This window comes from Vibrio sp. 10N.222.52.B12 (genome assembly GCF_002875385.1).
Classification (GTDB): Bacteria; Pseudomonadota; Gammaproteobacteria; order Enterobacterales; family Vibrionaceae; genus Vibrio; species Vibrio jasicida.
Window position 1 is genome coordinate 98,104 of the sequence record NZ_MDAW01000145.1, and the last position, 57,671, is coordinate 155,774.

Annotated in this window: 49 protein-coding genes (2 of these 49 only partly in view); 20 read left to right on the forward strand and 29 right to left on the reverse strand. The window is 44.6% G+C overall.

Going from position 1 to position 57,671, the window contains the following annotated elements; all coding sequences use genetic code 11:
* The 15 genes from pheS to BCT11_RS21320 all read right to left on the reverse strand — a co-directional run.
* A protein-coding gene (gene pheS, locus BCT11_RS21245) for a phenylalanine--tRNA ligase subunit alpha (RefSeq protein ID WP_038868637.1) crosses the window boundary here: on the reverse strand, nt 1-770 show its 5' portion. Its footprint begins 214 nt before the window's first position; the window shows 770 of its 984 coding nt (coding positions 1-770); its start codon is at nt 768-770; its stop codon lies beyond the left edge, outside the window.
* A gap of 250 nt (nt 771-1,020) precedes the next feature.
* Nucleotides 1,021-2,202, reverse strand: a complete 1,182-nt coding sequence (locus BCT11_RS21250; protein WP_198593983.1) for a hypothetical protein — start codon at nt 2,200-2,202, stop codon at nt 1,021-1,023.
* Between the two features lie 9 nt (nt 2,203-2,211).
* On the reverse strand, nt 2,212-3,003 hold the full coding sequence (locus BCT11_RS21255) for an outer membrane lipoprotein-sorting protein (RefSeq protein WP_102389236.1): 792 nt from the start codon (nt 3,001-3,003) through the stop codon (nt 2,212-2,214).
* 26 nt (nt 3,004-3,029) lie between these two features.
* Complete coding sequence (locus BCT11_RS21260; RefSeq protein WP_102389237.1) at nt 3,030-5,408, reverse strand: MMPL family transporter; 2,379 nt, start codon at nt 5,406-5,408, stop codon at nt 3,030-3,032.
* Nucleotides 5,409-5,612: 204 nt separating this feature from the next.
* A complete protein-coding gene (locus tag BCT11_RS21265) occupies nt 5,613-6,401 on the reverse strand; it encodes a TetR/AcrR family transcriptional regulator (RefSeq protein ID WP_102389238.1) in 789 nt (262 codons plus the stop codon).
* 170 nt (nt 6,402-6,571) lie between these two features.
* Nucleotides 6,572-7,381: a helix-turn-helix transcriptional regulator gene (locus BCT11_RS21270; RefSeq protein ID WP_038868644.1), complete on the reverse strand. Its 810-nt coding sequence runs from the start codon at nt 7,379-7,381 to the stop codon at nt 6,572-6,574.
* Nucleotides 7,382-8,016: 635 nt separating this feature from the next.
* Nucleotides 8,017-8,331: a heavy metal-binding domain-containing protein gene (locus BCT11_RS21275; RefSeq protein ID WP_038868645.1), complete on the reverse strand. Its 315-nt coding sequence runs from the start codon at nt 8,329-8,331 to the stop codon at nt 8,017-8,019.
* A gap of 1 nt (nt 8,332) precedes the next feature.
* Entirely contained in the window at nt 8,333-8,722 is a 390-nt protein-coding gene (locus BCT11_RS21280) for a VOC family protein (protein ID WP_039974511.1), read from the reverse strand.
* Between the two features lie 10 nt (nt 8,723-8,732).
* Nucleotides 8,733-9,113, reverse strand: a complete 381-nt coding sequence (locus tag BCT11_RS21285; protein ID WP_038874716.1) for a RidA family protein — start codon at nt 9,111-9,113, stop codon at nt 8,733-8,735.
* A gap of 305 nt (nt 9,114-9,418) precedes the next feature.
* Complete coding sequence (locus BCT11_RS21295; RefSeq protein ID WP_009705878.1) at nt 9,419-9,679, reverse strand: hypothetical protein; 261 nt, start codon at nt 9,677-9,679, stop codon at nt 9,419-9,421.
* 278 nt (nt 9,680-9,957) lie between these two features.
* Nucleotides 9,958-10,311 (reverse strand): 50S ribosomal protein L20, encoded by a 354-nt coding sequence (gene rplT, locus BCT11_RS21300; protein ID WP_004727974.1) that lies wholly within the window; start codon nt 10,309-10,311, stop codon nt 9,958-9,960.
* Between the two features lie 40 nt (nt 10,312-10,351).
* Nucleotides 10,352-10,546: a 50S ribosomal protein L35 gene (rpmI, locus tag BCT11_RS21305; protein WP_009705876.1), complete on the reverse strand. Its 195-nt coding sequence runs from the start codon at nt 10,544-10,546 to the stop codon at nt 10,352-10,354.
* Between the two features lie 117 nt (nt 10,547-10,663).
* Nucleotides 10,664-11,215 carry a translation initiation factor IF-3 gene (infC, locus tag BCT11_RS21310; RefSeq protein ID WP_080774336.1) on the reverse strand — a complete coding sequence of 184 codons (552 nt, stop codon included), beginning with the start codon at nt 11,213-11,215 and terminating at the stop codon, nt 10,664-10,666.
* A 3-nt stretch (nt 11,216-11,218) separates the two neighbouring features.
* Nucleotides 11,219-13,147, reverse strand: a complete 1,929-nt coding sequence (gene thrS, locus BCT11_RS21315) for a threonine--tRNA ligase (RefSeq protein WP_102389239.1) — start codon at nt 13,145-13,147, stop codon at nt 11,219-11,221.
* Nucleotides 13,148-13,451: 304 nt separating this feature from the next.
* Complete coding sequence (locus BCT11_RS21320) at nt 13,452-14,195, reverse strand: sporulation protein (protein ID WP_102389240.1); 744 nt, start codon at nt 14,193-14,195, stop codon at nt 13,452-13,454.
* A gap of 198 nt (nt 14,196-14,393) precedes the next feature.
* Here BCT11_RS21320 and hutC point away from each other — a divergent pair, with 198 nt between their 5' ends.
* From hutC to hutH, 5 genes are all read left to right on the forward strand, one after another.
* Entirely contained in the window at nt 14,394-15,101 is a 708-nt protein-coding gene (hutC, locus tag BCT11_RS21325; RefSeq protein WP_042604579.1) for a histidine utilization repressor, read from the forward strand.
* 120 nt (nt 15,102-15,221) lie between these two features.
* Nucleotides 15,222-16,472, forward strand: coding sequence for an imidazolonepropionase (hutI, locus tag BCT11_RS21330; protein ID WP_102389241.1), 1,251 nt, complete (start codon nt 15,222-15,224; stop codon nt 16,470-16,472).
* A gap of 1 nt (nt 16,473) precedes the next feature.
* On the forward strand, nt 16,474-17,487 hold the full coding sequence (gene hutG, locus BCT11_RS21335; RefSeq protein ID WP_102389242.1) for a formimidoylglutamase: 1,014 nt from the start codon (nt 16,474-16,476) through the stop codon (nt 17,485-17,487).
* Nucleotides 17,488-17,583: 96 nt separating this feature from the next.
* Complete coding sequence (gene hutU / locus BCT11_RS21340) at nt 17,584-19,281, forward strand: urocanate hydratase (protein ID WP_038874701.1); 1,698 nt, start codon at nt 17,584-17,586, stop codon at nt 19,279-19,281.
* An 11-nt stretch (nt 19,282-19,292) separates the two neighbouring features.
* Nucleotides 19,293-20,828 carry a histidine ammonia-lyase gene (gene hutH, locus BCT11_RS21345; RefSeq protein WP_039974505.1) on the forward strand — a complete coding sequence of 512 codons (1,536 nt, stop codon included), beginning with the start codon at nt 19,293-19,295 and terminating at the stop codon, nt 20,826-20,828.
* A gap of 97 nt (nt 20,829-20,925) precedes the next feature.
* Here the strand turns inward: hutH and BCT11_RS21350 are convergent, their stop codons facing one another.
* The 6 genes from BCT11_RS21350 to BCT11_RS21375 all read right to left on the reverse strand — a co-directional run bounded on the left by BCT11_RS21350 (nt 20,926) and on the right by BCT11_RS21375 (nt 29,940).
* Nucleotides 20,926-22,542, reverse strand: coding sequence for a M91 family zinc metallopeptidase (locus BCT11_RS21350; RefSeq protein WP_045407092.1), 1,617 nt, complete (start codon nt 22,540-22,542; stop codon nt 20,926-20,928).
* A gap of 4 nt (nt 22,543-22,546) precedes the next feature.
* Nucleotides 22,547-24,835 (reverse strand): hypothetical protein, encoded by a 2,289-nt coding sequence (locus tag BCT11_RS21355; RefSeq protein ID WP_102389243.1) that lies wholly within the window; start codon nt 24,833-24,835, stop codon nt 22,547-22,549.
* A 57-nt stretch (nt 24,836-24,892) separates the two neighbouring features.
* Complete coding sequence (locus BCT11_RS21360; protein ID WP_039974502.1) at nt 24,893-25,633, reverse strand: ADP-ribosyltransferase; 741 nt, start codon at nt 25,631-25,633, stop codon at nt 24,893-24,895.
* A gap of 111 nt (nt 25,634-25,744) precedes the next feature.
* Complete coding sequence (locus BCT11_RS21365) at nt 25,745-26,518, reverse strand: ADP-ribosyltransferase (RefSeq protein WP_102389244.1); 774 nt, start codon at nt 26,516-26,518, stop codon at nt 25,745-25,747.
* A 14-nt stretch (nt 26,519-26,532) separates the two neighbouring features.
* The gene (locus BCT11_RS21370; protein ID WP_063344969.1) at nt 26,533-27,282 is read right to left on the reverse strand and encodes an ADP-ribosyltransferase; all 750 of its coding nucleotides are present in this window, start codon (nt 27,280-27,282) and stop codon (nt 26,533-26,535) included.
* Nucleotides 27,283-27,297: 15 nt separating this feature from the next.
* Nucleotides 27,298-29,940: a hypothetical protein gene (locus BCT11_RS21375; RefSeq protein ID WP_102389245.1), complete on the reverse strand. Its 2,643-nt coding sequence runs from the start codon at nt 29,938-29,940 to the stop codon at nt 27,298-27,300.
* Nucleotides 29,941-30,865: 925 nt separating this feature from the next.
* On the opposite strand from BCT11_RS21375, the gene BCT11_RS21380 reads away from it, so the two are divergent.
* On the forward strand, nt 30,866-31,591 hold the full coding sequence (locus tag BCT11_RS21380) for a DUF3581 domain-containing protein (protein ID WP_038868665.1): 726 nt from the start codon (nt 30,866-30,868) through the stop codon (nt 31,589-31,591).
* 124 nt (nt 31,592-31,715) lie between these two features.
* Here BCT11_RS21380 and BCT11_RS21385 read toward each other — a convergent pair whose 3' ends face one another.
* Nucleotides 31,716-32,177 (reverse strand): isoprenylcysteine carboxylmethyltransferase family protein, encoded by a 462-nt coding sequence (locus BCT11_RS21385; protein ID WP_045402635.1) that lies wholly within the window; start codon nt 32,175-32,177, stop codon nt 31,716-31,718.
* 92 nt (nt 32,178-32,269) lie between these two features.
* Nucleotides 32,270-35,305, reverse strand: coding sequence for an FAD-binding and (Fe-S)-binding domain-containing protein (locus BCT11_RS21390; protein ID WP_102389246.1), 3,036 nt, complete (start codon nt 35,303-35,305; stop codon nt 32,270-32,272).
* Between the two features lie 259 nt (nt 35,306-35,564).
* On the opposite strand from BCT11_RS21390, the gene BCT11_RS21395 reads away from it, so the two are divergent.
* The 8 genes from BCT11_RS21395 (at nt 35,565) to BCT11_RS21430 (ending at nt 42,045) form a co-directional block, all read left to right on the forward strand.
* Nucleotides 35,565-36,248 carry a DUF3334 family protein gene (locus BCT11_RS21395; RefSeq protein WP_102389247.1) on the forward strand — a complete coding sequence of 228 codons (684 nt, stop codon included), beginning with the start codon at nt 35,565-35,567 and terminating at the stop codon, nt 36,246-36,248.
* Nucleotides 36,249-36,390: 142 nt separating this feature from the next.
* Nucleotides 36,391-37,086, forward strand: coding sequence for a DUF2786 domain-containing protein (locus BCT11_RS21400; RefSeq protein WP_038868669.1), 696 nt, complete (start codon nt 36,391-36,393; stop codon nt 37,084-37,086).
* 156 nt (nt 37,087-37,242) lie between these two features.
* On the forward strand, nt 37,243-37,911 hold the full coding sequence (locus BCT11_RS21405; protein ID WP_038868670.1) for an OmpA family protein: 669 nt from the start codon (nt 37,243-37,245) through the stop codon (nt 37,909-37,911).
* Nucleotides 37,912-37,987: 76 nt separating this feature from the next.
* Nucleotides 37,988-38,968, forward strand: coding sequence for a J domain-containing protein (locus tag BCT11_RS21410; RefSeq protein WP_038874669.1), 981 nt, complete (start codon nt 37,988-37,990; stop codon nt 38,966-38,968).
* A 178-nt stretch (nt 38,969-39,146) separates the two neighbouring features.
* Entirely contained in the window at nt 39,147-39,332 is a 186-nt protein-coding gene (locus BCT11_RS21415) for a hypothetical protein (protein ID WP_038868672.1), read from the forward strand.
* 266 nt (nt 39,333-39,598) lie between these two features.
* Nucleotides 39,599-39,886 (forward strand): hypothetical protein, encoded by a 288-nt coding sequence (locus tag BCT11_RS21420; protein ID WP_038868673.1) that lies wholly within the window; start codon nt 39,599-39,601, stop codon nt 39,884-39,886.
* A 458-nt stretch (nt 39,887-40,344) separates the two neighbouring features.
* Complete coding sequence (locus BCT11_RS21425) at nt 40,345-40,737, forward strand: SulA-like leucine-rich domain-containing protein (RefSeq protein WP_038874664.1); 393 nt, start codon at nt 40,345-40,347, stop codon at nt 40,735-40,737.
* Nucleotides 40,738-40,941: 204 nt separating this feature from the next.
* Nucleotides 40,942-42,045 (forward strand): phosphoribosylaminoimidazolesuccinocarboxamide synthase, encoded by a 1,104-nt coding sequence (locus tag BCT11_RS21430; RefSeq protein WP_042604569.1) that lies wholly within the window; start codon nt 40,942-40,944, stop codon nt 42,043-42,045.
* Nucleotides 42,046-42,193: 148 nt separating this feature from the next.
* On the opposite strand, the gene BCT11_RS21435 is transcribed toward BCT11_RS21430, so the two are convergent.
* From BCT11_RS21435 to BCT11_RS21445, 3 genes are all read right to left on the reverse strand, one after another.
* Entirely contained in the window at nt 42,194-42,571 is a 378-nt protein-coding gene (locus BCT11_RS21435; protein WP_038868678.1) for a hypothetical protein, read from the reverse strand.
* 234 nt (nt 42,572-42,805) lie between these two features.
* On the reverse strand, nt 42,806-43,564 hold the full coding sequence (locus BCT11_RS21440) for a phospholipase A (RefSeq protein ID WP_038868679.1): 759 nt from the start codon (nt 43,562-43,564) through the stop codon (nt 42,806-42,808).
* Between the two features lie 111 nt (nt 43,565-43,675).
* Nucleotides 43,676-46,030 (reverse strand): helicase-related protein, encoded by a 2,355-nt coding sequence (locus BCT11_RS21445; protein WP_102389248.1) that lies wholly within the window; start codon nt 46,028-46,030, stop codon nt 43,676-43,678.
* A 237-nt stretch (nt 46,031-46,267) separates the two neighbouring features.
* Here BCT11_RS21445 and BCT11_RS21450 point away from each other — a divergent pair, with 237 nt between their 5' ends.
* The 3 genes from BCT11_RS21450 to BCT11_RS21460 all read left to right on the forward strand — a co-directional run bounded on the left by BCT11_RS21450 (nt 46,268) and on the right by BCT11_RS21460 (nt 50,485).
* Complete coding sequence (locus BCT11_RS21450; protein WP_102389249.1) at nt 46,268-47,956, forward strand: NAD-dependent malic enzyme; 1,689 nt, start codon at nt 46,268-46,270, stop codon at nt 47,954-47,956.
* A gap of 166 nt (nt 47,957-48,122) precedes the next feature.
* Nucleotides 48,123-48,869 carry an ElyC/SanA/YdcF family protein gene (locus tag BCT11_RS21455; RefSeq protein WP_038868683.1) on the forward strand — a complete coding sequence of 249 codons (747 nt, stop codon included), beginning with the start codon at nt 48,123-48,125 and terminating at the stop codon, nt 48,867-48,869.
* 245 nt (nt 48,870-49,114) lie between these two features.
* Complete coding sequence (locus tag BCT11_RS21460; protein ID WP_039974479.1) at nt 49,115-50,485, forward strand: DASS family sodium-coupled anion symporter; 1,371 nt, start codon at nt 49,115-49,117, stop codon at nt 50,483-50,485.
* Nucleotides 50,486-50,714: 229 nt separating this feature from the next.
* Here BCT11_RS21460 and BCT11_RS21465 read toward each other — a convergent pair whose 3' ends face one another.
* A complete protein-coding gene (locus BCT11_RS21465) occupies nt 50,715-52,052 on the reverse strand; it encodes a GGDEF domain-containing protein (RefSeq protein ID WP_102389250.1) in 1,338 nt (445 codons plus the stop codon).
* 340 nt (nt 52,053-52,392) lie between these two features.
* Between BCT11_RS21465 and BCT11_RS21470 the strand changes: the two genes are divergently transcribed.
* A complete protein-coding gene (locus BCT11_RS21470; protein ID WP_102389251.1) occupies nt 52,393-53,217 on the forward strand; it encodes a DUF2797 domain-containing protein in 825 nt (274 codons plus the stop codon).
* 79 nt (nt 53,218-53,296) lie between these two features.
* On the opposite strand, the gene BCT11_RS21475 is transcribed toward BCT11_RS21470, so the two are convergent.
* The gene (locus BCT11_RS21475; protein WP_102389252.1) at nt 53,297-54,532 is read right to left on the reverse strand and encodes a cysteine desulfurase-like protein; all 1,236 of its coding nucleotides are present in this window, start codon (nt 54,530-54,532) and stop codon (nt 53,297-53,299) included.
* Nucleotides 54,516-55,172: a 2OG-Fe dioxygenase family protein gene (locus tag BCT11_RS21480; RefSeq protein WP_009705852.1), complete on the reverse strand. Its 657-nt coding sequence runs from the start codon at nt 55,170-55,172 to the stop codon at nt 54,516-54,518. Before BCT11_RS21480 ends, BCT11_RS21475 begins: the two co-directional genes overlap by 17 nt.
* Nucleotides 55,173-55,543: 371 nt before the next feature.
* Between BCT11_RS21480 and trxB the strand changes: the two genes are divergently transcribed.
* Together trxB and cydD are read left to right on the forward strand one after the other, a co-directional pair.
* Nucleotides 55,544-56,503, forward strand: coding sequence for a thioredoxin-disulfide reductase (gene trxB / locus BCT11_RS21485; protein WP_102389253.1), 960 nt, complete (start codon nt 55,544-55,546; stop codon nt 56,501-56,503).
* 103 nt (nt 56,504-56,606) lie between these two features.
* On the forward strand, nt 56,607-57,671 hold the 5' portion of the coding sequence (gene cydD, locus BCT11_RS21490; RefSeq protein ID WP_102389254.1) for a cysteine/glutathione ABC transporter permease/ATP-binding protein CydD. It continues 723 nt past the right edge of the window; the window shows 1,065 of its 1,788 coding nt (coding positions 1-1,065); the start codon lies at nt 56,607-56,609; its stop codon lies off the right edge, out of view.

Sequence of the window (57,671 nt, forward strand, 5' to 3'; positions counted from 1 at the left end):
ACTTCAGCCGAAGGCTCTGTAAATGGGAAATAAGATGGACGGAAACGAACTTCTACTTCTTCTTCAAAGAAGTTACATAGGAAGTCGTGCAGAATGCCTTTTAGTTGAGCGAAGTTCACGTTCTCATCAACTAACATGCCTTCCACTTGGTGGAACATTGGCGTGTGCGTTTGGTCGTAATCGTTACGGTATACACGGCCCGGTGCAATGAAACGGAATGGTGGTTTGCCATTTTCCATTGTACGGATCTGTACGCCAGACGTGTGAGTACGAAGCATCAAATCAGGGTTGAAGAAGAAAGTATCGTGGTCAGTACGCGCTGGGTGATCAGCGGCAATGTTTAGTGCATCAAAGTTGTGGAATGCATCTTCGATTTCTGGACCAGACTCAGTATTAAAGCCAAGTTCACCAAAGAACTTTTCAATACGCTCAACAGTACGAGTAACTGGGTGTAGACCACCGTTCTCGATACGACGACCTGGTAGTGTTACGTCAATCGTTTCTGCTGCTAGCTTCGCTTCAAGCTCTGCACGTTGTAGTGCATCTTTACGAGCTGCGATAGCTTGCTGAACTACGCCTTTCGCTTTATTGATCTCTTGACCCGCTTCACGGCGCTCTTCTGGTGGTAGTTTACCTAGGCTTTGAAGTTGAGCAGTTAGCTCACCTTTTTTACCTAGATACTGAACACGCACTTCATCAAGTACGACTAGCGATTCTGCGGCTTCAATTGCTGCACTCGCGTTAGCAATGATCTCTTCTAGATGTTGCATCGTTTCCTCATCTACCTATTGGTAGTATCCATAAGGGAGTGATTGGTTTTTTGATAGCTGTACATAGTAGCCAAACCCGCCACCAAAGCCAAATTGAATTATGAAAAGAAGAGGTTATTGAATAAAAAGAACACAAAAACGCAAAAAAAGCAGCTTTGCACGTAAATCCCTAGGATTATGGCTTGCTGCTTTGTGCATAAATACTGCAGTTTCGTCCCCAAGTGAAAACTCTTTAGGTCAGTCGACAATGCTAAAAATAATATTGAATAGATAGCTCGACAAAGTCATCGTCTCTGGCGAAGTAAAGCAGATCGGTAGGCGTTTCGTTTTTAAACAACCAAGCATCGATTTGCCACTTGAAATGATTTGAAATGCGGCTGGAAGCCTCAAGTTTTGCGTTGTACACATCGGAGTTGTCGAGATCTTGCGTTATACCCGTTAAGATTTCTGTGCCGTCTTCGTCATTGAGCGCTAAACGAATGCCTGCAAAGACATCATTTTGACCGATATTTTGCGCGTTGTTCCCACGGCTATCATAGAGATACTCACCAATAATGCCTACGTCCCATACTGTCTCAAAAGCGCCTACTATCGTGTATTCAAAACCCGTCACGACGCCGATATGATTGTCGAAGCTATCGCGGTAGACACTCTCTAGCTTCCATAACCAATCGCCCACGATGCCTTGAACATCCAGCCCAACATGGCTCATTAGGGCGTAATAAGGTTTTAACTCTCCTTGATCAAACCGAAAATACGGGTCACGGTTTGTTCCATAAACATAGCTTAAGCCAACATCCCAATCGCCAAACATTTGTGCGTACCGAAAAGCGACATCCACATGCTTTTCTTCTCGGCTAGATTCATACAGCGCATCATCAGATACAACGGGTTCAATCCTCAAACGTCCATCTTTACCTGCAAATGTTCGTTCGCGAAAATAAGGCAACACCATGGCATCGACCACTCCCCAGTCTTTGACTGACGTAAAATGGACCATGGGTTGGCCGAGTTTACCTTCACCATCAACGGCTTCTACCGCATCGACTTGGTTTATGACATCAACCAGATGTGCTGACTCGGTCAAACCCCAGAAGACTTTACTGATCCCGACACGTAGCTCGTAGTCATCCCAATAAGTTAAATACAACGCTTCGCGAATATCACCATGAGTCCGCTCGTCATCCATACTGTCTAAACGATAAAAGGGAGTGAACGTGAAACTGGCTTCCCCATCTTTTAGGTCCCAGTAAAACTCCGGCTGCAAAACCAGTGAAGCTTGTCCTTTCCCCTGCCCCTGAGCACCATCGGAGAAAAACTGACGATGCTCGATGTTGACCTGTCCTGCTAACTCAACCGCCAATAAAGAGCCAGAGAAAGGCATAGTGGTTAGGCCAGCGAATATCATACTGGCCATGTTTACCCTACTCATTCGATCTCCTTACTTAACGCGCTTAAGTATGTTTTTGTTGAAATCGGAGTCTTTTAATCCAGTTTGGAACGTTAACTCACTTGTTGTCAGCTCAGTACTCTTGCCGGTCTGGTGATTGGTCATCGCCATCGTGTGCGCTCGCCAATATTGATTTAAGTACTGTTTGTAATCAGAGAAAACCAAAGTCTTAAGTAGCGCGCCTTTACGGTCATAGAACTCTACTTTCATTGGACGATAATGCGCTTTGTCCAACCACACAACTTGCTTGGTGTAACCTGAATTTTTATCGGTTGGAATTTGCTCTAAAACAAACGTATCTTGCCCTTTGATAGCGTCATCCTTGAGATAGTTAAATCGATACTTCTCAATTTCAAACGAACTTAGATCTTCGTACGCAAACTCACTGCCCATAAATGGCCCCGACTTATTACGTGATGCAATACGTTTGACGCGCTTTAATGCAGGTAGATAGAGCCATTGGTCATCGGAACCCACTGTATGTGAATGATTCAGGAATGCTGTGCCTTTTACATCACGTGGCTCATCAAAAATGGTTAACCCTTTGTCACCATCATCAACTACCTCAAGAGACTTTAAGCGCATCGCTCGAGTACTGCTTTCCCCTTGAGCATTTCGCAGGATCATTTGCATTGTCGCAACAGAATCACGCCAACCTTCGTCACGAGCCTTGCGTTCTTGTGCAATTTCCAAACCTTTGGTTTCGTCAGCCCAAGAAAATGGCGTCATGAGAAAAGAGGCTGCTATTACCGCTACTTTCAATCGTGTATTGAGTAAATTCATCATTCTATCCTTGTCTGTTTTCAGAATTACAACTGAGTTGCCGTAACACTTTTCTGTGAGTCCGTATCGGGGTTATTTATTGCCTTGTTTTGGGCATAAGCTTCTTTATCGAATAACATCAATAACGTTGGTAGGAACAAGAAATCCACAACTAAGGCAATAAAGATGACTATCGCACTCAGTTGGCCCATGTCAGCATTCAAACGGAAGCTCGACATTGCCAAAACAGAGAAACCTGCGACTAAAACGACTGTCGTTATCCAAAGTGCTCGCCCCACTGTGTGGAACGCATATCTAACCGCTTGCTCGGCAGTTTGCCCTTCTTTACGTGCGCGTTGATATTTTGACAAAAAGTGCACGGCGTCATCGACCACGATCCCGAGTGTCAACGTCACTACGACAGACAATCCTAGGTTGATTTCTCCTGAAATCAGCGCCCATAAACCAAACCCAATGACAGCTGGTGCGATGTTTGGCACCAAGCTGATCAATCCCAGCTTGAGAGAGCGAAGCGCAAAGATGAGCAGTGCAGAAATAAGCACCAATGTGATAGGTAAGGTAGAAAGCATACTTGCCATGTTGGTTTCACCAATGTGGGCAAACATCAACGAAGGGCTCGACGCAACGACTTCATATTGAGGAGCGTTATTCGCAAACCAAGCGTAGATACGATTCTCAAGGTCAACCAATTCAACGCTGCCTAAGTTATCGACGGTCAAAACCATTTTAATTGAGGATTTATCAACATTAATTTGATTGTTGAGATCTAACCCATAAGGCAGTGACATTTCGTAAAGCAGCAAATACTGCGCGGCTAATTCGCGATCTTGTGGTAGTGAATAATAAGCATCATCGTCGGCATGCATGTTTTTATTTAGACGCTTATACACATCCGCCAGAGTTGCGACATGATCAGTTTCAGGCTGAGCACGCAACCAATCGGTGAAACGACCAATCGAGTTCAAAAATATTGGGTCTGCTATTCCCTGCGACTCATTAGTTTTGATGGCAATACTGATGTTTGTCATCCCACTGATTCGCTCTTCCATAAAGTCAGCGGCTTGGCGAAAGTCACTTCGTGAATCAAAGTACTTCACAGATTCATCATTCACTTTGTTTAGCGGGATTAAGCTAGCACTGACAACGATCACTAGAACAGAAAGGGGTAACAAGGCTTTTCGATTTGTCACCACAAAATCGCCTAGCTTATCCATAAAATCAGAACCGTTTTTCGATGTATTTTGTTTGACTCGTATCGGTAACAGTTTTAATAAGGCTGGCAACAAAGTAACAGATAAGAAACAGGCAATCATGACGCCCAGCGCGGATAAATTACCGAAGTCTCGTAACACTGGAGAATCCGACATATTCATCATCAGAAAGCCAATCGCCGTTGTTACTGAAGTAATAAGGATTGGCATGAAGTTGAGTGCAATACTGCGTTCTATCGAATGCGCTTTGCTAAATCCATTTTGCATAGACTGACGCATCGTGGCGATAACGTGAACACAATCTGCAACCGCGAGTGTCATGACTAAAGTTGGGACATTGACCGTCGCCGTACTCAGGAACATACCTGCCCAACCAGATAGTCCCATAGTTGCCATCACGGACCCGATAATCACGACCAAGGTCGCAATCACACTCAAGAAAGAACGTAACATAATGGTTAGGAACACGAGAATAACAAGCAACATCGTAGGGACCAGCGTAGCACTGTCTTCTTGCGCAGCCGTCATAAAGGCGTAGTTCATCGCGATAATGCCTGCTTTATGAAACTCAACATTTGGGTAATTCTGCTGGTATTGCTCAATCATCCTATTGATGTGGTTCATCACTTCTTGAACTTCAGCGGTCTTATCAACTTCAGGCAATTGAACCGTGATATTTACAATCGTTACGTCGCCCTTCTCAGAAATCAAAGCGTTTTTAATCACTGGTTCCGTCAGGGCAATATGCTTAACTTTGGCAATGCGCGCCGACGTTAATTCATAGTCGTCATAAAGTAGGTCTTCGACAAGAAGATCATCTTCGATTGCTTCGGTATGTTGATAATTCGCAATGGAATCAACACGACTTGAGTAAGGGACTTGCCATGAGTCAACCGTTAAGTTTTGGACAAGTTGGAGGGTTTCTGGGGTGAAGACATCATTGTTATCTGGTGCAATAACAATGGCTAAGTTATCGGTTTTAGCAAAGGTCGTTTGAATTTCATCAAAGGCAAGCAACTGCTTATTAGTGCCATCAAAAAAGATATTATAGTCACCACGGAAATAGAGATTCTTTCCTCCGATGGTCGCGAAAATCACGAGTAATACCGTTGCCAGCAATACCCAGATACTATACTTGGTTGGAATCTTCCCCCATTGTCCGGTGGAAGTTTGTTGAGCTTGGCGGTGTTTCATCACACTCTCCCTTTGTGACGTTTCGTCAAAAGACGGAGCAAAAAAGCAGCTTTCACTGTTTCTCGATCCAGATTCGCTTTAAACCTTGTTGTTGCATCACCTTTATAAAATTATTGATGCAAAAACAATCGTTATTGACGATCCGTCAAATAGTGTGATTAAAAAACCAATCTTTATTGGATTGGTTTTTTGCATTCATGGGAATCAGCGATTCGCTGAGTCTAAGAATGCAACTTCTTCACTGAACAATTCCTGCTCCACTCGACGCCAAGTTTTACGGTAGTCCCACTCTGTTGAGAGCGGCAACCATCCTAGGCCATCAAGTAACATATTCGCATTGTGAAGCACAGAGAAGGGGTCTTGTAGGCGCTGGATACAACGACTGTTCGATGCATTTTGCGCCAGCGCATTAGAGCCAAACGCAATAGACCAATTAGCAAACACAATAGCATCTGAGCCAACAGCTGGAGAAAACTTAAGATCCCCTATTTCTACTGCATGGTTTACCAAAGCGTCCGCACCGGATATCACTTCTTCTTCCAACTGGTTTAATTCGTTAAGGCGCGTTGGAGATGCTTTTTCTATCACCCACGGCGTTTTAGCAACAATTGCACACGTTGATAATACAGGCTCCATGCGAGCATAAATACGACACCCAACATGCATCGCAATGATCTTCTCGCGAGTATTACCATCAAAGTTTGCCGTACGCTCGAAGAACACGGCTTCACTCTTCAATGAATGGATACATAAAGCAAGAATCACGTCCTCTTTGCTACAAAAATGGTTGTAGATGGTCCCTTTTGAATAAGGGCTCGCTGCGGTTAGCTTATCCATCGTGAGATTTGCAAACCCCTGCTCTTGCACCAATGACTTCGCAAGCTGAATCAATTCTACCTCACGATCGGCAATCGCCTGTTGTTTCTTAGTTAAGCCGGAAACAACACGACAGTCTTGCTGTTTGTCATTCTTTTTGCAGCCAAAATTAAACATAATTCTTTGATCCGTATCCCCATGTGACGCTAACGAATAGTAACACGAATATGATTGGCAGAAAGTTCATTACCTTTCTGACGAATCGTCATAATTGACACATCGTCATGTTAGCTCATCAATTACACATTACAAGTATGAATCTATAAATCACTAGAAATAACTACATGTTATATTGATAGACTTGGCTTATCCCCAGCCGAAGCGATCGCACATCGGATATCTTCAATAAAGTTACCATCAGTTTGAACAATTCCATCAGAGAAGGTAACAGGTTGGTGTGGTCCCGCAACCAGTAAGACATTCGTAAAATCGGAGACATTGAAATTTTCTGCTACGACATTCTTGGAGTGAAAATCGAGAACAGTGCTCGCGACCTGTTCTTCTAATGTAAGTAATTGTTCTTCAGTAATTTTCATTCGAGATAATGCAACACGAACACACTTCTCGTGCGTGGTCGTTTGATCCTTGATGATCTCTGTGTACTTGTCGTTAAGCTTCGAGTTTTCAGCGTAGCTGTAGTAAAGCGGACCATGCAGCGTAATGTTGTTTTCTTCATCAACATAAACCAGATCAAGTAACTCTAGCGCGCCTAAATAGTCCGACATACTTTGTTTCGAGAGGTCATACTTTTTCATTAGGATGGTATAGCCGTCTTTCCCACGAAGCATCCGTAACTCTCGATAAAAATCGTAAAGATGAGGAAATTGGAAAAAGACTTCGTCTTGCGTGTGGCTAAAGTAATCTTGATCCTCAGCTTGAAGTTGATTTGCCAGCTTCTGCAATTCATCGAGGGTGCAGTCAACCGCGCGGCAATACTCGAGTAACTTATCTAGAGCAAGGTTAGTACTAGTTAAATGACGTTTAAAAGTGGACAACGGCATGCCCATTTTCTCAGATAACTCTCGATATGTTAGCCCTTTAGTTTTTATCGCTTGTCGTAATGCGGCTAACAAGTACTCGGGAGTGAGTTCTCTCATCTACAATTCCTTATGGCAATGTTACAGCTGTATAGTATTTGTAACAATTTAGAATCACTTCGCAAGGCATAAGTTCATATTTTTATAAGAAAACTTTGAATTAATATACTTTCATTCACATTTACGATGTTAATACTGGCACTTAAAATGCATTCAGTTTCATTATATTTGGCAAATTCATTACATTATAAACATCATAGTTTTAATGCTATTCGTCGCATTAAATCCTAGAAAGTAAAAATATGGCGAGAGCTTACGACTCGAACAAGCATTATGCGTTAGAACATTTGCCCTAAAAACAATTCATCAAAAAAGGCATAATTATTCATCAGGACTGATGGTTCGTGAACACAATTAGGTTTAGCAGCGCAGTGCGATCGAAGTCACTTTAGTCAAAATTTCAAAGCAACGAATGGATACAATAAATACCTAGAAATGGTGATCTGCATATAAACGATAGGAAGAGGAACCCAATTAGGAACGACGTTGTCTTGGACTTATTGACAACGTCGACAGACTTTTCGTACTAGATGGCGAGACAAACTCACCGACATGAATGACACACAAGGGGGGAGTTAAAAATAGCGAACGAAAAAACAATCTGCACTGTATTAAAACGACAAAAGCCTCTTCAACTATACGAGCTTCACAGCCGTTCCAAACGCAAGAATTTCAGAAGAACCATCAACAATTGAGCTAGTTGTAAAACGGATGCCAACCACCGCATCAGCACCCATATTCGCTGCATCTTCGACCATACGCTGAATCGCGATATTTCGAGCTTCAGTCATCATTTCTGTATAACCGCGAATCTCACCGCCAACGATACTTTTTAGACCCGCCATGAAGTCTCGACCAATGTGTTTAGATTGAACCACATTCCCCGTTACTACACCCTTTATCTCAGCGATTTCTCGTCCTGGAATCGTCTCGGTTGTTGAATAAATCATGTTAAGCCTCAGTAAGATAGTTAGATAACTCAATCAAGTTACCATCTGGGTCTCGAATGTAAACAGATAGGATGTTACCAATTGCACCGGTCCGTTGAACAGGCCCTTCAATTACCTCAATAGCATGAGCTTCAAGGTGAGAGATAATATCCAAGATAGGTGTGTCTGTAATAAAACACAAATCAGCACTGCCAGAAGCAACTTGACGTGCTTTAGGTTCAAACTCGCTCCCTAGTTGGTGAAGATTTATCTTTTGCTTTCCATAAATCAAGGCTACTCGTCCTTCACCGAAAGTGACACTTTCCATACCGAGAACCTGTATATAGAAATCCAGTGTGGTTTGAATGTCTTTAACTGTCAGTACAAGGTGATCCAAGCGGTTTATTTTCATTAAAGCCTCTCTATAATGCTTCAGATGAGATGACTGCCTCAATCTCAATAGATAAGTCGGGGTGAATCAAACGGCTCACCTCGACTAATGAACAAGCCGGTAAATAGCCCTCATAGAAGTCGAATAATACCGAGCGAATCTCTGACAGTTGGTTTATATCGGTTATAAATATCGTCAGCTTGATGAGGTCACGTTTCTCTCTTTGTTCTTCCGCAAGTATTTTCGATAAGTAAGACAGAATCGTTTTTGTTTGCTCGATTAGATTTTCACTTTGGCTCGGTGAGCCCATTGCTGTCAATCCGGAAACATACAAGGTCTCACAATGTCTTGCCGCATGGACATAAGGACCAGCAATTTGCGGCAAAAATTCGTAACTGATGCGTTGAACCATTTTGACTCCCCTCCCTAGCGGTTGTATTTCCGTTTATTCAATATCTCTTTCACTTCGTGCGTTTTTTCTAAATCTACTTCATAAACATTGGCTAATGCACAAACATATTATACCCAAACGTCTTCAATGAGCAGGATTCAGAGCGTTGTCACTGACTCTAGTTCAAAGTCAAACAACTTGAGGAATAGTCTTTCTATTTCCATTTTGTTTGGCAAAGAAATAGTGTTAGTGACACGCTCCCAAAGGGCGAGTTGCCTTGGCTTGTATACTTTGTTGTCGATTTTCGATTTAGAACCACTAGATCTTTAAATCGCCGCCGCGCCTACAAACCAATGCAATCTCGCTGAACCTAGCGCATTGAGGATATTTGGGTATACGCGTACGTCGTAGAGTTCTTCCGCGATTGTTCCTTTAATTGTGTCCTCTGTCGGTTGTCCAGTGGCGTCTTTCCTAATCGATTCAGACAACTCACCCACTTCTTCAATCAGTTTGAGGAAATAATGCTGTTTCTGTTCCGGGTCGTGATCAAACTCTTTTATATGCGCTTGTAGTTGTCGAATGTCCATTTCTAATCCTTTTTGTTTGTAATCCTAATAAACCCTACCATCAGTAGATAACAGAATGATTGAACGCGATATTCCCAATAGCTCGGTAACACAGATGCTCCTTATCCATGACGTGATGAGTAGAGGAAAAATAGCAAATCCAACCATTGGAGCAACTTATTTGGTCAGAGTTAGGATATAAGCGGGAAACGGGAAACGGGAAAGTCTATGGTAGGAGAAACAGAAAGCAATAAAAAAGGAGAGCTAATGCTCTCCTTTTCTTAATCCTAAACTGCTAATTAAAGAGCAGCTTTCGCTTTTTCAACTAGAACAGCAAATGCTGCTTTATCGAATACTGCGATGTCTGCTAGGATCTTACGGTCGATCTCGATAGATGCTTTCTTAAGACCGTTGATGAAACGGCTGTAAGATAGACCATTTTGACGAGATGCTGCGTTGATACGTGCAATCCATAGTTGACGGAATTGACGTTTCTTAGCGCGACGGTCACGGTAAGCGTATTGACCAGCTTTAGTAACTGCTTGGAAAGCTACGCGGTAAACACGTGAACGTGCACCGTAGTAACCTTTAGCTTGTTTTAGAACTTTCTTATGACGTGCACGAGCTTGTACACCACGTTTTACGCGAGGCATTATGCTTCTCCTAAACTAAACGATTGATAACTATAAAGAATTAAGCGTATGGCAACATACGAACAACTGCAGCAACTTCACAACGTGGAAGAATTGCATTTGGACGTAGCTGACGCTTGTTCTTAGTAGTACGCTTAGTCAGGATGTGACGTTTTGTAGCGTGCTTGTACTTAATACCACCAGCAGTTTTCTTAAAACGCTTAGCAGCACCTTTGTTGGTTTTCATCTTAGGCATGATGAATAACTCCGCATTGAGTAGGTTTAATAAACAACGTAATTAGGGCGAACAAAACCCAACCGCTTACCTTTAAAAGGGAAACGGCTAGGTCTTAATTACTTGATGAGCCGTTAATTACTTCTTTTTAGGGGCTAGAACCATGATCATCTGACGACCTTCGATTCGACTTGGGAAAGATTCCACTACAGCAAAGTCTACAGTGTCTTCTTTTAAGCGATGAAGAACGTCAACACCGATGTCTTGGTGCGCCATTTCTCGGCCACGGAAGCGAATTGTTACCTTCACTTTGTTGCCTTCTTCAAGGAAACGCGTCAGGTTGCGTAGTTTTACCTGATAGTCTCCAATATCAGTTCCAGGACGGAATTTTACTTCCTTAATCTGAACCTGTTTTTGCTTTTTCTTCTGCTCTTTAGCAGATTTGCTCTTCTCAAAGAGGAATTTGCCGTAGTCCATAACACGACAGACTGGCGGCTCAGCGTTAGGACTGATCTCCACAAGATCCATGCCTGCTTCTTCAGCAGCTGCGATCGCTTCTTGAATCGATACAACACCAACTGATTCACCGTCAGCGCCAGTTAGTCGAACTTCACGAACGCCACGAATTTCACCGTTCATACGGTGTGGGTTTTGTTTTACCGGCTGTTGGCCGCGTCTTCCGCCTTTAATAGCTTATTCCTCCAGATTGAGCTTACGGCTTGAAATCTCGTCTTGGATGTATGAAATGAAATCATCCACTTTAAATTTGCCGAGATCTTTACCTTTACGAGTACGTACTGCGATTTCGCCAGCTTCCATTTCTTGGTCACCGACAACAAGCATATACGGTACACGCTTCAAAGTGTGTTCGCGGATTTTAAAGCCAATCTTCTCATTTCTCAAGTCCGCTTTAGCTCTAATTCCACTTTTTTGTAGTTTTTGTACTACTTCCTGAACATAATCTGACTGTTTATCAGTAATGTTCATAAGAATTGCCTGTTCTGGCGCCAACCAAGTTGGGAAGAAACCAGCATATTCTTCGATAAGAATACCAATGAAACGCTCTAGTGAACCTAGAATTGCACGGTGAATCATCACCGGAACAAGACGTTCATTGTTTTCACCTACGTAAGTTGCACCTAAGCGACCTGGTAGGTTGAAGTCTAACTGAACAGTACCACACTGCCATGCACGGTCTAGACAGTCGTATAGCGTGAATTCAATCTTAGGACCGTAGAATGCACCCTCGCCTTCTTGAATCTCGTATGGAATTTCCATTGATTCTAGAGACTGTTTCAATGCTTCTTCAGATTGATCCCAGATTTCATCTGAACCTACACGTTTCTCTGGACGAGTAGACAGTTTCACTACGATGTTGTCGAAACCAAATGTTTGGTACGTATCGTACACCATCTTGATACAATTTGTTACTTCTTCTTGAATTTGGCTCTCAGTACAGAAAATGTGAGCGTCATCCTGAGTAAAACCACGTACACGCATAATGCCGTGTAGTGCACCAGATGGTTCGTTACGGTGACATGAGCCGAACTCAGCCATACGTAACGGTAGATCACGGTACGATTTTAGACCTTGGTTAAAGATCTGCACGTGACCTGGACAGTTCATTGGTTTCAGTGCGTATTCACGGTTTTCAGAAGAAGTGGTGAACATCGCATCAGCGTACTTGTCCCAGTGACCAGAACGTTCCCAAAGAACACGGTCCATAATAAGTGGACCTTTTACTTCCTGGTAACCGTATTCGTCTAACTTAGAGCGTACAAATACTTCAAGGTCACGGAAGATAGACCAACCATTGTGATGCCAGAACACCATACCTGGTGCTTCTTGTTGCATGTGGAATAGGTCTAGTTGCTTACCAAGTTTACGGTGGTCACGCTTCGCTGCTTCTTCAAGGCGAGTAAGGTGCGCTTTCAGTGCTTTCTTATCGTGGAAAGCCGTACCGTAGATACGTTGAAGCATTTTGTTGTCGCTGTTACCACGCCAGTAAGCACCCGCAACATTCAATAGAGTGAAATGTTGACAGAAACTCATGTTAGGAACGTGAGGACCGCGACACATGTCGATGTATTCTTCATGGTGGTAAAGACCTGGACGATCATCACGAGATACGTTTTCGTCTAGGATTTCCACTTTGTATGGTTCGCCACGTGATTCAAATGTATCACGTGCTTCCTGCCAGCTAACCTTTTTCTTAACAACTTCGTACTTGGTCTTCGCTAGTTCTTTCATACGCTTTTCAATCTTTTCAAGATCGTCTTGCGTTAGAGATTCTTCTAGGTCGATATCGTAGTAGAAGCCATTGTCGATGGTTGGACCGATCGCCATTTTAGCTTGCGGGTAAAGTTGCTTTAGAGCGTGACCAAGAAGGTGAGCACATGAGTGACGAACGATTTCTAAACCGTCGACTTCATCTTTAACTGTGATGATCTCAAGGCTTGCGTCTTCTTCAATTAAGTCACACGCATCAACGCGGTTACCATTTACACGACCAGCGATAGTTGCTTTTGCAAGACCAGGACCGATCGATTGCGCAACTTCCATAGTAGAAACTGGGTTGTCAAATTGACGCTGACTGCCGTCAGGAAGAGTAATAATAGGCATGCTATATCCTTTACAGTGGTGTTGCACACCAAGCAACACATGTTATTCAAATTAGAAGATTTTTCGAGAATCGGTAAAGGCCGCTCGGTAACACGAATACCGGACCAATATCGAGAAGGGGATTGTACCTAGCTCACATTTAGAATGCAAAGAGCGATTTCAATTTATCACTGAAACTTCATTGTTCAACGAATGAGAGCCTCAATAATTTTGAAAAAAAATCGACGCGATCTAAAAATGAAAATAGCTCTGATAGTGAGCGTTCCTCTTCTATCAGAGCTTATGAGAACCGTAGAGTAAGCGATTACAGGTTAAGAGTCGGAGCGATTGCTGCTGCAACCTGTGAATCTGTCGCATCAACAGGTAAAGAGAATGAACGATACTGATCACCAGACATGCTAAATGAGCGGTCGATCTCCGCTAAGCAATGGAGCGTCGCACCATCCAATATAAATGACAATTCGATTTCTTTAGTGGAAACGAAGCCGTTATTACGGAACTCTAGCTCTTGGTAAATACCCGAACGTGACGAGAATGTATTACCACGTAAGAAGCCCTTCTCTACATCGGCTTTAACCATAGTAAAACCAGCTTGCTCAATGGCGCCAATTACTCGTGATGCTGCGGGTAATGGCTTTACTTCAATGTAGTCACGATCGCGTGGGTCAATCGCAAAACCGATGTCTAATGTGGTTTCTACCCAAACGTGGCACTGGTTTTTCATTGCGCTTACTGCCGTAATTGGCGTTTCATCGTACAGTTTTAACTCGAACGGCACTTGTTTTTCTTCATTCGGTTGGATTATGAAAGGTTCAACCGCCTTCAATTGATCGATCGTGAATGTCTGGTAACTAACGCTGTCATCTGCTTCTACTTTCATTTCCGTGTTCAGTTTGATGGTGATGGCATCAATTTGTTGTTCAACATCACCACCTTTGATTTGGACGTGACCACGTAATATTGAACCTTGATAAACGCTCATCTCATCTAAAATCGTATCTACCTTTGCCGAGCCGATACCAAGCGATGCTTTTAGTTTTTTAAACATGGAATTCCTTTGTGACTGCCTGTTTTATTAATTTTGTTGTGGAGAACCTTTGTTTACACAACTGATGAAAGTACTGCAAGCAATAGACCTCAAGAATGCGGACTAATTCCTTTTATCTATTCACAGAATAGGTTTAGGTATTTGCAATTTGTACATAGATTACGCACTATTTGTATAGTCAATTAAAAGGAAGTCATTATGTCTGCGCCACTTTATAAGCAAATCAAACAGTTTATCCTCGATAAAATTGATTCGGGAGAGTGGATGGTTGGACACCGCATCGCGACAGAATTTGAGCTGACCGAACAATTCGGAGTCAGTCGAATGACGGTAAATAAAGCCATTAGAGACTTAGTTAACGAAGGCAAACTGCAACGCCGCCCTCGCCTCGGCACCTTTGTTTGTGATCCGGCTGAGAAGTCTGAATCTCCCCTATTAGACATTCGTAACATTGCTGATGAGATCAGCAATCGTGGTCGAGAGCATCATAGTGAAGTTCGCCGACAAATTGCAATCAAAGCGGACGATGATATCGCAACCAAACTGGGCGTCATGCTTGGTACTACCGTATTCTACAGCGAGATCATTCATTTTGAAGATAGCACACCAATACAGCTAGAACTTCGTTGGGTGAACAGTCAATACGCACCAAGTTACCTCAATCAAGACTTCACGTGCATGACACCAAACCAATACCTTTCTAATAATTGCCCTCTTAGCGCCATCGAACATACCGTAGAAGCCATTGTCCCAGATGGACGCGTGAAGCAAGATCTTAAAATGCAAGCTGACGAACCATGCTTACTGCTCAACCGACGCACATGGAGTCAAGACAAACTGGTCAGCACCGCGTTACTTTATCACCCAGGCAATAAGTACAAATTAAGCTCTAAGATCTTATTGTAAACTAGGCATTACTTCTTCGTTTTGATCACATTTCAGCAACATTAGTCTTGTCAGTGATGCTTTTTTCTCCTATTTATTTGTATATACATTTAAAGATACAAATCAGAAGGAAACATCAGAATGGATTTGCTGATTGAAAATGCACGCCTCGTCACTCTGCAAGAAGGAGAACAAGGTTACCTGCCCTTCCCCCTTGCTCGCGTCGGCATTCGGTCAGGAAAAATTGTCGCCATCAGCACGAAAGAACAAGGTAACGATAGCGAACATACCGAATCCATTTTGAATCCAGACCACTACGAACAAACCATTGACCTTCAAAGCAAGCTATTGTTGCCAGGTTTGATTGATTGCCACACTCATCTTGTGTACGCCGGAAATCGAGCCAACGAGTTTGAAATGCGCCTCAATGGTGTGCCTTATGAAGAAATCGCCAAGCAAGGCGGTGGTATTCTCTCTACCGTTCATGCCACTCGTACCGCCACTGAAGAACAACTTATCGAACTCGCTTTGCCACGTTTAGATGGATTGCTCGCAAGCGGTGTTACCTCTATCGAAGTTAAGTCTGGTTACGGTCTCACGCTAGCTGATGAAATCAAGATGCTGCGAGCAGCGAAAGCCTTAGAGCAAGAGCGCAAAGTAAAAATCACCACAACTCTACTCGCCGCTCATGCACTCCCACCAGAATTTAGAGACCGTGCTGACGATTATATCCAACACATTTGTGATGACATTATTCCCCTCGTGGCAGAAGAAAAGCTTGCCACCAGCGTCGATGTGTTTTGTGAATCGATTGGTTTTAACTTAGCGCAAACCGAGCGGGTCTTTGAGGCGGCAAAAAAGCATGGCTTGCATGTAAAAGGCCATACTGAGCAGCTCTCTGATTTAGGTGGTACGGCTTTAACCGCCCAATACAATGGTCTTTCTGCCGATCATATTGAATATCTGGATGAAATTGGCGTACGTGCGCTTGCCAATTCCTCGACCGTGGCAACCTTGCTCCCTGGCGCATTTTACTTCTTACGTGAAACCCAATTACCACCTATCGATTTGCTTAGAACGCACAAGGTGCCAATGGCGATAGCGACGGATATCAACCCTGGCACGTCACCATTCGCAGATTTAACCCTGATGATGAACATGGCTTGCACTCTGTTCCGTTTAACACCTCAAGAAGCACTGCGTGGCGTCACTCAAAACGCAGCAAAAGCGTTGGGTTATGGGGAATCTCGTGGCGTGATTGAAGTCGGTTATGATGCTGACTTCTCAATTTGGGATATCGAACACCCAGCAGACCTCAGTTATCAAGTCGGCGCAAAACGTTTGGTAGGTCGTATAGTCAATGGTGAATATGTCTCTCACGGAGGACTGTGACATGGCTCAATCAGATCTGAATACCGCTCCATTTCACTGGCAAGGTCGTCATGATGCTGAAGATGGAGAACTGGGTAAACGCGTTCACCACGTGATTAAAAATATTCCTGTCGAAGAGTTGCCGAGCAAAAGCGAAGGCGTCTCGATCCTTGGTTTTGCTACCGATGCGGGTGTTGCCAGAAATAAAGGCCGTATTGGCGCGAAAAAGTCACCGGATTTAATCCGTCGTGCCCTAGCCAATCTCGCTTGGCACCAAAATGCGCCGCTTTACGACCTCGGTACTGTCGTTTGCGAAGACGACTTACTAGAGAGCAGCCAATCGCAATGCGCGGCCACAGTTGCTCAGGCACTACCCCATTCACCTGTCGTCGTCCTCGGTGGCGGGCATGAGATCGCATGGGCGTCATTTTCTGGGTTGGCCGAATACTTCAAAACTCATCACCCAGAAAAGCGGCCAAAGATTGGCATAATCAACTTCGACGCACATTTTGACCTACGCGCTTTTGAAAGTTCGCTGGCAGATGTAAAACCAAGCTCAGGCACACCGTTTAATCAAATTCATCACTTCTGCCAACGCAATGATTGGAAGTTTCATTACGCTTGCATTGGTGTCAGTCGCAGCAGCAATACCAAAGCACTATTCCAGAAAGCGGACGAACTCAACGTTTGGTATGTGGAAGACAAACAGCTTTGCTACATGAACCACAGCTACCATTTAACGCAGCTACAGCACTTTATCGATGACTGCGATTACCTCTATCTAACGATTGATTTGGACGTATTCCCTGCGACAACAGCTCCGGGTGTAAGCGCCCCAGCAGCGAGAGGAGTCAGCTACGACATCATTTCGCCGTTTCTCGACCGAGTCCTACATTACAAAAACAAGCTTATGCTGGCAGACATTGCCGAGTACAACCCCACGTATGACGTCGATAGTCAAACCGCTCGATTGGCAGCCCGCCTATGTTGGGACATTGCCAATGCCATGGCAGAGAAAGACCATAAGCCTAAATAAGCAAACCCAATAACGATTAACTCGAACAGCACTTTACTCGAGTAGAAATAGCCAAGCACAGACTTGGTACACACGTGAAACTAAAGGAGTCTTAAAATGACACAGCGCCAAGGACAAGATCCACGACTTGATACCAGCAGAACAATTCGTGCTCCACGCGGTACCGACCTGCGCGCCAAATCTTGGCTGACGGAAGCCCCACTTCGTATGCTGATGAACAACCTTGACCCAGACGTAGCCGAGCACCCTCACTCGCTCGTTGTATACGGTGGTATCGGTCGAGCAGCACGAAATTGGGAATGCTTCGATAAGATTGTTGAAGTGTTAGAAAGACTCGACGATGACCAAACTCTTCTCGTTCAATCAGGCAAACCAGTTGGCGTTTTCCCGACTCACAAAAATGCGCCACGCGTTCTGATTGCGAACTCAAACCTAGTTCCACATTGGGCCAATTGGGAGCACTTCAATGAGCTCGATAAAGAAGGCCTGATGATGTACGGACAAATGACTGCAGGTAGCTGGATTTACATCGGCTCACAAGGCATTGTTCAAGGCACTTACGAGACGTTTGTCTCGGTCGCTAAAAAGCACTTTAACGGCGAGGCAAAAGGTCGTTGGATTTTAACTGGCGGTCTAGGTGGTATGGGTGGCGCGCAAACCTTAGCAGGTACCATGGCAGGCTTCTCTATGATAGCCGTCGAGTGCGATGAATCACGTATCGATTACCGTCTACGCACAGGCTACGTCGACAAGAAAGCCACATCGCTAGATGAAGCGCTAGCGATGATCAAAGAATCCGACACGCCTATTTCTGTCGGTCTACTAGGCAACGCAGCAGACATCTTCCCAGAGCTTGTGGAACGTAACATCACACCAGATGTAGTAACAGACCAAACCTCTGCGCACGACCCATTGAACGGCTACTTACCTCAAGGTTGGAGCATGTCTCATGCAGCAGAAATGCGCTTGCAAAATGAAGCCGGCGTAGTGAAAGCGGCGAAACAATCAATGGCTGTACAAGTTCAAGCCATGCTAGAGCTGCAAAACCGCGGCGCTGCAACACTGGATTACGGAAACAATATCCGTCAAATGGCGTTGGAAGAAGGCGTAGAAAACGCATTTGATTTCCCTGGTTTCGTACCGGCTTACATTCGCCCATTATTCTGTGAAGGTATTGGGCCATTCCGTTGGGCAGCGTTGTCTGGCGATCCAGAGGACATCTACAAAACCGATCAGAAAGTAAAAGAGCTGATCCCTGATAACCCTCACCTGCACAACTGGCTAGACATGGCACGTGAACGCATTCAGTTCCAAGGTCTACCGGCACGTATCTGTTGGGTGGGTTTAAAAGACCGTGAACGTCTTGGCCAAGCCTTCAACGAAATGGTGAAAAACGGTGAACTTAAAGCACCGGTTGTTATTGGCCGTGACCACTTAGACTCCGGCTCTGTAGCCAGCCCGAACCGAGAAACCGAAGGGATGATGGATGGCTCTGATGCCGTATCGGATTGGCCGCTACTTAATGCGCTATTGAATACAGCAGGCGGCGCAACGTGGGTGTCTCTACACCACGGAGGCGGTGTTGGTATGGGCTTCTCTCAACACTCGGGTATGGTGATTTGTTGTGACGGCAGTGATGATGCGTCTGAGCGTATTGCTCGCGTACTTCACAATGACCCAGCGACGGGCGTTATGCGTCATGCCGATGCCGGCTACGACATCGCCAAACAATGCGCAGCCGAACAAAAATTAGATCTACCAATGCTCAACGAAGAACTGAAAAAGCTGAAGTAAGGATGAAAGACATGCTCAATTTAACGCTAAAGCCAGGCCATATTAGCTTAAACGAACTGCGTCAGGTGAGCCGCTCACCTGTCAACCTTACTCTCGACCCAGAAGCCATTCCGGCCATTGAGGAAAGCACTCAAGTTGTCGACCGAGTGATTGCAGAAGATCGCACCGTTTATGGCATCAATACGGGTTTCGGTCTACTCGCGAACACACGTATTGCGCCAGAAGATTTAGAAACGCTGCAACGCAGTATTGTGCTTTCACACGCTGCGGGCATCGGGAAATTCATGTCTGACGAAACCGTTCGCTTAATGATGGTTCTTAAGATCAATAGCCTTGCGCGTGGCTTCTCTGGCTTGCGCTTGAAAGTCATCAACATGCTGATTGACCTTGTGAATGCGCAGGTGTATCCATGCGTTCCACAAAAAGGCTCAGTAGGCGCATCGGGTGACTTAGCGCCGCTGGCTCACATGAGTACGGTGCTTCTTGGTGAAGGCCAAGCACGTCACAATGGCAAAGTCATTTCTGGCTTAGAAGCTCTGCAAATTGCCGGTCTAGAGCCAATCACGCTGGCCCCAAAAGAAGGTTTAGCACTGCTTAACGGTACTCAAGCGTCAACGGCATTTGCACTGGAAGGCCTATTCATCGCAGAGGATCTGTTCTCATCCGCGACGGTTTGCGGGGCGATGTCGGTAGAAGCTGCATTAGGTAGCCGTCGTCCGTTCGACCCTCGCATTCATCGTGTTCGTGGTCATCGTAGCCAAATGGATGCCGCATTAGCGTATCGACATATGCTAGAAGCAACCAGCGAGATTGGTGAATCACACACCGATTGCGAAAAAGTACAAGATCCATATTCACTTCGTTGCCAACCTCAAGTCATGGGCGCCTGTTTACAGCAAATTCGTAATTCCGCGGAGATTCTGCAAGTAGAAGCGAACTCAGTATCAGATAACCCGTTGGTGTTTGCTGAAGATAACGACATCATCTCCGGCGGTAACTTCCATGCCGAGCCTGTGGCAATGGCCGCAGATAACCTTGCCCTTGCGATTGCAGAAATTGGTAGCTTGTCAGAGCGTCGTATGGCACTGCTTATTGATAGCGCGCTATCTAAGCTTCCTCCATTCTTGGTAGACAATGGCGGTGTGAACTCAGGCTTTATGATTGCGCAGGTGACGTCGGCTGCATTAGCAAGTGAAAACAAAACACTGGCTCACCCCGCTTCTGTCGATAGCTTGCCAACATCTGCAAACCAAGAAGACCATGTTTCGATGGCAACTTTTGCGGCTCGCCGCCTGAAAGAGATGGGAGAAAACACGCGTGGTATTTTGGCGGTTGAATACTTATCAGCCGCGCAAGGGTTGGATTTCCGTGCACCAAACAAGTCTTCTGAGCGTATCGAAATTGCCAAGCAAATGCTGCGCGAGAAAGTCTCGTTCTACGACAAAGACCGTTACTTCGCACCCGATATTGAGCAGGCAAACTCCCTTCTCAAACTGGCACTGCACAATGCATTAATGCCAGAGAGTTTGCTCCCTAGCGTGCACTAATACACTTCTTATTAAGAAAAAGCCGATTGAGCAGCAAACTCAATCGGCTTTATTTTTTGATTCTTCTTGTTACCTTTGTAGCAACATCATAAGCACATTACTGAATACTGCAAATGTTGAAACGGCTACGGCTGCCAGAGCCGAGCATTTTCACATTCTGTTTTTCTCGGATATTCAACCAAGCGGTACTCTCTTCTACACTCAAGTTTGAAGGTTGATAATCGAGATTAGAATGTCGTGAGACCAGAACTTGCTTATTGAGGTCATCTGATAAGCTATCGACGATGTTTGTTGTCATTTGACCATCGGAATACGCCATCACAAGTACAGTATCTTGACCTTCGAGTTCTTGTGAAAGTAAGGATTGATTGTCCAAACTAAACTGAACATCTTTGTATCCACCCGAACTTTCGGGTTGCCCAAGAATTGCGCGGTACATTCGGCTGCGTTTTTTCTTCTTCAAACTCGCCAGAGGCGTTTCATTTTCAGAACTATAAGCATTGACCACTTTAATGTTGTTCTTAGCAGCATAATTTAAGATCGCACTTTGGTTCCCTAAACCACGCCTTGTCAGCGCCGGAGAGTGTTGTAAGCTTTGCGATAATCGTTGCTCGGTCGCATCAATAAGCACAATCGCCGTCTCCTTGCCTTCACTCAAAGACTGGTTCAATGCTCGACGAACTTCGACATGGGCTTGCTTACCCTCCAAAGTATTCCATTTGGGTGATAGAGATCCTGCAGCAGCTGGCCTTACCTCAACCGTATAAGGATGATATTGGTACTGCCCTGCAGGCCAATAAGTATTTCTCTTATATGCGCCAAGATCATCGGCCAAATGAAACTCACTCACTACCTTTTCATTTTTCAAATAAGCTTTCGGCTTGTTCTGCCCATTAGATTTCCAGCGGAAGTACATCTCTTCCCGCCTCATGATCGCATCACTACGAATTGCACTTATCGCAGTCTCAGCATCTCTGCCGCTTTCTGCATTGTTATAATGGAAAATTCCCGTCGTTTGATATTCGGCATTTTCAATCGAGTACTCCGTAACCTGTCCGGTTTCGGGATGACGATGCTTTAATAGCACACTACCTGGAGGCATCGCGCCTGAAGCGTAATCACGAGCATGAATTAACTCATGACCTAGCGCGACCGCTTGATCAAAAGGCTTGTCCGTTCCCGGAATATTAACCACCTCTTGGGTAGAAAAGAACACCGTGTTTGACACGCCTTTTCCATCAAATTGCCTTAAATAGACAAGCTCAGACTTTTGCCTATCAACGAAACTGGAAGGAACGGTCTCAAACAAACGACCAGCGCTTTCCGGCTCGCGAATCACGGTCACCACATTGACCTTGTTCGTATCAACGCCTTGAAGATGCTCAATAAGGGGGGCTACAGTATCTTCTGGAGCATTGACGGGAGTATAAGTCGCGATTTGGCGCAACACTTCTCGCCCAGTCGGTGATATTTTCAGTTTTTGAATCAGAAGTTTAATATCTGCAAGATAAGCGTCATCCTTTGTTTGTACATACAGGTTAGTTGATACTCGATAGAGATTACCGTACTGCGGGGTGTTGTACCCATAAATGACCTTCACACCATCAGGGGCAGCATAAAACTCCCCCATCTCTGCACCACCACCAGCAAAAGCACTTCCAATCAATATTAAGAATGTAAAAATGACTGACATCACTTTTGTTAAAGTTTTCATCCTATTAACCCTCAATCTTAATCTGTAGCTCGATAAGCTCTTCTAGCTCTTGGAGAAGCACTTCGTTAATCTGCGGAAGCATTGTCATTTCGTTGTTCCGAATAACATCACCCAACTGAGTAATCGCCAACTCCAGTTCACCTTCAGACAGTTTGTTACCGACATTAGACAGCGCTTGCCAAAGAGGATGCTGATCTGATGCTTTCACTTGCTGAAAAAGGACCCGCTGATGCGCTTCATTGAGATACTGTCTATGCACCACTGATAATGAGCTATTAAAAAGCTGGGCAGAATTAACACCAGACGTCAGTACATGCACTTCAGATTGTTGGTGTTGAGCGATTTGTGCGTACAAGGCCAAATCACCAAGTAGATAATGTAAGTCGTTAGCGGTATTAACCTCATGTACTTTTTCGATGATTTCACCCACAGCCGAATCTAAGTTTCTCAGCAGCGTGTTCGCGTTGGAGCTCGCTACAACTTGGTCAATAGTATTCGCCATAATTGGAGAATAAAATCGAAGGTTCTTCGCTGAATAAAGGCTTGGGTAAGGTATTGAGTAGTACACATCACGAAGGTAAGCCGCAACAATCGTTTGTTCGAAGACTGGCTGTATGAAAGCGCGGAACACTTCATATTGCTTGATAGCACTTAATACCCCTCCGGATGGTTTTTCAGTTAAAAGCAGTTCATACCAACGGCTAAGCTGATACCAGTCTTTCCTTTGCTCAGGATCGTTAGCATTCAAGCCCTGGCTATTTAAGTACTCGGTTAAGGTAGTTTGATAAGGAAGCACTTTCATTGTTGATAGCTGTGTTATCAAGGTTTCAAATGCTTGATTTGAGAGTTGACCAAATACATACGCATAAGCCACATCATGTAATTTAGAGCGCAGTAATCCCGACTGCCAACCTTGGTTGACCTTCGCTCCCACATAAGTATCCACATCGAAGTTAAACGATTTTCTGATCACATCAACGAGCTCTTGATCTTTAGATACATGGTAGGTGTCATAGAGCGGTCCTGAGTCTTTACATGCGTCAAGCGATGCCTGAATACCACCGGGATAAACGGACGGTATACCCCAACACTCTCTTGCTGGCTTCACTTCAAATGTCGCGGTATGTAATTGCTCTTCTGACAAATAATCCACATTCCAATTCACTTTCGCATACTCACGCAACCCACTCATACGTGCCCTCTCCTCAAGTAAACGTCGATTAAGTCTCGTGTATTGGTAGACTTCAGGAAGATGGCTCTTTGCACGAGCAATGACATTACTGAGCAGTATGTCTTTGTGCTCCTGCAAGTTATTTATGGAAGTTTGAACAAGCGAGCGCTTCGCTTCGTGTAATTTTAGGTGAAGTTGATTTAATTCTGACGAGGATAATTGTTGAGCGATCAGCTGAATCCGCTCCTGACCTTGTGATTTGACACAATCCAGCAAATTAAGCGGATTATCAGCAACGTCGGAGCATAACGGGCTATTGAGATTTGATTGCTCTGATATGTGACCATAAACCTTGAGATATTCCAGATCCATCCTCGCCATTTGCCTCACAAGCTGACGATCATAACCTGCTGTTATTCGGCGATATTCCGTATCCGCAGCAAGCAATAGTTGGTCGATGTACATTTCAATCGACGCGTTAACGTGCCTATCGTATTGATTAATCAGCTTAATTGCGTCTTCCTTTTTGTGATGAAATCGATTGAAATCAGGATGATGATCATTAAAAACATAGTGAGTTTGAGATTCAAACTCCTCAATCTTCTCTTTCGCTGCAAAGTATTTAATATCATTGGACAGCATGTTTAGCTCATCACCGACCAATGGCACAATCGAGAAGACAGACGCTGCTTTATCTAAACGCGTCGATGACTCTTTGGAAAATGTAGATGCCATACTCTCTGCCCAACCCCCCACAGCAAAGGCATCGCCAACAGGGCCAAGCACTTCAAGTGTAGAGCTTCCAGCTCGACCCAGACGATTTAATATTGCAGGGCCACTTAACACACTTTCTGCGGCTACTGGTACAGCATTTAATGCCTCTTCTGTTGAAGGCCATGCCTCAGAAAACAGCTGTTGTTGTGAAGAGTGTTCTAGCTCACCGAATGTAGAGCCAAACTGAGGTTCTGAGAAAAATTCCTGATGGAGGTGCCCTTCTAGACGCCGACTATCGAAGCTATTTAAGCTTTGTGTATCAGACACACCATCGATAAAGCACAATGAATAGGTAGCAGGACTGAATGCAGCCAAAGCGATGAAACTGGGTATTAACTTTGAATTCATTAGTAATATGTTCTTTATATGGTTAAAGAGTAAAATGGACCGTTCATAAATATGACTTTAAAAAGCGCACACTTCAGCGGCTGTGATTTCTTCGCCGCTATGCATATCTTTTATTTTCTTATTACCTATTGAGTTAGGATTTATTTCTCGGTAAACAACGTGAGTTCCCATATAACTCGTTTTAATAGCTGTCACTTCAAAATAAGAGTTTCTATTAATAAGAACCTCCAGCTCCCCATCAATAACATTTGGTATTACAATACCGCTTTTACCCTGTCGCAATTCAAATCTTGCAAGCTGGCCAGAATGAAAGTTATAGGCAGCATCTTTTGATATAGACGTTGAAACATAAGCGCTAGGACTAACAATATCTCCAACTTGTATGTCTGACATATAAGCCCCAAGTTCACGTTCTCCTCTAAAGGTAACGCCTTGATACTTTGCACCGCTTTCAAACGCTGAATCTATATGATCAATGATATTCTGGGTTTCATCATCAAAAACGCCTGAGATAAAACTTTCTCGAGTCGATGCAAAAGCATAGTCTTGATACTCGGCAAGTGCAGCGACCTCTTCTTCTGAAAGAACATCTTTTTGAACATCAGCTTGTTCGTATAATTCTGTTCTTAGTCTGTTAAATTCTCCATAATCATCAATGCCAGGCTCAGACATAACTTCCATGATCTGTTCTATATCTGAATTACTGTAATATTTATCATTGTACTTCAAGCCCGCAATTGCATGAGAACACAAACTAGCGTGAACTAATAAGCCGAATATTACTTTTCTAGATTTCACTTTTATTTACCAATTGACGAAATAAATCTCCCAGAAAAAATAACTGGGAGAATGTTAATAACTTATTTTAAATAATACCTCTCATACAACAGGCATGAGAGGTAACTACCATCAAAGACAATACAATGCTGACCGAGATCTAAGTGACACTTCTTCTCCACTAAAGCTATCGTAAATGTGTATATCTGGTTCAGCCTTTAGATATTTTGCTGGATTCTTGATCTCTCTTATTTTTATGTAGTTTTTTCTCGATGAAAGCCTCTCTATGGCTTCTACACGAAAATAAGTATTGGGCTTTGCTAAAATTTCTGCTTCATAAGGTTTAAAGGTATAAGCATTAATAGCCCGCCCAGACGACTTCAGTTCAATTTTAAACTGAGCCGCAGACACTCCCTCATATGCTCCAGAAGCGGAAAAGTTTCTGGCGACACTTGGAATGGTAGAAGTCGATAGAAAGGCTTTTTCATGTAAGATGTCGCCAACATTAAGCTTTTCCAGAAGGCTATTCTTAATGGATGAGCCCCGATAAACCGTGCCTTTATAGTTTGGCAGCTTGTTCATCACACTTCGCATATGAGAAACACGGCTTTTAAGCGCCTCTCCATATCCCTGCATCAAGAACTCTTTGGGTTCGCCAGCTCGCATGTACTCATTCACAACATCATGGTCTACACGACCGTAACGTTTAATTGCTGAGTACTCTTCCGGAATCATCTTCCGCTCTGCCTTTGCGTGATTCTCGACAGACCAGTCCATTAGGTCATCTGCCATCTGCTCTTGTTGAACTGGTGACAAATCCCGTCCTTTAAACTCTACAAAATCTTCTGCCTTCACCAAATGGTTAATCGAAAAAGTCAGTAACAAGACTAAAATCATTTTTTTCATATTAAGCTCCCTGTTCAACTGCAGACTAGAGTACGCCAGTAGGAATGGCTTATCTCTTCACCTGAATAGAGGTTATATGTTGTTCCCGTCGTCGCTTCATGTGACGAAACGGTCTCTAGCGCCACCATCGCAGAACCTCGATTCAATTCGATATTTGTCACTCTGTAGTAAGTGTTTGGTGGTAACAACACCTCGGCTTCTCCACCAAATTCAGACAAGCCACCAAGTGCGCGACCACTGTTTTTTACTTGAACTTCATACAGCACACGCTGTAAAGGTTGGGGCGAGTTAGGCCGAACCACGGCAAAACGCTTCGCGATTTCTGGGATGGTGCTACTGGATGTAAATGCAGGTTCCACGACCACATCCCCCACTTGGAGTTTGTTCAAAAGAGACTGCTTTGCCCACGCACCACGGTAGGTTACACCCTTGTAGTGAGGCAGTTTTTTCATGGCACTACGAACCTGCTTAATAAACTTCCTCGCACTTTTTCCCGCACTCCCCCAAGTGGAGGTATCCGGAGCTCTTAAGTAGTCATTCGCAAGCTGATAGCCAGAAACGGAAAAATCTTCCAAGGCTTCGACTTCATTCGCCGTCATCAATTTATATCGCCAACCACTGGAAGCTTTCGCCCAATCAGAAAACTGTGACGCCAATTCATCGACTTGTACTTGGCTACGTAAAGGGGCTTTCAATACCTCAAAAGGCGCAGCCTGAGCGACGAAGCTAAAACAGAGAATACAGAGTGAAATAATCCTCAACATAGTCTGTTCCTCCCATTACCAATATCTAGGATTATTTGGGCTTAAATCACAGGAGATATTTAGCTCATTCTGCTTGATGACTCCGAATCGAATCGCACTAAACAGCTCTAGCTGTTGGCGAGTAACACTGTCAAACCAATCAGAAAACGGCGTTAACCAATACATTGATTCATCACCGGAGACCTTAAACAAGGCGTCTCTCAGTTGCGGGTACATAATCATGCAAGTTCTGCCCGGTAGGTTAGTGAAGTTATTATTAACTTGAACCAGCAGGTCGAGCTTTCTACCCAATTCAGAGTCAGCGTTAAACAAATCATCGATCGATGCATGTAAACGCACGTCATAACTCATGTCTTCGCCACTGTTCGCTGGGTGGTAATACGCAGAGTCACTGTCGTCGATGTTGTAATAAACGTCCAACGTCATATAGCGCAGTAGATGTGCAGGTAGTGGCTCAGATAGGAGTGCGGTCGTCCCTACTTCTCCTGATGCGTAGTGACCTGTAGAAATATTCTGCGCATGGATAATGCCAATGTATCTCTGGAAGTCGCCAAGCTGCGCAGCAAGCCATTCCTCACCATTACTGTCAGCCACACTCATTGCTTCTAAAATACGATTTTTTACCACGCTTTTCGCTAGCGGCAATGCTGCAGCAAGATTGCTGGTATTCAAGTTGGACGCCCTTAGCGCTGACGCAATTAAAGGAGCATGTTTATCGAGATCAAAGCTTCCCGGATATAGGTAACTATAAAAACCGTTAACATGTGTTGCCTGCCATTCACTCTCTAGTGCCGAGCTAATAAAACCCTCCAGTTTTGCCAAGCGCTTTGAATGCACGTAATACCCTGAGTCTTTGTTCCTTTCATGCCAATCAGCAATGTGGTGCAATGACGATTCGCGAGATAGGTTTTCTTTTGCTAGGTAGCTAGGAGACCAAGCGGCACAAGCATTACCACCGCCACACTCGGCTTCCAGTGCCGCACTGGAATCAAACATCCAACGCATCACTCGCGCTTTGTCGGCTCCTGCAGTTCTGATGATGCGTTGCTTATCGGAAAAGCTTAGGATCTGCTGTTCAAGCCAAGCCTCTTCATGTTGAGAGCTCCAACCTTCGTTGATCAGTTCATCCATAGATTGTGCAAAGACACGCTTGATCGCATCGCGATTTGGCATCACCATCTGCGAAATTACTTCATCTTTTGCAGAGTCATAATGCTCTTTCTCTGCAGGAATCCACGTGTACTCAGTACACCCTCTGAAGTTCGGGTCCCCCCCAAGTATCCCAATTCGAGTACACTTCTCGTACCCTTCTTGAATAACAAAGTACTTTTGACGACGTTCAGTCGCCGTGGCTGGACGCCCAAAAATACTGCGAGACATTTCATCTATCGCTAAATAATCCGCTTGGTCTTTAAAATAGCGATGGGCTTTCGCAACCGCTTCTGAATCAAACAAGCGATCGATGGCATTCATGCCTTCTGCATACATTTCTTCTTTTAACTTGGCTCTTAGCACATCAAGCTGGGAGTTCGCGGTCTCAACGATTTTGATCTTCGAATTGAGAACTTGTCGGTAAAGTTGATGCAGTGATTGACGCTCTAAGCCTTCCACTTCCCCATTTCTAAGTTCATCAAGCACCGCCACTGCCAAGTCCAGATGTTCTTGTTGGCAATGCTGCACGCGCGCTAGTACTCGATTAGCTTCTCGCTTCGATGGCACATACATTGGACGATTGTTGTTTTCTTCCTGCTCTGGGTACAAAGCCAGCAACGCATCAATCTCTGTGCGGCAAGTTGAAGCAAGATCAGAGGCAAACAGTTTGGCATTCGCGCCTTCTAACGCGAGCTTATTAAAAATGGCTTTCTGAACTTCGCTCTCGACAGAGTTAACCAACGTCTCTGCTAACACGGCTTGCGCTTTTAACGCTTCTTGATAATGCTGCTGATATTTAAGCGCTACATCAGAGGCATAACCCTTCGCCAGCGCTTCAAGCATGCGCTTTTGACCGGATGCAAGATCCGCCCAATGCTGCTTATCTTTTTTGTCTTGTTGAGTGACGATGTCGTCGTGAACGGTAAAGCTATAATGATCGCCCGCGGCAACTCGATTCCAACGAGCCGTTAGGATCTTACGATCAATTTCTCGCTCAGGTAGCTTGAGAACACCAAACCAATCAATCAGGCTCATCACCGTAGCAAAGCGGTCGTAGGACGTTTTCGTTTCATCTTCAAAGGTTTGAGCCACATCATTTGCCCACAATCCCACTGCAACGGTATCGCCTACTGGTCCTAACGCTTCTAACGCACCCTTGGCAAAACCTGCCGTCGAATGCCCGATTGTCGCAAGCAAACTCGCCGCTTCTTCGGATTCAAGAACGGCAACATTAGCAGGACCGACCTCAAGTAGAGATGCAGTTTCTGGGAAAACTTCATCTGCCTCAGCAAGCGAAGGTCGCGCGTCTGCGTGGTGTTCGGGCGCAGACAAAAATAAATCTTGTGGCGTTAGGTCTTCACTGAAGTTTCGGTAATTTGACTTACGTATATCGTGGAAGCTCTCACGATCCAGTACGTTGTATTCATCACCAATATTACAAACTTCAAAAGCACTAACACAGGGGGAAGCAATGGCACACGCCAATACCAATTTTCGTAACTTCATATAATTATCCTTGGTTTGAGAAGTTATTCGCTTCTTGCAGGAAGCAGCAAGCCTCCGAGTTACTTATTCGCAACCGGAAATTAAACGTTTTTAATTAAGGTGCTCTCGTGGGCAAACGTTGAGAGCAGAGAGACTTAGAGCTAAGCCTTTGGTTGATGCCGAGGGATCATTGATTTCATAGACAGCCAAACTTTTGTTGTTGTGTTTTATTACCTCCTGCGTACAAGACAGTCTGTTAGGAAAGAGGCTATCAAGGTTGCAAGGGCGCTATTTTTTATTGTTTTTATAAAATTTCGCAAAACATTAAACCAGCAGCCCAGTTGCGGCAATGCACCTTATCTCAACTTGTTGTAAGTGATTCGCCACTTAAGGTAATGATAAGTAAGACATTAAAATTAATAAGGATAAATTATGGGAACGCTCCCAATACGGATAATAATAACAATATAGATTACTGTTTCTGTTTGATTATCTTTAGGTCAGGTTAGGCAGAGATTGTTAGTTACAAAAGAACCAATAGTGTCTTTTTGGACAAAAGAGGATGTAGATAGTGCAAAACGCCAAATAATAATACGCCAATATTATTCGGCATGACTATTGTTAAGATGCTGTTTTATAACAATTTAATATTTAAATTACTCATTAATTACGATGATAAATAGTCAATGTCTCACAAAATGAAGAGAAGTAAGCCATTGCACCAACTATATTTAGCCTCAAACGATACATTTGAACTATGATTTATTGATAAAAGCGCCTATTTTCCTAGGTATTTCCAAGCCAACGATGAACGAGTGGACTGTGGCTTTATTCACCCCCCTTGTCGTCTCATTGTTAAGATGCTGTGAACTTTCCACTGGATGGACCATTGGCAGGAAGATATTCGCCTATAATCCCTGACAGTTTCGGTTACTACGTAAAAATTATGTTTCTAACACCTTATTTTTCAAACAATAATCACCAATTCCAATTTACTCGCGAGCAAGCAAGTCACTTTGCCAAGCGCGTAGCTGGTGATTACAACCCTATTCATGATGAAGACAACAAACGCTTTTGTGTTCCAGGAGACCTGCTTTTTGCAGTGTTACTGAGCAAAGAAGGTGTGAGCCAAAAAATGCGTTTCGATTTCTCAGGAATGGTAAGCGATGGCGTTGCACTTCACATTGAAAATAAGTGTGAAAAAGAAAGTGCGGTCGTCAATGAAGCAGGCAAAGAGTACCTACACATGTCTCGCGAAGGTGAAACCAACCGCGATGCTGCATTTATTGAACACGTAGTAACAAACTACGTTCAGTTCTCTGGCATGAACTTCCCACACATTATGGTTCCTCTTATGGAAGAGAAACAAATGATGATCAACTGCCAGCGCCCTCTTGTTATCTACGAGAGCATGGAAGTGGAATTTAACCGTCTCGATCTGACTCACCCGGAAGTCGATTTTACTGGCGCGACTTTTGATGTCGAAGGTAAACGCGGTGTGGTAACGCTAAACTTTGCATTCAAACAAGACGGCGAAGTGGTAGGCAAAGGGATCAAGCGAATGGTGGCAAGTGGCCTTAAGCCATACGACCAAGATGCGGTAGACGATTTGGTTCAACGCTTCAACGAGCGTAAGGACGCCTTTCTAGCAAAGTTCGCTAAGGCAGCTTAGTTCTTAACAGACAAAGTCTCTGCCGACCAATTTCAAAACCAAATTCATAAGAAAGCCCAACGACTTTGCTGGGCTTTCTTTTTATCTGTGTTTTTCTTTTTATCTGCGGTTTGTTTTACTGTCATCAAATCCAGCGACGTACTTGATTCTTATAATCTAAATAGTCTTCACCAAACAATCGCTCTAATGCTCGCTCCTCTGGCTTAATTTGAAAGCGATTCATGTAAGCAACAAACAATACGCCACATAAGATAACACTGAGGTGTTGCCACCATAATCCAATCGCAATGATGACAAGCAATAGCGCGACGTACATTGGATTACGTGTGTAAGCGAACACACCAGTATCCACCACCAACGAAGCAGTTTCTGGTTTGACTGGGTTAACGGTCGTCTTAGCTTTTCGAAACTCGTAAACACCAGCAATACCAACAACCCCCGCGATCAAAATTAGCCCAGCGGTAACAAACTCAACAAACGGCACAGTAATTTTCATTTCTGGCATGGCTTCTTTCAGCCAGTACATCAGAAGCACCATCAGCAAAAACAAAGCGACAGGTGGCACTTTAAGCTCAAGCTTTTTCAATTTTCATATCCTTATGAAAGCGTCTGCGTGTCAAAAATGAACGCGAGTTATAAGTGATAAAAAGCCCAGTAAAACTGGGCTTACGAAGCTATTTATACCAAGGTTAGCAAAGCTTGAACCGGATGCTTAGGTTTTACCCCTTCAAAGCGTTTGACTTGGCTTCGGCATGAGTAGCCAGTGATGAGACATCTTTCATTGTCTAACTTATCTAGATTAGGCTTCCAACTCAGGTCAAAGATATCCCGCGACATGGTTAGCTTATCCACTTCATGACCAAATGTACCCGCCATACCACAACACCCGACGGGTACTGTATTTAGTATCGCCCCAAAGTGAGCGAAAATAGCCCCCCACTCCTTCTCAGCATTTGGCATTTTGGTTTTCTCAGTACAATGCGCGAATAAGTACCAAGGTGCTTGCTCTTTCAACTCTAATGTCTGGAACTCGCTTAATCTTGGGTGGAGCCATTCATGAGCGGTCAACACATCAAAATCACCACGTTTACTGCCCAATACCTCGGCATATTCGTCTCGATAACAAAGTACCAACGCAGGATCGACACCAACCATAGGGATATCCAAATCCGCAACCATGTCTAAGAACTTTGCAGTATCTTGTGCGGTGCTCTTGAATTGGCGTAAGAAACCCTTAATGTGCTGTGCTTTGCCATTTGGTTTAAACGGTAACAACACAGGATTCATACCGAGCTTTCTGACGAGCTTGACGAAGTCTTCCACTACTTCAGCATCGTAATAGCTGGTAAAAGGGTCTTGTACAATCAGTACATGCTTTTGCTTGTCTTCAGAAGGTAAACCACTCAACGCTTGCAGATCGTAAGCTGTAGTTAACGTCTCTATTCGCTCTTTCAAGGTCGGTACAGACAGCAGCGGTGCATCAACATATCCGACTGTCGACGCAGTCAAACTTTGCACCCAAGATTGCTTAAGCACACCATTTACTACACTCGGCGCTTTGGCCATCAATGGCAGCATGGATTCAATGTTCGATACCAAATAGTCTTTAACTGGACGTTGGTAACGTGAGTGATAAATATTAAGAAAGCGAGAACGGAAGCTCGGTACGTCAACTTTAATTGGACATTGGCTAGCACACGCTTTACAAGCTAAACAACCGTTCATGGCTTCATACACTTCATGAGAGAAGTCATACTCGTGGCGACGATTAATCGAATGGCGGACTCGGTCAATCATGGTTTTGATGGACGTTTTGTTTTCCAGAGTTTGTTTTTCTAGATCGAGAATATCGATGCCTTGCTCTGTTAGTTGGCGTAGCCATTCACGAACTAAACCCGCACGCCCTTTTGGCGAATGACGACGGTCTGCAGTGACTTTCATTGAAGGACACATAGGCGAGCTGGTGTCGTAGTTAAAACACAAGCCGTTACCGTTACACTCCATCGCTTGCTTGAAGCTATCACGTACCTGAACATCAATCTGGCGATCGAAGTAACCACGTTTGGTATCGGTGACTTTGACAAGCTCTGCATCGCTATTTAGCGGCGTACAGATTTTGCCTGGGTTCATTTTGTTATGAGGGTCGAACGCGGCTTTAACACGGCGCAATTCAGTAAAGAGTTCTTCACCAAAGAACTCAGGGCCATACTCAGAGCGGAAACCTTTACCGTGCTCGCCCCACATTAAACCTCCGAATTTTGCCACCAGCTTAACCACTTCATCCGAGATTTCATGCATCAAGGCTTCCTGATGAGGATCGCACAGATCCAATGCCGGTCGAACATGGAGAACACCAGCATCTACGTGGCCGAACATGCCGTAGTTAAGTGATTTTGCGTCTAGCAACTCGCGAAACTCAACGATAAAGTCCGCTAAGTTTTCTGGCGGAACACAAGTGTCCTCAGCAAACGCTACAGGCTTGGCGCGCCCTTTCGCAGCACCCAATAGCCCCACGGCTTTTTTACGCATGTTGTAGATACGGCCGATACTCGCCACATCACTGCAGACTTGGTAGCCAATGATGCCCGCTTCTTCCGTTTCTAGCATGCTATCGAGCTTGGCCGTTAGAAACGCGACTTGAGAAGCAACCTCTTCTTCATCCTGACCAGCGTACTCAACCATATTAATGCCAAGCATCTCTTTATCAGGTACGTCAGTAATCAAATCACTGACGGTGTGCCAAACAATGTCTTGCTTCGCCAAGTTCAGAACTTTTGAATCCACAGTCTCAACGGACAACGCTTTTGCTTCCACCATAAATGGCGCATTACGTAGAGCCGAATCAAAACTGTTGTATTTGACATTAACCAGAGTTCGCGCTTTAGGAATTCGGGTGAGGTTTAGCTTCGCTTCGGTGATGAACGCCAATGAGCCCTCAGCGCCACACAAAACACGAGTGATATCGAAGCTGTCTGCATCTTCATCAAATGCGTTTTTAAGGTCATAGCCGGTTAGGAAGCGGTTTAGCGGAGGAAACTTGTCGTTGATTTGCTGGCGTTTGTCACGACACACAGATTCCGTTACACGCATTGCCGTGTCAGCAAATTCGCCTTCAGTCGGCAAACCGTGAGAAAGGTCAGACTCTAAGGTTGAACCATCGGCAAAAACAGCTTGAAGAGAAAGAACGTGATCAGACGTTTTACCGTATTTTAGCGAGCCTTGACCGGAAGCATCGGTATTGATCATACCGCCAATCGTTGCCCGATTACTGGTCGATAAATCTGGGGAGAAGAAATAACCATAAGGACGAACGGCATCGTTCAATTGGTCTTTGACGACACCCGTTTGAACGCGAACCCATCCCTCTTGCTCGTTCACTTCTAAGACTTTGTTCATGTGGCGAGACAAATCAACCACAATGCCTTTGGTTAACGACTGACCGTTAGTGCCAGTGCCGCCACCACGAGGAGAGAACGTAATACGCTCATATTCCTCTTTGTTGCTCAATTTACCGATGAGCGAGACATCTTGGGTGGTTTTGGGGTGAACAACGGCCTGAGGAAGTTGCTGATAGACACTGTTATCAGTGGCTACTGCGAGACGACTAGAGTACTGGCTTTCAATATCGCCAGTAAACCCGGAGTGCTCGAGTTCTTTGAGAAAACTCAGAACGAGAGGATCGACATCCGTTTGCGAGTGTAATCTTGGTAACATTTGCTTCCTGCCCCTACTGCGCTGATCCAATCAGCTGCGGGTTATCTAATTTTTAGTCATCCACGCATTTTCGACCCGCAGCCATAAAACTGAGACCGAGACGAGGATGAAGTTGTTTTCTTTGAATTACGTCACTTTACAACATTTAAAAAGGCGTTCAAATCAGAATCTCTATACAAGATTTAAACTTATGCTTTATTTTTTAAGGCTTGATGCCTTACATTGAAGGGGAAATAGCCTTTCAATATGAGCTTTCAGGATGAAAAAAAATAAAGTTGTAACCACTGAAGATATCCTTCTAAAACTTTGCCAGTCGGTTTCTGGCGTTCTTACTTCGGCAACCTCTTCTCAAGTTAACTACTCTGCAATGGTACAAAAGATCAATAAAACCAGCCTCAAGCCGGATTTTGGTTGTTTTGTACTGTTTGATGGTGGCTTCACGGGCCTTGTAGTGATTAACTTTACCGCAAAAGCAGCACTTGAGATCTACACCAACTACATGCGCAATATGGGCATGCCAGAAGAGGAACTGGCGATCTCACACACATCAGATGAAGTCGGCGATGTACTGGGTGAACTGATGAATCAACTAGTGGGTGATTTCACGAACAAGATTCGTAAAGAGCTACAAACCAATATTACGCAGAACCAACCAAAAATGCTGTCGCTCAATAAGCAAGTGATTCTGCAAGTTGATACCAACCTCGATCGACCTCAAGCACGCCGCGTGACCTTCTCAACAGCGAAGAACAACATCTTCTACCTTGAGCTTGCGATGGACAAAACTGAATTTATCCAACTCGAAGAGTTTGAAGTGGCAGAAGATGAAAGCCCAGATGATATTTTAGAAGCCACTCGCAAAAGTATGGAAGACAAGAAAGCATCGGAAGCAGCTAGTTCCAAAAGCGATGCCGATGACCTACTCGACCAACTCGGTTTGTAATTCAACTTCCCACCAAAGCCCCTGTCATTAAAGGGGCTTTGTTTTTCTCGCTGCCTTTCTCCTACTCCCGTTATTCCGTTTTTGACTGAAAAAAGGTAATATATCCGACTTCCTAAATTTCCGTTCTCGTTATTGGTCGTCGATGGATAAACAAAAAGCTCTGAAAAAAATCGCCAAGTGCTTAGAACTGGGCAACTCCGCCAACGTAAATGAGGCTGCAAATGCTATCAAGATGGCGCACCGCCTTATGCTTAAGTATGGCTTGGATAAAGATGATATTGAGTTTATCAAAATGGGTAAAACTCAATCTTCGCATCTGCTGCCAGCAAACATCAGTTCAACGCTGTTGCGCGTGATTCGTGGTATCAATACCAAATTTGGTGTTGAAGCCGTCTTGTTGAATCACAAAGGGCTTAAACGCGTCGAATTTATCGGAGAGGCTGACCGCGCTATTTTCGCGGCCTTTGCGTTCGATATTATCTACCGTGAAATGAACGAGAGCACCGGACAATTCCGCAATAGTTTTGCCGGTTCTGGGACCTCTTCAATGGAAGTAACGCGCCGCGTAAACTCATTTGTTTCTGGCTGGGTTGAAGGTGCGTTGGAAAAACTGCCTGTTATCTCTCCAGATGAAGAGTCAGCCAATAAAATCAATAATTACATTGATAAAGAATTTAAAAACATCGATCGCGAAACGTTCAAGCAACAGCTCAGAGAAGCGATGAAAAACCTAACTGCAGATTACGAAGTTGGGTTAAAAAAAGGTCGTAAGGTTTCCGTCAACCGTGGCGTTGGTGGTGAACAAGCGAGAAAGATGTTAGACAATCCGTCTAAATAATTGCACAAACGGTTATAACATCAGCAACTATAAGAAAAAGCTTACAAAGCTTCTATCAATCTGACGTTCGCATAACAAATATCAATACCTACTCATTCATAATTCGCATCCCATTATGAGGCGCAATTGCGCCTCAGCTTATACGGAGATTTTCCCTTGAAAAAGATGTCTATTGCACTTGCGCTAGTGCTAGCTCTTACTGGCTGTCAAGCAACTCAACGCCAAAACGCAACCACAGGTGAATACGAGACTAACTCGACCACACAAGGTGCACTGATCGGTGCTATCGCTGGTGCGGCTATCGGTTTGGCAACAGGTGATGACGCAAAAGAACGTCGTAAACACGCTCTAATTGGTGCGGCTGCTGGCGGTGCTACTGGCGCAGGTGTTGGCTACTACTTCGATCAACAAGAAGCAGAGCTACGTCGCGCACTATTGAATTCAGGTGTACAAGTAGAACGTGTTGGTGAAAACCAGCTGCTACTTCGCATGGAAAACGGTATTGGTTTCTCTTCAAGTTCTTACCAACTGGACGCAAGCATCCACAACACACTACGTGGCGTTGCTCGTATCCTCGTTGAATACCCGGATACAAGCCTCGTGATCGACGGTTACACAGACAGCACTGGTAGTGACTCTTACAACCAAACACTGTCTGAGCGTCGCGCAGAATCGGTACGTCAGTTCCTAGTATCACAAAACGTAGCACCAGGTCGTGCAATTGCACGTGGCTACGGCGAGCGAAACCCAATTTGCTCTAACCAAACTTCTGAAGGTCGTGCTTGCAACCGCCGTGTTGAAATCCAGATCTTGCCACTGAAGTAATTTGGTTGCACCATATCGGTAATAACAATGATTACCGGAGCAGGTCTAGCGTCGTTCGCTAGACCTGACATACCCAATGTCTTTCAGAACCACAGCCCTCACCTTTGCTTTAAGTGCCTGCCTTACGAGCACTGCATTTGCTTCTCAGAACCCGACACAACCTGAAGCCCAATTCGAGCTTGCGCAGCAACTGGCTTTGAAACCCAATCCAGAATCACCTACTGACGCACGTTATTGGCTAGAGCAAGCGGCACATCAAGATTACTTACCTGCTCAAAAACAATTAGCAGAAGATTACGCTCGTGGTTTAACTGGCAACACGGATTTCACCCAAGCGATTTATTGGTTCACTTCTGTTGCGTTAAACGATCCTACCGACCGTGGCTTTTTGTTGGCTGATTTTGTCCAGCACCATCAAGCGGAAGTATCGAATTCCGATCTCGTCGAAGCTTGGTATCAATTGTCTGCACTTAAAAATCCTCAGGCAGAAGAAGCCTATAACCAGTTTTTGGAAGATCGCTTCAATCAACTCAGAGCCAAACAAGTTTCTGAAATTGTAGAGTTGGATAAGCAAGCCACTGACGAAGAACAGAAAGAGACCATTGAAATTCAACAAGCAAAGAAAGCTGAAAACTTCAACGTTTGGTATGCCTCTGGCGCTCTGGGCTTTGCTCTACTTCTTGGTGGCGGTGCATTCGGTTACCGCAGGCACACACAAAAGGCCAAAGCCACTGCAGCAAATGAAGTGTCACGCTCTCTGCAATTAGAGACACAAGTGAAAGAACTTCAATTTGCCAATAAACAACTTAAGCGCCAACTCGAAAAAGTATTTAAAGAGTTTAAGAAGATAAAAGGTCAATCTGAGAACCAAAAACTTCTCGTCGCTTGTGCGATGTTTGGCTATACCCCGCAAACTATTCCAGACAGTAAAGCAGTGAAGTTGCGCTACAGACAATTATCTAAACTCTATCACCCTGATTCTAGAGGCTCGGAAGAAGAGATGAAGCGTTTAAATCAGGCGTTTAAAACCATTTCACAAAATGTTACAAAAGAGTAAAAATAAGCCACACACCTTTATCTTACGAGCCTTTCAACCTCACAAATCAAGGCTCGCAATCGATCTCCCTCTCAAACAAATTAACAGACATTTAACCTGACTATCTTTTGTATGCCATAATGTTGGGCGAAAAATAACACCTAGCGACTCAAAATTTATGTAGGTGGGGAGAAAATCAATGTTCACTGAAGAAGGCACCTGTGACTGGTGTAAAAAACCTAGCTTTGTAACTCGTCATGATTATGTCGACGGCAAGTACCATAGCTCATGCAAATCCTGTTACGACATCGCAAAAATAGATGTTCGCCTGTTTAACCAAGGCGAAATGCAAATGCGCGAACGCATGACACAACGAGCAAGCTAACAAGAGCAAATCAACGGAACTGATTTTCAAGAGCGCCTTTTTGTAAGGCGCTTTTTTGATCCCACTTCAATACTTATTTCATCGCGGTTTTCTAGAAGGAATTCATATTCCCTATCCCTCTGGTGCTTCTCAGCCTATTAATTAACCAATTAAAAACGATGTCACTTATTTCATAGTGAACACGATTGTTTTCCTAGTTACCGGGTCAAACCCTCGATTTATCTGGAGTATAGTTTTGTCGCTCAAACAAAAAAACAGGTGACCATATGTACACAGATGAAGCGGAAGCAATTATTGCTAGCCAGCCTCCTGAAGCCGTTGCAACTGGCGAGTTGATGGTTTTGAAAAATACAATTAAAAGAAAAGTCTCTGGCCCTAACAGAAGCCGATTATTGCGATTAGCAAACTCCGAACTTGGCAGTTTATGCTCCCGCGCCAATTCAGGTAACATCGAACAAATTCGTACTATGTTTCAAACTATGGTTCAGCTTGTAAGGGCTGGCAGCATCGGCCTATTTGAAACAGAAATCGCACGTGCAAAAACCGAATTCTAACCATTATTAAACATCGATCCTTGTATTTTCAGGCTGCGTAATCGCAGCCTGCTTTTTATCATTGTCTGTAAAAGCAAAGCGCTTTCTTGAACGTTCTGCCTCTGCCTTTCTTGTTTTCTCTTCCTTTCTTCTCCCTCAAAAGCACTAACACTACTGTGTGCCATCACGAAAAAGCACTGTATAAACCGGTTAAAACCACTGTGTAGCTAAGCCGAAATTACGGTATATACAGTAGTAACCACCTGTATATACAGCTCCGGAATGCAGGTGACCTCACATTTCACCATGTTTATCAAACATATCAAAAACCGAACTTTATATCTTAGTTTCAATAACTTAGATAAAAACCAACTCATAAGTAAGGGAAAGTTTTTCAACTCAATTCATAAAAATCGGTTGATCAGGCATCAAAAACAAACTACTGTATAGACATACAGCATGTATAAAGGAACAGTAAGATGCAGTTACAAACTCAATCTCATACATACTCTCGCTACAACGTATTGGCACAAGCAACACAACCTATGGATGTGTCGGACCAACTTCTTTCTAAGTTGGCAGTCTTGTCTCAACAACAGCAATGGATTCTGTTTACCGCCGAGTGCCCTCGTCCTGATTTTGAGCAACTTGCTGCTTCCCACATTCGCTGTCAAAACATCATTCAGATGAAGCCGTCTCAACAGCTCTCTGAAGTGGAGATCGTGATTAAAGCTATTCAGTCTGGTAACGCTAGCGCTGTCGTCGCATCGAACAAGATTGCGTTAATGAATCAATCAATGCTTCGCGATATTGCTCAACGTTATCAGTGTGAAGTCTTTTTCGTCGAAGGCAGAGTGAACAAGTACCACTAACAAGATCGACGTTATCCATCCTGCATCTCGCCTCCTTTTAAGGAGGCTTTTTTTGTGCTTTAACAAATTAAGGCAAACGTTTGCTTTTTCTCTGGCGAGTTAAAATAGTTCTGGTATGATGCCCTCATTCGATTTATTCAGCGTGCTCTTTTCGCTGGATATCTTCTCTTTATGACGTTTGATTAAGATGATAGGAATGTCGCAATGAGCCTTGCTAATCAAGTACTTGCCGTCAATGACGACCTGCCAATTCGCACCCACAAGCCTGTTCACAGCGGAAAAGTTCGCTCTGTTTACTGGTTAACTGAAGAAGACAGCGCACGACTGATCAAAGAAAAAGGATACGATGTCGCTACTGATGCCCCACTGGCCATCATGGTGATCAGTGACCGTATCTCTGCATTCGATTGTATCTGGCACGGCGAAGGTGGACTCAAAGGCGTTCCGGGTAAAGGCGCGGCACTCAACGCGATCTCTAACCACTGGTTCAAATTGTTCAAAGACAACGGCCTTGCTGATAGTCATATCTTGGACATCCCTCACCCATTCGTTTGGATCGTACAAAAAGCGAAGCCAGTGAAGATAGAAGCAATCTGCCGTAAGTACATCACGGGTTCTATGTGGCGTGCCTACGCAAATGGCGAGCGTGAATTCTGTGGTATTGAGCTTCCTGAAGGTCTTGAGAAAGATAAAGCCCTACCTGAATTACTAATGACACCTTCAACTAAAGGTATCTTGAAAGGTATTCCAGGCGTTCCTGAAGCGGATGACGTGAACATCACTCGCCAAAACATCGTGGAGAACTATGAAGCTTTCAACTTCTCAAGTGCAGAAGACATTGCGCAATACGAAAAGCTATTGAAAGAAGGCTTTAATGTGATCAGCGATGCGCTTGAAGCCGTTGACCAAACGTTCGTAGATACTAAGTTTGAATTTGGCTATGTGCACGACGCTGCCGGTAACGAAAAGCTAATTTACATGGATGAAGTCGGTACGCCTGATTCGTCACGTATTTGGGATACAAAAGAATACCAAGCCGGAAACATCGTTGAAAACTCGAAAGAAGGTTTCCGTCAGTTCTTATTAAACCACTTCCCTGATCCTGATATTCTGCTTAACAAAGAGCGCATGCCCGAGCGTGACGCCCTTGCTCGTGATAACGATCTGCCAGTAGAGTCTTTGATGGACATCTCTCGCACGTATATCGGCATCGCAGAAAAAATTACAGGGCAGCCAATCAAGTTGAGCAATAATCCGAAAGCAGAGATCATCGAAATCTTGAGCAAAGAATACGGTTTGATTGATTAAGCTTTACTCGCTCAACGCTGAGTAAAAAACGAATACAAAAAGGAGCTAAGCTAAAACACAGCATTGGTTCTCAGGTTTACAACAGGTAATAAAAAAGCGACCGAATACTCGATCGCTTTTTTGATTGGGGGAAGGTATAGCTTTAGTGTTAGAACTTCAAATTAAGGACATCTTGCTCTGTGGTATCTACTTTTAGTTTACTTCTAGATTCAATGTACTCGATTTGTTTTAAGTCTAACGAATAAGGCATAACTACACGTAATTCATGGATTCCTTCATGTTTTGCAAGCTTTGCCAACATCACTAAATTGGATTCATCGCTCTGACGTGAAGACATCGATTTTAATGCAGCGTCCCAAAGGCGATCCTCTGGTTGGCTCAATTCCGCGATGTTCTGTTTCCACATCATGCCAAAAATGGGCGCGATGGTGGCGAACGCTTCCAGAAAGGTCCACTTCTTACTTCCCGTTGCCCCTAGGAAGCTGGTGTAGTCGAATTCAATGCATGTCTTTCCTTGTTGCTCCATCCTATGCCTCGACACTCTAAAATGAGATATACAAAATATCGTTCAATTACTTTGATATAGCAATAGGATATAAAACAATGGTCTTTTATGCCCTTATTTGACCTCAAAAGGAAATATTAAAACCAGCTTTGTAACAAATGATGTACAGCTTCGCCATATATAAGCATCCAATTGATTAATATTTTCAACGCTTAACTAAAAACGTTGCTAAGCACACCAAGCAAGTAAAGCCCTTTATAAATTCACCAATCGAATACCAAGCCCCACGCGAGTTTGAGAGTGATCATAGTCGATGAGCGTTTCGCCATAACCATGGTATCCCTGAACATACAGACCAAGGATGTCATTAAAGTACAAGGTATAACCTAACTCGATGCCACCTTTATCATCAGCAAAGTTGTAAAAGCCTCGAGTATTGAACACACCAGCGCCAGTGTAGACCTTTGCCCAAAGTTCATAAGGCGCATAGTAGTCTTCCATTTCATCATTTTCAGTGGTGATTACCCACCAAGCGTGTGCACCGTATTCCACAGGGCCTGAAAAACGTTCGGCGGCGATATATAACCTATCCCAACTGCGAGAAAGCTTACTTGATTGACCATTTGATTCATGCTTATAGCCCGCTTCTAAGTGGTTGAATAAAAACATGTTGGATTGGTGCGCGAGAAATACTTGAGGTTTGTAATTGGTCTCTCTGAACGGAGAAGATATGTCAGAGTTAGCAAGTTGCCAGAGAGATTTTTGTGTGTATGCACCCATCAGCGCAGTACCAGAGTTAAATCGATAAAATGGAATCGAAGCGGAGATTTGAAACTTCACTTCAAAATGCTGTAATGAGTCCATTTCAGAACCGAGTTCATTGTAAGCATCTTGATTAATGTCTGAGGTGTATGTACCGAGGACATAGTTATCTTCGTAAGTGGAGATGTGATTAATACTTTTTCCGTAAGCCAATACGGGGCATAACAATAGTGGAATTGCTTTATACTTCATCGTTTTCCTTCACGCCGCTCAACAAGAGCGGCAAATTCATTCCTTATCGCCTAAAAACAGGCCATAAACTTCAAGGGAAACGAGGTCAAGCAAATACTGTTCCGGATTGTGTTACTTCACATCTAATACTCTGCTGGCTTTCTTGTATTGCACTTTCCAACCAGACCAACGTGGCAACTCCCAGCGTTTAGGATCCCCTTTTCGACCTCCTTCGGCGTAGATAACCTGCACGAGCTTGCGTGATACAAAATACTCAACATCCAGTTTTAGCTCTGCAAGTACGAGTTTAAGTGGATAGCGTTCAACAAAGTCATCGTATTCCCACTCAGGGATGCCTTCGAACGGGATGTCATCGGCTACAAACAGCTCGATATCTTCCACACTTTCTACACCAAGCGTTTCCAGTTGCTCGACTAACCACGTAGCGAAAGACAAACCGTCGAGTTCCGTTTTTTCAATAGGCTCAGGATTTAACCCAAGCGCGTTATAGATCTTCCAGTGCTGAATTTGCTGTTTTCTCAATGGAGCAAAACCGGGCAATAGCGTTTCGTCTTCAATCATCTCAACGATAGATTGGACGGCAACTTCGCCTTCAAGCGCTTGATATTCCGTACAAATGGTTCGTCCTGCATAGGCCAAATGCATGGTCGCTCGCGGGGCTTCTTCCTCATAATTGGTTTCGCCTTGTTGCCACTCACCAAGCTCTAATTCGCGCAGCAGATTGAGGGACACAGGTAGCATTACGGAGGCAAGATTGAGCGTCTGTTTTACGCCTCTTCCGGGTACACTGTGGCTATCTAGCACCAAAGCTGCCTCACTTTTTTCGGGGAAACGGCTATTGCGCCCAACCATCATTTCCATCAAACCATTGCCTAGCGCGTCACGACGTCGTTCTCGGCGAACAAATACAAGTTCTGGATGTAACGTAGCAATGGCTTTGGTCAATTCATCGCGTTTGTATCGCGATGCGACTTCAAGATCCGGCAATTCAAACACTTCTCGCATCTGCTTTGCTAACCCTTGCGCTTCTTCAAGCACGCTTGCATCAAGATTAATACCGGGAAGCTGCTCCCCTCGCACCAAGCGAATCATCAACGAGGCATCGCAGCCAAATGGCTCTTCTTGCGCTAATGCTTCGGCAAACTCACCGCCTTGCAATTGATACAATTGAGCGGGCACAGAAAGCGCTGCCGCTAAATCGATCATCGCTTCTCGTTCTGATTTGGTTTGGATACGAGTCACTAAGTCTGCAAATAAGGCATCAATTGGTAGAGGGTACACTTTTTTACCGTGCTCGGTGATGTTACCTTGCTCGTCTATCGCTGCCATCCTCTGCAGGGTTTGGAGTGCTGAGTTAAGTGACTTTTCAGGTACAGAATCGAGGAAGGAAAGTTCGGAAAGTCTGTATCCACAACAAGCCGCAGCGAGCATTGGTTCTACGAGTTCTTCACGATGTAATTCAGGTGGCGTCACCCGTTCCAACGGAGCATGCTCACCAAACAAGCGAATACACGCTCCTTCAGCAACACGACCTGCTCGCCCCATTCGCTGCGCTGCGCTGGCTTTGGAGATGTTGGTTAACGTCAGGGCTGTCCGTCCATTTCGTTGCACGGTTCTGCGTTCCAAACCACTATCGATGACCACGCGGATGTTTGGAATGGTCAGAGAGGTTTCTGCAACGTTGGTTGCCAACACCACTTTACGTTGCTTTTGTACCGTCAACGCACGATGGCGCTCTTCATCACTCACCGATGCATGCAGCTTCACGACCATCACATCGTCAATACTTTGCAGCATTTGCGCGCATTGAGTGATCTCTTTTCGACCCGGTAAGAAAACGAGAATATCGCCCTCTTCGTCTTCGAGTGCTTCTTTTACTGTGCGCACAACATCATTCTCACAACCTTTCTTGTTCGGCAAGTAACGACTGTCCATTGAGCGATGAGTCACAGTGACAGGAAAACAACGACCTTCTGATCGTAGGCGCTTGGCATCCAAGTAGTTCGCTAGCTTTTCGCCTTCTAAAGTGGCTGACGTGACAATCAGACGGTGCTGTTTTTCTTGCTTTAAAATCGCGGTAAGGAGATCAATGTCCCAGCGGCGTTCATGAAATTCGTCCACCATCACGATATCGAAGCTAGTCAGTTTGTCTTCCGCGAACCAACGCAGCGCAACACCGGGCGTCACGAACACGACTTTAGTCTTTTCATCATAGTGAGCGTGAAGCTTTATCGCGTAACCAATCTGTTTGCCCAAAGGTTGACCAGATTGCTCGGCAAGAAATTCAGCTAACGAGGTACAAGCGATTCGGCGTGGCTCAATCACCAATACTCGACCGTGATTGGCAGCCCAAAGTGGCAATCGCGTGGATTTACCTGAGCCAGTTTCGGCCTCAACCACCAAATGATGGTGATTCACGAGTTGGTCAAATTCCGCTTGTAAGCTATCGATAGGTAATTGAGACATAAAAGATAAGAACGTGATAATGGATTGCGAGGCATTATACCTGAGTGAGAAATTCCTGCTTTAGGAATCGTTTCTGGCCATTTAATGACAGTATTAATGTTTCAGTGACGATATTTTCGTCGGGAATTGGATTTTTTTGCGACATTACGTTGATGTGCATCAACGAATGTTTACAACTAAATAGTGAACCCGTTAGAATTTTGCACGCATCCTTCAACCCTACATTTAAGGCACCCAATGAACAACGACAAGCGCCCACTCTATATCCCATATGCGGGTCCGGCTCTTTTAGCGACTCCTCTATTGAACAAGGGCAGTGCGTTCTCTGCAGAAGAACGTAGTTCATTTAACTTGGAAGGTCTTCTACCAGAGACAACTGAAACGATCCAAGAACAGGTAGAGCGTGCGTACCAACAGTACAAAAGCTTTGAAAGCGACATGGATAAGCACATTTACCTGCGCAACATCCAAGATACAAACGAAACGCTATACTACCGCCTAGTTCAAAACCACATTTCTGAGATGATGCCTATCATCTACACACCAACTGTTGGTGCAGCGTGTGAGAACTTCTCAAATATCTACCGTCGTGGTCGTGGTCTATTTATCTCATACCCGAACCGCGATCGTATCGATGATCTGCTAAACAACGCAGCCAACCACAACGTTAAAGTTATCGTAGTGACTGATGGCGAACGAATCTTGGGCTTGGGTGACCAAGGTATCGGCGGCATGGGCATTCCAATCGGTAAACTTTCTTTATACACGGCGTGTGGTGGTATCAGCCCTGCGTACACGCTACCAATCGTACTGGATGTAGGTACTAACAACCCGCAACGTCTAGCAGACCCAATGTACATGGGCTGGCGTCATCCTCGTATCACGGGTCCAGATTACGATGCGTTTGTTGAAGAGTTTATCCAAGCAGTACAACGTCGTTGGCCTGATGCGCTAATCCAGTTCGAAGACTTTGCACAGAAAAACGCAATGCCGCTTCTAGAGCGCTACAAAGATCGCATCTGTTGTTTCAACGATGACATTCAAGGTACAGCTGCGGTAACGGTAGGATCTCTACTAGCAGCATGTAAAGCGGCAGGCACTAAGCTTTCAGATCAACGTATTACTTTCTTGGGTGCAGGTTCAGCAGGTTGTGGTATCGCCGAAGCGATCATCGCACAAATGGTGTCGGAAGGGATTTCTGATAAGAAAGCGCGTTCACAAGTTTACATGGTTGACCGTTGGGGTCTATTGCAAGAGGGTATGCCTAACCTTCTTGATTTCCAGCAACGCTTGGTTCAGAAGTTCGAAAACACGAAGAAGTGGGAAAATGAAGGAAATGGTTTCTCACTTCTTGATGTGATGCACAATGCGAAGCCAACCGTGCTAATTGGTGTGTCTGGTGCCCCTGGTCTCTTCAGTGAAGAAGTGATCAAAGAGATGCACAAGCACTGCGCGCGTCCGATTGTGTTCCCGCTTTCGAACCCAACAAGCCGCGTAGAAGCAACACCAAATGACATCATTCGTTGGACAAACGGTGAAGCGTTAGTTGCAACAGGTAGCCCATTTGAGCCAGTGGTTCATGAAGGCAACACTTACCCTATCGCGCAATGTAACAACAGCTACATCTTCCCTGGTATTGGTTTGGGTGTGCTTGCAGTAAATGCGAAGCGCGTAACGGACGAAATGTTGATGGAATCAAGCCGCGCATTGGCAACATGCTCACCATTAGCGATCAACGGCAACGGTGCTTTGCTTCCACCACTAGAAGAAATTCACTTGGTATCGAAGAAGATTGCATTCGCTGTTGCGAAGAAAGCGATTGAGCAAGGTGTCGCGCTAGAAATCACTGATGAAGCGCTAAATGACGCGATTGACCAAGCCTTCTGGCAACCGGTTTACCGTCGTTACAAACGCACAGCATTCTAAGCTTTAAGACGTTTTGTACAATTATTAGCCCTCGCAGTGCGGGGGCTTTTGTTTTTTATGCTTTTTTTTCTCATCCTAACCATATTTTGGCATAAATGGGCTTCTCTCTTTTCATTTCTATCAGATATGATGAGGGATACACATTGAAATAAGGACATCGAACGTTTTGCTGTTTTCTCGCATAAAGTCAAAGTGGAAGCTCAAGTTCTCATGGAAGCGTCTGGCTTTGGTTTTGTCGATCTCTTTACTCGGTCTTTTCGTCACCATCATTGCGATTGACCGATGGGTCGTGCTTCAAGCTCAAGAAGAAATCTTTACCGACTACGAACAAGTGCCAAAGCACGAGGTCGCAGTTGTTCTCGGCACCAGTAAATACATCGGTAAGGTACTCAATACTTACTATACCCACCGCATCAATGCCGCCATCGACCTATACAAACAAGGTAAGGTGAAGCAGTTTCTACTTAGTGGGGATAACGCGCACCGTTCTTACAATGAACCTTGGACAATGAAGCGCGATCTGCTGCGCGCTGGTGTACCGGAAGAAGTCATTCATTTGGATTACGCAGGCTTTCGAACGTTAGATTCCATCGTTCGTGCTAAAAAGATATTCGCCTCTGAGCGCTTCTTGATTGTCACTCAACGATTCCATTGTGAACGAGCGCTGTTTATTGCTGACGCTTACAATATTGATGCGCAGTGTTTGGCCGTAGCTGGACCAACGGCAAGTAAGCAGAAGATCAACATGCGAACGCGTGAACTTATGGCACGTGTGAAAGCGTTTTTGGACTTGTACATCATGAATACGCAACCGCGCTTCCTTGGTCCTCAAGAGCCAATCGTTGCGGTGGAAGATACAGTTGAGGAAAAGCAAGAAATCATCGAAAACGAACGTAACATTCCTGTTCATTAAGTCGACCAAAGTGTTGCTGCTTTCAATATTCTCGCCCTGCATTACACACCGATAACAATTCATTAAAAGTAAATGGGTAGCTTTCTACCCATTTCCAATTCCCAACCTCACACTTTCTTATTCTGCCGTCGATTCAGGCAAAACACCCTTTTGCATCCGAAGTAACATTTAATCAATAAATAACTACAAGTCAGTTACTTTGCCATAAAAAACCAACACTAAGGCAATGCAAAAGGAGCACAACCATGACCGCACTCGCTGTGACACTGAAGAACTGGTTCTTCACTCGCAACAGCATGATATTGACGTCTAATGTCCTGCTGTTCGCTATTTTGTTCAACACCCTACCCTTTGAGCCTCAAGTCGTAACCGGCTTATGTATTTTGATTTTTGTTGCCGTACTTTGGTTAACGGAAGCCATTCACGTAAGCATCACTGCCCTGCTAATCCCGCTACTCGCGGTATTCTTGGGCGTATTCAATACCCAAGCAGCGCTAAACAACTTCTCTAACTCGATCATTTTCTTGTTCTTGGGTGGTTTCGCATTGGCTGCCGCGCTTCACAAACAAAAGCTCGATCAAGCGATAGCCGACAAAGTATTGCTGATTGCGCGCGGTAAGATGTCTGTCGCGGTCTTCATGTTGTTTGGTGTGAGCGCTGGCCTATCAATGTGGATCTCGAACACCGCAACGACAGCGATGATGTTGCCATTGGTTCTAGGTGTTATGAGCAAACTAGACGCGAAGAAGAGTCACAGAACTTACCTGTTCGTGCTACTTGGTATCGCCTACAGTGCGTCGATTGGCGGCATCGCAACGCTAGTAGGTAGCCCACCGAATGCTATCGCAGCCGCAGAAGTCGGTTTGAACTTTACAGAGTGGATGGAGCTGGGTTTACCAATTTCTTTGATTCTCATGCCTATCGCGATCTTGGTGCTGTACACCATGACAAAACCAGATTTAAGCCACACGTTCGAACTTGACCACCAGCCTGTTGAGTGGACAAACGGCAAGAAGATCACCTTAGCGATTTTCCTATTAACAGTGACATTCTGGATTTTCAGCAAACCGATCAACGCTATGCTTGGCGGTTTTGCGAAGTTCGATACCCTCGTTGCAATTGGTGCGATTCTATTACTTGGTGCATCTCGCGCAGTAGAGTGGAAAGACATTGAAAAGACAACTGACTGGGGTGTTTTGATCCTGTTTGGTGGCGGTATCTGTCTAAGTAACGTACTAAAAGCAACAGGCACAAGTGTCTTCTTGGCTAACGGTCTAGCTGGTTTCCTTGAGCAAGCTGGTGTCCTACTCACGATTTTATCTGTGGTTGCGTTTGTTGTTTTCCTAACCGAGTTTGCAAGTAACACCGCGAGTGCGGCGCTATTAGTGCCAGTATTTGCCACCATTGCAGAAGCTCTTGGTCTATCGCCAGTCATTCTATCAGCACTGATTGCTGTAGCAGCATCTTGTGCCTTCATGCTGCCAGTAGCAACGCCACCTAACGCGATTGTATTTGCGACGGGTCATATCAAACAGAAAGAGATGATGCGAATCGGTATGGTACTGAACGTTGCATGTATCGGCGCGCTAACTCTATTCGCTTGGTTGTTCTGGTAAACATTGCTCAAATAAAAAAGAGCTGCGCCCAAACGCAGCTCTCTAATCAAAACTAGCACTACAACTGCTGTCCTCGGTAATCAAATTGAATACCTAACTACTACCCCCTAGTCATGTTCAGCAGTTTCCCTTTTGGTGGTCAGTCGGCCACCTTTTTTCTTTTCCACGCTAATGGTGAGCGCGGCACTTTGGAAGCTTAAGTTATGAAACCTTAGCTGTGAAGCCTTAGTTAAGAAGCGATATCCGACTTCTTCTGCATGCCGTAATTCACTTCTATTCGGTTTCGACCATTCCGCTTAGCCAAATACAACACTTCATCTGCACGAGCCATCGTCTCAGAGACTCGTTCGTTTTGCATTTGGGCGACACCAATACTGCACGTTAGCGATTCACCATGAACCCAAAGGTGTTTTTCAACGTTCTGACGCACGACTTCGGCTTTCTTTACTGCTTGCTCAATATCGGTATTTGGGCAGAACACGACGAACTCTTCACCACCCCAACGTACCAGTCGGTCATCAGTTTGAATGGAACTCGCAATCACCATAACAAACTCGCGTAAAATATCGTCCCCCATTTGATGTCCGTATTTATCATTCACGCGTTTAAACTTGTCTAAGTCCATATAGAGAATCGAAAACGAATCGTGACCCCAGCGAACTTGACGAGCTTGTTGCTCAAGCCAGTTTTGGACTGCATGTCGATTCATCGCTCCAGTTAAGGCATCACGATGTGCCAGTTCCGCAAACTCATAATTTTGTGTACGAAGCGTCGAATTCACCTTCTCTAAATGGCGGTGGCGTTTCCGTGCTTTGTTGTATGCGATTTTATTTTTGCGCATTTCTTGTAGTGAGAATGCTAAACCCAGCGCCATCCATGAGAACAACAAAGCGAACAACAGTGTCGACTGTTCTACATATGCGCCTTCAAACTCAATCTTGTCGATAACGATCTTATGTTTACCCAGTGCCGCCCCTGCTCCCGTTGCCAGATCAATGCGAGTAATGTTGGCAAACTCAGGCGCAGAGTGCTCAATCGCAACGTCGTTATCATTCAACCACCACGTCATCACCTGAAGGTTTTCAATCGGGATCTCAATAACTTCACTAAAGTCTGAAGGAGAAAACTGCATGCCATTGTATTTGATGGTGTATTCATCATTCGGGTCTGAGTAGGCCGAATTGAAGTTACGCAAGTACAGACGCAAGTTTTTGCTTGGGTTTTGACCCTCTCCAGCCATTTCATAACGAATTTTTAGACGAACGGTATGGTAACTGGAAAGATCCAAACCTTTGGTCGCTTGCTTCACATCGGTGTAAACGGAGATGCCGCAGTAAGGCCACGCGTATTTGCTTTCCTTTAGGTCACAGTTCAGAACCAAACTGTGGTTTTGATACGTAATATCAGATTCACTCAAACCACCAGCAATCGCATCACTTGTAACATGAATATTAAATTGATCCGGTGTAACTTCTAGCTTACGAGTATCACCAAGCAAACTGTATAACGCCACCAAACTGATGCTGCATATCGACAACGCAAAAATTAATTTATGTATCCATTTCATGGCGGCTGGCCTATTTACTGACAACTGTTCTGTTTATATCGTGCAATGTACTGAAAGATTTTTCGTTTTTCAAACAAAGTTATTTATCAAGTTAAAAAGTGATTTAAAACTCACATTCTTAATTTCAATACATAGTACACACAAAGTAATTGTGAACCCGCTTCAAGATTGTAGGAATATTCTCACCAAGCGAGATTTGCGAAAGACTTCACACGCTGACTTTGTCTAGTGTTCAAAAAGCCATCAAACAGAAAGCGAAAACTAACACGTATTAGCTTTCTCCTGCCTCTGAACGTCGGTTCGGTATATACTGTGCAAAAACAAAATAATGAGTAATGTCATGTCAATAATTGCTACAGGTACGCTAAATAAAATGCGTGCTTCTCTGGATGGTGCAGTAAGCTACCGTCTGCCTGTGGGTAACGAAGAAGTGGATTTGAGCCCATTTCTTGGTAAAACCCTCACCCTAACTCACACTGGCAACATCTACTGTTGTTCTTGCGGTAAGAAAACCAAGAAGAGCTACTCTCAAGGCCACTGCTTTGTGTGTATGAAGAAGTTGGCGAGTTGCGACATGTGCATCATGAAGCCAGAAACTTGTCACTACGAACAAGGCACCTGTCGCGAGCCGCAATGGGGTGAAGAGAACTGCATGGTGGACCACTTCGTTTACCTATCTAACACGTCAAGTTTGAAAGTGGGCATCACGCGTCATACCCAAATTCCAACCCGTTGGATAGACCAAGGTGCCACACAAGGTCTGCCTATCTTCAAAGTAAAAACTCGTCATATTTCTGGCTTGATTGAAATCGAATTAGCGAAACACATTGCTGATAAGACAAACTGGCGAACGCTGCTGAAAGGCGATGGCGACCCAATTGAACTGCAAGATCGCTTTGCAGAACTACTGCCATTAGTGGAAGACAAAATCGCTGAGATTAAACAGCAGTATGGCTATGACGCAATTGAAGTGTTGAGCGAAAACATCACTTCTCTAAGCTACCCAGTTCAGCAGCATCCGACTAAAATCACCTCGCACAACTTCGATAAAAACCCAGTTGTTACAGGTACATTGCAAGGTATTAAAGGCCAATACCTGATCTTCGATACTGGCGTGATCAACGTGCGTAAGTTCACCTCTTATGAAGTTGAAGTGAGCGAATAAGCTCTCGGCTCATTGAATAAAAGAAACGAAAAAGCTCGAGCACCTGGCTCGAGCTTTTAGTTTGTGTCGTCTTCGATTCTTACGCGTCGAGGATATTTTCTAACACATCAAACAACATATCGATTTCTGCCGTCGTGTTGTAGTGCATACAACCGATACGCACCACACCACCCGACTCTTCTAAGCCTAACTGGCGAACGAGTCCTAGTGCATAGAAGTGTCCATTCCAGACGCAGATATTGTGCTCACCCAACGTCTTCGCGATGAACTCTGGAGAGTATTTATCAAAAGTCAGCGCGAAAGTTGGCGTTCTCAGTTGGTTGCTTTCATTGTTAATACCAAACAAGTTCACGCCATCGAGCGCCCCTAAACGCTGCAAGAAATGCTCACTCAATTGCTGCTCATGTTGGCTGTATAACGCATAGCTTTGCTCTAGACGCTGACGAAGTGATGCTTCTTCATCGCCAAACTGGGCTAGGTATTCAACCGCAGCTGTGACGCCAGCCAAGCCTTCAAAGCTCTGCGTTCCGGTTTCAAAGCGCCCCGGTCCAATATTGGTTGCAGGTTCAACTTTGTAAGGCTTAACACTGTGTAACCACTGGTCTGCTACGTACGCAATTCCTACGTGTGGTCCGAAAAACTTGTACGCAGAACATGCCAAGAAATCACATCCTAATGCTTGCACATCGACTAAATGGTGCGGCGCGTAATGAACGGCATCCACATAAACTTGAGCGCCGCTACTGTGTGCCATTTTGACCACTTGGTGCATATCAACAATCGAGCCGGTGGTGTTCGATGCGTAAGTCACCGCAACTATGCGAGTTTTCTCATTCAACAAGCTCTGAAGATGCGCAAGATCTAGCGTGCAATCTTCTTCATTAATTCTGACTTGATGAACCACCACGCCTTTATCTTCTGCTGCTTGTTGCCAACTCGACACGTTAGAGTAGTGGTCTAGGGCTGAAACAATGATCTCATCGCCCTCTTTCCAATCTCGACTAATAGCGCGACTTAGCTGGAATGTCAGCGAGGTCATATTTGCGCCAAACACAATATTTCCCGAGGACGGTGCGTTTAGCAGAGCTTGTGCTGATTCGCGAGCCGATTGCATTACATCAACCGTCGCTTGGCTTGAGAAATAATGCCCGCCGAGGTTCGAATTGAATCGTCCAAGGTAGCTCACCATGCTATCGAGTACCGACTGCGGCACTTGTGAACCACCGGGGCCATCAAAAAAGGTCACTGGGCGATCATTGTGGTATTGCGCCAGTGCGGGAAATTGTTCTCGGATCTGATTAAGATTGAAGTTCATTTCGTTTGTCCGTCGCTGTCAGTACAAATACATCCATATGACCTTCTTGGTCATTAATCACTGAGCGAATTGGCACCGCGTTGTGCCACAGTTTGCTGTCTGCCAGCATTGCCACTTCGCCATTTTCCAATACTTTACGGAAAAAAGGCGCTTGATTGTGGCTGCTGTAAAGCATGATGTCGCCACCCATGATGTTGTGACGCCCTACGCCTACTAGCGCGATGTGGTCAAAACCATCTTGGTGTACCCCTTCCGGTGCAACTTGGGTTTCATCGTAAATCGCAGTAATTCGAATTTGATGGATCTCGATTTCCTGACCGTCTGGTAAGTGGTTTGCGTTAACGAACAACTCACACATTTCACGGAAACCTTCACTGGAAAGAATCCCTTTTTCAATCGGCTCAAACTGGCGAATCACATCACCTTGGAAACGGTTGATATCAGAAGATTGTACAAAGCTGTTCTTATTTAAATCGACCACCTGACCGTTTTCAAACCCAACCACAGAGTAACGACGAAGACGATATTGGCCGTCGGCATGTTCCGTACGAGGTAGGCCTTCGAAGGAAGGAGAAAGTTGCTCAATCGCTGCCATGCTGAGCTGAGTCAAATGTAAGGTGTTCTCTCGTGAATGTAACATCATTGGCTCCTTTAATGAGGCACATTTAGCTTGTTTGAATTAACATTTAATTTACATCTTAGGATACGCAAATATTCTGCAATTACCAGAATTTGACGTTGATAGCTTCAACAAAAAAGAAAAAACGACACTTAGCACTATAATTAACATCAACAGCAGTTTAAACATTCAGAACGGAGCTTGCGCAGTATTTGAAACTAGAACTCTCTACTATAAACAGAATTTTATTCTAGTCTGGAACGCCTCTCCATAAACATCAGCAAGTTCTAACCTATAACCAATAATTCGATCCGCTCCTTTCGTTTATGCTTTTAAAGCACTAAGAATTTCCATACAATCGGGAGAAATGTTCAGCCCTCTATGGAGCCATAATGAGCGACGTAAAACACTGTAAATTATTAATTCTTGGTTCTGGCCCAGCAGGTTACACCGCAGCAGTATACGCAGCGCGTGCTAACTTAAACCCTGTGCTAGTAACGGGAATGCAGCAAGGTGGTCAGCTAACGACCACAACTGAAGTAGAAAACTGGCCTGGTGATGCAGAAGGTCTTACTGGCCCAGGTTTGATGGAACGCATGAAAGAACACGCAGAACGATTCGAAACAGAAATCGTGTTCGATCACATCAACGAAGTGGATCTGTCTCAACGTCCATTCCGTCTGAAAGGTGACTCTGGTGAGTACACTTGTGATGCGTTGATCATCTCTACTGGCGCATCAGCGAAATACCTAGGTCTTGGATCTGAAGAAGCATTTAAAGGTCGCGGCGTTTCAGCTTGTGCAACTTGTGATGGTTTCTTCTACCGTAATCAGAAAGTGGCGGTTGTGGGCGGTGGTAACACTGCTGTTGAAGAAGCGCTTTACCTATCAAACATTGCATCAGAAGTGCATCTGATCCACCGTCGTGATTCATTCCGCGCTGAGAAGATCCTTGTAAAACGCCTGATGGATAAAGTTGAAAGCGGTAATATCGTTCTTCACACTGACCGTACACTAGATGAAGTGCTAGGCGACGACATGGGTGTAACGGGTGTTCGCATTAAAGACGTGAACAGCGGTGCGACAGAAGATATCGATGTAATGGGTGCATTCATCGCAATCGGTCACCAACCAAACACGCAAATCTTTGAAGGCCAAGTCGATATGAAAGATGGTTACATCCTCGTTCAATCCGGCCTTGAAGGTAACGCGACGCAAACAAGCATCGAAGGTGTGTTTGCAGCAGGCGACGTGATGGATCATAACTACCGTCAAGCAATCACCTCTGCAGGTACTGGCTGTATGGCAGCTTTAGATGCAGAACGCTTCTTAGACGCACTTACTGACAAATAACTTTTCACATTTGTGTCATATCCTTAAAGCCCAGCGGTATTCCCGCTGGGTTTTCTTTTGTATACTACCGCCTCATTAAAACAATTATCATTAAGCCTTCACGATGGATAAGAAAAAGCAAAGCAGCTTGAATAAGTGGCTTAAGCAACAGAGTAAGTTGGCCAAGCGCTGGCTGATGGTTGCGATAGGCCTAGGCGTACTATCAAGCGTGTTTTTATTGGCTCAAGCAGCCCTGCTCGCCTCCATTCTCCACCAACTCATTATTGAACAAGTCGACAAATCCGAACTCGTTTGGTACTTCGTCGGACTTGGTGTCACTGTTATCGGTCGCGCAGCTTGTACTTGGGGACGCGAAATCGCTGGATATCGTTGCGGCGAACAGATCCGTGTTTACATCCGCCAACTGATTCTCGATAAAGTTCACCAACTTGGTCCTGCTTATATCAAAGGTAAGCCAGCAGGTAGTTGGGCAACGTTGATCCTAGAGCAAGTAGAAGACATGCAAGATTTCTTCTCTCGCTACCTTCCACAAATGTCGTTGTCTGTTTTGGTGCCTTTCATCATCCTAGTAGTGGTTTTTCCAATTAACTGGGCAGCCGGTTTAATTTTCCTGATTACTGCACCATTAGTTCCAATGTTTATGGCATTGGTGGGGATGAAAGCCGCTGACGCAAACCGTAAGAACTTCAAAGCACTGCAACGTTTATCTGGTCACTTTTATGACCGTTTGCAAGCAATGACAACCATCCGTTTGTTCGACCGTACTCAATCAGAAACCGAGACGTTAAAAGGTGCATCTGAAGTTTTCCGTACTCGCACTATGGATGTATTGAAGATTGCATTCCTATCTTCAGCGGTTCTTGAGTTCTTCACTTCTATCTCAATTGCGATTACGGCAGTTTACTTTGGCTTTAGCTATATCGGAGAGCTCAACTTCGGTTACTACGGCACAGGTGTAACGCTGTTTGCTGGTCTATTTATTCTGATCCTTGCGCCTGAGTTCTATCAACCATTGCGTGACCTTGGTACCTTCTACCATGCCAAGCAACAAGCAGTCGGCGCAGCAGAAAGCATTGTTGAATTTCTAGAGCTAGATGTAGACCAAGTAAAAGATGGCAACAAGGCCGTAGAACAAAACGCAGCGATTCATATCGAAGCTCAAGACCTT

Excerpts from the sequence above, each read along its gene's own strand:
- BCT11_RS21250 (WP_198593983.1), bottom strand. The coding sequence starts at position 2,202 with ATGAGTAGGGTAAACATGGCCAGTATGATATTCGCTGGCCTAACCACT.
- BCT11_RS21255 (WP_102389236.1), bottom strand. The coding sequence starts at position 3,003 with ATGAATTTACTCAATACACGATTGAAAGTAGCGGTAATAGCAGCCTCT.
- BCT11_RS21260 (WP_102389237.1), bottom strand. The coding sequence starts at position 5,408 with ATGAAACACCGCCAAGCTCAACAAACTTCCACCGGACAATGGGGGAAG.
- BCT11_RS21265 (WP_102389238.1), bottom strand. The coding sequence starts at position 6,401 with ATGTTTAATTTTGGCTGCAAAAAGAATGACAAACAGCAAGACTGTCGT.
- BCT11_RS21270 (WP_038868644.1), bottom strand. The coding sequence starts at position 7,381 with ATGAGAGAACTCACTCCCGAGTACTTGTTAGCCGCATTACGACAAGCG.
- BCT11_RS21275 (WP_038868645.1), bottom strand. The coding sequence starts at position 8,331 with ATGATTTATTCAACAACCGAGACGATTCCAGGACGAGAAATCGCTGAG.
- BCT11_RS21280 (WP_039974511.1), bottom strand. The coding sequence starts at position 8,722 with ATGAAAATAAACCGCTTGGATCACCTTGTACTGACAGTTAAAGACATT.
- BCT11_RS21285 (WP_038874716.1), bottom strand. The coding sequence starts at position 9,113 with ATGGTTCAACGCATCAGTTACGAATTTTTGCCGCAAATTGCTGGTCCT.
- BCT11_RS21295 (WP_009705878.1), bottom strand. The coding sequence starts at position 9,679 with ATGGACATTCGACAACTACAAGCGCATATAAAAGAGTTTGATCACGAC.
- rplT (WP_004727974.1), bottom strand. The coding sequence starts at position 10,311 with ATGCCTCGCGTAAAACGTGGTGTACAAGCTCGTGCACGTCATAAGAAA.
- rpmI (WP_009705876.1), bottom strand. The coding sequence starts at position 10,546 with ATGCCTAAGATGAAAACCAACAAAGGTGCTGCTAAGCGTTTTAAGAAA.
- thrS (WP_102389239.1), bottom strand. The coding sequence starts at position 13,147 with ATGCCTATTATTACTCTTCCTGACGGCAGTCAGCGTCAATTTGACAAC.
- BCT11_RS21320 (WP_102389240.1), bottom strand. The coding sequence starts at position 14,195 with ATGTTTAAAAAACTAAAAGCATCGCTTGGTATCGGCTCGGCAAAGGTA.
- hutC (WP_042604579.1), top strand. The coding sequence starts at position 14,394 with ATGTCTGCGCCACTTTATAAGCAAATCAAACAGTTTATCCTCGATAAA.
- hutI (WP_102389241.1), top strand. The coding sequence starts at position 15,222 with ATGGATTTGCTGATTGAAAATGCACGCCTCGTCACTCTGCAAGAAGGA.
- hutG (WP_102389242.1), top strand. The coding sequence starts at position 16,474 with ATGGCTCAATCAGATCTGAATACCGCTCCATTTCACTGGCAAGGTCGT.
- hutU (WP_038874701.1), top strand. The coding sequence starts at position 17,584 with ATGACACAGCGCCAAGGACAAGATCCACGACTTGATACCAGCAGAACA.
- hutH (WP_039974505.1), top strand. The coding sequence starts at position 19,293 with ATGCTCAATTTAACGCTAAAGCCAGGCCATATTAGCTTAAACGAACTG.
- BCT11_RS21350 (WP_045407092.1), bottom strand. The coding sequence starts at position 22,542 with ATGAAAACTTTAACAAAAGTGATGTCAGTCATTTTTACATTCTTAATA.
- BCT11_RS21355 (WP_102389243.1), bottom strand. The coding sequence starts at position 24,835 with ATGAATTCAAAGTTAATACCCAGTTTCATCGCTTTGGCTGCATTCAGT.
- BCT11_RS21365 (WP_102389244.1), bottom strand. The coding sequence starts at position 26,518 with ATGAAAAAAATGATTTTAGTCTTGTTACTGACTTTTTCGATTAACCAT.
- BCT11_RS21370 (WP_063344969.1), bottom strand. The coding sequence starts at position 27,282 with ATGTTGAGGATTATTTCACTCTGTATTCTCTGTTTTAGCTTCGTCGCT.
- BCT11_RS21375 (WP_102389245.1), bottom strand. The coding sequence starts at position 29,940 with ATGAAGTTACGAAAATTGGTATTGGCGTGTGCCATTGCTTCCCCCTGT.
- BCT11_RS21380 (WP_038868665.1), top strand. The coding sequence starts at position 30,866 with ATGTTTCTAACACCTTATTTTTCAAACAATAATCACCAATTCCAATTT.
- BCT11_RS21390 (WP_102389246.1), bottom strand. The coding sequence starts at position 35,305 with ATGTTACCAAGATTACACTCGCAAACGGATGTCGATCCTCTCGTTCTG.
- BCT11_RS21395 (WP_102389247.1), top strand. The coding sequence starts at position 35,565 with ATGAAAAAAAATAAAGTTGTAACCACTGAAGATATCCTTCTAAAACTT.
- BCT11_RS21400 (WP_038868669.1), top strand. The coding sequence starts at position 36,391 with ATGGATAAACAAAAAGCTCTGAAAAAAATCGCCAAGTGCTTAGAACTG.
- BCT11_RS21410 (WP_038874669.1), top strand. The coding sequence starts at position 37,988 with ATGTCTTTCAGAACCACAGCCCTCACCTTTGCTTTAAGTGCCTGCCTT.
- BCT11_RS21415 (WP_038868672.1), top strand. The coding sequence starts at position 39,147 with ATGTTCACTGAAGAAGGCACCTGTGACTGGTGTAAAAAACCTAGCTTT.
- BCT11_RS21420 (WP_038868673.1), top strand. The coding sequence starts at position 39,599 with ATGTACACAGATGAAGCGGAAGCAATTATTGCTAGCCAGCCTCCTGAA.
- BCT11_RS21425 (WP_038874664.1), top strand. The coding sequence starts at position 40,345 with ATGCAGTTACAAACTCAATCTCATACATACTCTCGCTACAACGTATTG.
- BCT11_RS21430 (WP_042604569.1), top strand. The coding sequence starts at position 40,942 with ATGAGCCTTGCTAATCAAGTACTTGCCGTCAATGACGACCTGCCAATT.
- BCT11_RS21435 (WP_038868678.1), bottom strand. The coding sequence starts at position 42,571 with ATGGAGCAACAAGGAAAGACATGCATTGAATTCGACTACACCAGCTTC.
- BCT11_RS21440 (WP_038868679.1), bottom strand. The coding sequence starts at position 43,564 with ATGAAGTATAAAGCAATTCCACTATTGTTATGCCCCGTATTGGCTTAC.
- BCT11_RS21445 (WP_102389248.1), bottom strand. The coding sequence starts at position 46,030 with ATGTCTCAATTACCTATCGATAGCTTACAAGCGGAATTTGACCAACTC.
- BCT11_RS21450 (WP_102389249.1), top strand. The coding sequence starts at position 46,268 with ATGAACAACGACAAGCGCCCACTCTATATCCCATATGCGGGTCCGGCT.
- BCT11_RS21460 (WP_039974479.1), top strand. The coding sequence starts at position 49,115 with ATGACCGCACTCGCTGTGACACTGAAGAACTGGTTCTTCACTCGCAAC.
- BCT11_RS21465 (WP_102389250.1), bottom strand. The coding sequence starts at position 52,052 with ATGAAATGGATACATAAATTAATTTTTGCGTTGTCGATATGCAGCATC.
- BCT11_RS21470 (WP_102389251.1), top strand. The coding sequence starts at position 52,393 with ATGTCAATAATTGCTACAGGTACGCTAAATAAAATGCGTGCTTCTCTG.
- BCT11_RS21475 (WP_102389252.1), bottom strand. The coding sequence starts at position 54,532 with ATGAACTTCAATCTTAATCAGATCCGAGAACAATTTCCCGCACTGGCG.
- BCT11_RS21480 (WP_009705852.1), bottom strand. The coding sequence starts at position 55,172 with ATGTTACATTCACGAGAGAACACCTTACATTTGACTCAGCTCAGCATG.
- trxB (WP_102389253.1), top strand. The coding sequence starts at position 55,544 with ATGAGCGACGTAAAACACTGTAAATTATTAATTCTTGGTTCTGGCCCA.